63 protein-coding genes and 1 tRNA gene (2 of these 64 only partly in view) are annotated in these 54,623 nt (G+C 52.9%); 45 read left to right on the plus strand and 19 right to left on the minus strand.

Annotated elements, in window-relative coordinates; all coding sequences use genetic code 11:
• Positions 1-375, minus strand: the 5' end (the start) of a protein-coding gene (gene ilvB, locus WC772_05175; protein ID MFA6170144.1) for a biosynthetic-type acetolactate synthase large subunit. 1,302 nt of this gene lie to the left of the window's left edge; only the first 375 of its 1,677 coding nucleotides appear in the window; it begins with the start codon at positions 373-375; its stop codon lies off the left edge, out of view.
• A gap of 88 nt (positions 376-463) precedes the next feature.
• Between ilvB and WC772_05180 the strand changes: the two genes are divergently transcribed.
• Positions 464-1,477 carry a hypothetical protein gene (locus WC772_05180; protein ID MFA6170145.1) on the plus strand — a complete coding sequence of 338 codons (1,014 nt, stop codon included), beginning with the start codon at positions 464-466 and terminating at the stop codon, positions 1,475-1,477.
• 2 nt (positions 1,478-1,479) lie between these two features.
• Here WC772_05180 and ilvD read toward each other — a convergent pair whose 3' ends face one another.
• From ilvD to WC772_05200, 4 genes are read right to left on the minus strand one after another with little or no spacing between them, the layout of a single operon-like run.
• The gene (gene ilvD / locus WC772_05185; GenBank protein ID MFA6170146.1) at positions 1,480-3,123 is read right to left on the minus strand and encodes a dihydroxy-acid dehydratase; all 1,644 of its coding nucleotides are present in this window, start codon (positions 3,121-3,123) and stop codon (positions 1,480-1,482) included.
• Positions 3,120-3,344 (minus strand): hypothetical protein, encoded by a 225-nt coding sequence (locus WC772_05190; GenBank protein MFA6170147.1) that lies wholly within the window; start codon positions 3,342-3,344, stop codon positions 3,120-3,122. The genes ilvD and WC772_05190 overlap by 4 nt, the downstream gene beginning before the upstream one ends.
• Positions 3,344-3,676, minus strand: a complete 333-nt coding sequence (locus WC772_05195; GenBank protein ID MFA6170148.1) for a hypothetical protein — start codon at positions 3,674-3,676, stop codon at positions 3,344-3,346. The genes WC772_05190 and WC772_05195 overlap by 1 nt, the downstream gene beginning before the upstream one ends.
• A 38-nt stretch (positions 3,677-3,714) precedes the next feature.
• Complete coding sequence (locus WC772_05200; protein MFA6170149.1) at positions 3,715-5,025, minus strand: PAS domain-containing protein; 1,311 nt, start codon at positions 5,023-5,025, stop codon at positions 3,715-3,717.
• Positions 5,026-5,311: 286 nt separating this feature from the next.
• On the opposite strand from WC772_05200, the gene WC772_05205 reads away from it, so the two are divergent.
• The 14 genes from WC772_05205 (at position 5,312) to WC772_05270 (ending at position 13,624) form a co-directional block, all read left to right on the plus strand.
• Positions 5,312-6,355, plus strand: a complete 1,044-nt coding sequence (locus WC772_05205; GenBank protein ID MFA6170150.1) for a chorismate synthase — start codon at positions 5,312-5,314, stop codon at positions 6,353-6,355.
• Positions 6,356-6,414: 59 nt separating this feature from the next.
• Positions 6,415-6,747 carry a 30S ribosomal protein S16 gene (gene rpsP, locus WC772_05210; protein ID MFA6170151.1) on the plus strand — a complete coding sequence of 111 codons (333 nt, stop codon included), beginning with the start codon at positions 6,415-6,417 and terminating at the stop codon, positions 6,745-6,747.
• Between the two features lie 2 nt (positions 6,748-6,749).
• The gene (locus WC772_05215; protein ID MFA6170152.1) at positions 6,750-7,004 is read left to right on the plus strand and encodes a KH domain-containing protein; all 255 of its coding nucleotides are present in this window, start codon (positions 6,750-6,752) and stop codon (positions 7,002-7,004) included.
• Positions 7,004-7,423: a YlqD family protein gene (locus WC772_05220; GenBank protein ID MFA6170153.1), complete on the plus strand. Its 420-nt coding sequence runs from the start codon at positions 7,004-7,006 to the stop codon at positions 7,421-7,423. Before WC772_05215 ends, WC772_05220 begins: the two co-directional genes overlap by 1 nt.
• Positions 7,424-8,152, plus strand: coding sequence for a tRNA (guanosine(37)-N1)-methyltransferase TrmD (gene trmD / locus WC772_05225; protein MFA6170154.1), 729 nt, complete (start codon positions 7,424-7,426; stop codon positions 8,150-8,152). It abuts the gene before it with no gap.
• The gene (locus tag WC772_05230; protein ID MFA6170155.1) at positions 8,149-8,703 is read left to right on the plus strand and encodes an RNA methyltransferase; all 555 of its coding nucleotides are present in this window, start codon (positions 8,149-8,151) and stop codon (positions 8,701-8,703) included. The genes trmD and WC772_05230 overlap by 4 nt, the downstream gene beginning before the upstream one ends.
• A 37-nt stretch (positions 8,704-8,740) precedes the next feature.
• Positions 8,741-9,109 (plus strand): 50S ribosomal protein L19, encoded by a 369-nt coding sequence (rplS, locus tag WC772_05235; protein ID MFA6170156.1) that lies wholly within the window; start codon positions 8,741-8,743, stop codon positions 9,107-9,109.
• A complete protein-coding gene (gene lepB / locus WC772_05240; protein MFA6170157.1) occupies positions 9,096-9,638 on the plus strand; it encodes a signal peptidase I in 543 nt (180 codons plus the stop codon). Before rplS ends, lepB begins: the two co-directional genes overlap by 14 nt.
• 3 nt (positions 9,639-9,641) lie before the next feature.
• Positions 9,642-10,247, plus strand: coding sequence for a ribonuclease HII (locus WC772_05245; GenBank protein ID MFA6170158.1), 606 nt, complete (start codon positions 9,642-9,644; stop codon positions 10,245-10,247).
• A 69-nt stretch (positions 10,248-10,316) separates the two neighbouring features.
• The gene (locus tag WC772_05250) at positions 10,317-10,589 is read left to right on the plus strand and encodes an HU family DNA-binding protein (GenBank protein MFA6170159.1); all 273 of its coding nucleotides are present in this window, start codon (positions 10,317-10,319) and stop codon (positions 10,587-10,589) included.
• A gap of 82 nt (positions 10,590-10,671) precedes the next feature.
• Positions 10,672-11,040 carry a YraN family protein gene (locus WC772_05255; protein MFA6170160.1) on the plus strand — a complete coding sequence of 123 codons (369 nt, stop codon included), beginning with the start codon at positions 10,672-10,674 and terminating at the stop codon, positions 11,038-11,040.
• The gene (locus WC772_05260) at positions 11,034-12,566 is read left to right on the plus strand and encodes a YifB family Mg chelatase-like AAA ATPase (GenBank protein MFA6170161.1); all 1,533 of its coding nucleotides are present in this window, start codon (positions 11,034-11,036) and stop codon (positions 12,564-12,566) included. Before WC772_05255 ends, WC772_05260 begins: the two co-directional genes overlap by 7 nt.
• Positions 12,566-12,721 (plus strand): hypothetical protein, encoded by a 156-nt coding sequence (locus WC772_05265; GenBank protein MFA6170162.1) that lies wholly within the window; start codon positions 12,566-12,568, stop codon positions 12,719-12,721. The genes WC772_05260 and WC772_05265 overlap by 1 nt, the downstream gene beginning before the upstream one ends.
• A gap of 66 nt (positions 12,722-12,787) precedes the next feature.
• Positions 12,788-13,624, plus strand: coding sequence for a hypothetical protein (locus WC772_05270; GenBank protein ID MFA6170163.1), 837 nt, complete (start codon positions 12,788-12,790; stop codon positions 13,622-13,624).
• A gap of 303 nt (positions 13,625-13,927) precedes the next feature.
• Here the strand turns inward: WC772_05270 and WC772_05275 are convergent, their stop codons facing one another.
• Positions 13,928-14,137: a hypothetical protein gene (locus WC772_05275; protein ID MFA6170164.1), complete on the minus strand. Its 210-nt coding sequence runs from the start codon at positions 14,135-14,137 to the stop codon at positions 13,928-13,930.
• Positions 14,138-14,191: 54 nt separating this feature from the next.
• Between WC772_05275 and WC772_05280 the strand changes: the two genes are divergently transcribed.
• The 3 genes from WC772_05280 to WC772_05290 are packed head-to-tail and all read left to right on the plus strand — an operon-like array spanning position 14,192 to position 18,467.
• On the plus strand, positions 14,192-15,730 hold the full coding sequence (locus WC772_05280; GenBank protein ID MFA6170165.1) for a hypothetical protein: 1,539 nt from the start codon (positions 14,192-14,194) through the stop codon (positions 15,728-15,730).
• Positions 15,730-16,971 (plus strand): serine/threonine-protein kinase, encoded by a 1,242-nt coding sequence (locus tag WC772_05285; protein ID MFA6170166.1) that lies wholly within the window; start codon positions 15,730-15,732, stop codon positions 16,969-16,971. Before WC772_05280 ends, WC772_05285 begins: the two co-directional genes overlap by 1 nt.
• 11 nt (positions 16,972-16,982) lie before the next feature.
• A complete protein-coding gene (locus tag WC772_05290; GenBank protein MFA6170167.1) occupies positions 16,983-18,467 on the plus strand; it encodes a hypothetical protein in 1,485 nt (494 codons plus the stop codon).
• On the opposite strand, the gene WC772_05295 is transcribed toward WC772_05290, so the two are convergent.
• Positions 18,453-19,346 (minus strand): hypothetical protein, encoded by an 894-nt coding sequence (locus tag WC772_05295; GenBank protein ID MFA6170168.1) that lies wholly within the window; start codon positions 19,344-19,346, stop codon positions 18,453-18,455. The genes WC772_05290 and WC772_05295 overlap by 15 nt on opposite strands.
• Before the next feature lie 104 nt (positions 19,347-19,450).
• Here WC772_05295 and WC772_05300 point away from each other — a divergent pair, with 104 nt between their 5' ends.
• On the plus strand, positions 19,451-20,002 hold the full coding sequence (locus WC772_05300; GenBank protein MFA6170169.1) for a T9SS type A sorting domain-containing protein: 552 nt from the start codon (positions 19,451-19,453) through the stop codon (positions 20,000-20,002).
• A gap of 86 nt (positions 20,003-20,088) precedes the next feature.
• On the opposite strand, the gene WC772_05305 is transcribed toward WC772_05300, so the two are convergent.
• Positions 20,089-22,431, minus strand: a complete 2,343-nt coding sequence (locus WC772_05305; protein ID MFA6170170.1) for a glycosyl transferase — start codon at positions 22,429-22,431, stop codon at positions 20,089-20,091.
• A 271-nt stretch (positions 22,432-22,702) separates the two neighbouring features.
• Here WC772_05305 and WC772_05310 point away from each other — a divergent pair, with 271 nt between their 5' ends.
• A complete protein-coding gene (locus WC772_05310; protein MFA6170171.1) occupies positions 22,703-23,161 on the plus strand; it encodes a hypothetical protein in 459 nt (152 codons plus the stop codon).
• 14 nt (positions 23,162-23,175) lie between these two features.
• Here WC772_05310 and WC772_05315 read toward each other — a convergent pair whose 3' ends face one another.
• The 4 genes from WC772_05315 to WC772_05330 form a co-directional block, all read right to left on the minus strand.
• Positions 23,176-24,942, minus strand: coding sequence for an alpha-amylase family protein (locus WC772_05315; protein MFA6170172.1), 1,767 nt, complete (start codon positions 24,940-24,942; stop codon positions 23,176-23,178).
• A gap of 181 nt (positions 24,943-25,123) precedes the next feature.
• Positions 25,124-26,266, minus strand: a complete 1,143-nt coding sequence (locus tag WC772_05320; protein MFA6170173.1) for a hypothetical protein — start codon at positions 26,264-26,266, stop codon at positions 25,124-25,126.
• A 145-nt stretch (positions 26,267-26,411) separates the two neighbouring features.
• Positions 26,412-29,507 carry a cellobiose phosphorylase gene (locus WC772_05325; protein ID MFA6170174.1) on the minus strand — a complete coding sequence of 1,032 codons (3,096 nt, stop codon included), beginning with the start codon at positions 29,505-29,507 and terminating at the stop codon, positions 26,412-26,414.
• A gap of 31 nt (positions 29,508-29,538) precedes the next feature.
• Positions 29,539-29,988: a DUF192 domain-containing protein gene (locus WC772_05330; protein MFA6170175.1), complete on the minus strand. Its 450-nt coding sequence runs from the start codon at positions 29,986-29,988 to the stop codon at positions 29,539-29,541.
• A gap of 74 nt (positions 29,989-30,062) precedes the next feature.
• Here WC772_05330 and WC772_05335 point away from each other — a divergent pair, with 74 nt between their 5' ends.
• From WC772_05335 to WC772_05420, 18 genes are read left to right on the plus strand one after another with little or no spacing between them, the layout of a single operon-like run.
• Positions 30,063-31,094 (plus strand): 4Fe-4S dicluster domain-containing protein, encoded by a 1,032-nt coding sequence (locus WC772_05335; GenBank protein ID MFA6170176.1) that lies wholly within the window; start codon positions 30,063-30,065, stop codon positions 31,092-31,094.
• Complete coding sequence (locus WC772_05340; protein ID MFA6170177.1) at positions 31,091-31,903, plus strand: FAD/NAD(P)-binding protein; 813 nt, start codon at positions 31,091-31,093, stop codon at positions 31,901-31,903. The genes WC772_05335 and WC772_05340 overlap by 4 nt, the downstream gene beginning before the upstream one ends.
• A gap of 3 nt (positions 31,904-31,906) precedes the next feature.
• Positions 31,907-33,307: a molybdopterin-dependent oxidoreductase gene (locus WC772_05345; protein ID MFA6170178.1), complete on the plus strand. Its 1,401-nt coding sequence runs from the start codon at positions 31,907-31,909 to the stop codon at positions 33,305-33,307.
• A gap of 2 nt (positions 33,308-33,309) precedes the next feature.
• On the plus strand, positions 33,310-33,792 hold the full coding sequence (locus WC772_05350; protein MFA6170179.1) for a 4Fe-4S dicluster domain-containing protein: 483 nt from the start codon (positions 33,310-33,312) through the stop codon (positions 33,790-33,792).
• Positions 33,789-34,709 carry a complex I subunit 1 family protein gene (locus tag WC772_05355; GenBank protein ID MFA6170180.1) on the plus strand — a complete coding sequence of 307 codons (921 nt, stop codon included), beginning with the start codon at positions 33,789-33,791 and terminating at the stop codon, positions 34,707-34,709. Before WC772_05350 ends, WC772_05355 begins: the two co-directional genes overlap by 4 nt.
• A 6-nt stretch (positions 34,710-34,715) precedes the next feature.
• A complete protein-coding gene (gene nuoB, locus WC772_05360; protein ID MFA6170181.1) occupies positions 34,716-35,132 on the plus strand; it encodes an NADH-quinone oxidoreductase subunit NuoB in 417 nt (138 codons plus the stop codon).
• Positions 35,129-35,584, plus strand: coding sequence for an NADH-quinone oxidoreductase subunit C (locus tag WC772_05365; protein ID MFA6170182.1), 456 nt, complete (start codon positions 35,129-35,131; stop codon positions 35,582-35,584). Before nuoB ends, WC772_05365 begins: the two co-directional genes overlap by 4 nt.
• A complete protein-coding gene (locus WC772_05370; GenBank protein MFA6170183.1) occupies positions 35,577-36,758 on the plus strand; it encodes a nickel-dependent hydrogenase large subunit in 1,182 nt (393 codons plus the stop codon). Before WC772_05365 ends, WC772_05370 begins: the two co-directional genes overlap by 8 nt.
• Positions 36,759-38,504, plus strand: coding sequence for a proton-conducting transporter membrane subunit (locus WC772_05375; GenBank protein MFA6170184.1), 1,746 nt, complete (start codon positions 36,759-36,761; stop codon positions 38,502-38,504).
• A 9-nt stretch (positions 38,505-38,513) separates the two neighbouring features.
• Positions 38,514-38,963: a hypothetical protein gene (locus WC772_05380; protein ID MFA6170185.1), complete on the plus strand. Its 450-nt coding sequence runs from the start codon at positions 38,514-38,516 to the stop codon at positions 38,961-38,963.
• Entirely contained in the window at positions 38,963-39,226 is a 264-nt protein-coding gene (locus WC772_05385; protein MFA6170186.1) for an NADH-quinone oxidoreductase subunit K, read from the plus strand. Before WC772_05380 ends, WC772_05385 begins: the two co-directional genes overlap by 1 nt.
• Positions 39,223-40,701, plus strand: coding sequence for a proton-conducting transporter membrane subunit (locus WC772_05390; protein MFA6170187.1), 1,479 nt, complete (start codon positions 39,223-39,225; stop codon positions 40,699-40,701). The genes WC772_05385 and WC772_05390 overlap by 4 nt, the downstream gene beginning before the upstream one ends.
• Positions 40,701-41,306 (plus strand): 4Fe-4S dicluster domain-containing protein, encoded by a 606-nt coding sequence (locus WC772_05395; protein MFA6170188.1) that lies wholly within the window; start codon positions 40,701-40,703, stop codon positions 41,304-41,306. The genes WC772_05390 and WC772_05395 overlap by 1 nt, the downstream gene beginning before the upstream one ends.
• Positions 41,300-41,758, plus strand: coding sequence for a hydrogenase 3 maturation endopeptidase HyCI (locus WC772_05400; protein MFA6170189.1), 459 nt, complete (start codon positions 41,300-41,302; stop codon positions 41,756-41,758). Before WC772_05395 ends, WC772_05400 begins: the two co-directional genes overlap by 7 nt.
• Before the next feature lie 12 nt (positions 41,759-41,770).
• Positions 41,771-41,965: a DUF1858 domain-containing protein gene (locus tag WC772_05405; GenBank protein ID MFA6170190.1), complete on the plus strand. Its 195-nt coding sequence runs from the start codon at positions 41,771-41,773 to the stop codon at positions 41,963-41,965.
• 11 nt (positions 41,966-41,976) lie between these two features.
• A complete protein-coding gene (locus tag WC772_05410; protein MFA6170191.1) occupies positions 41,977-42,213 on the plus strand; it encodes a glutaredoxin domain-containing protein in 237 nt (78 codons plus the stop codon).
• A gap of 16 nt (positions 42,214-42,229) precedes the next feature.
• Positions 42,230-42,403, plus strand: a complete 174-nt coding sequence (locus tag WC772_05415) for a ferredoxin (protein ID MFA6170192.1) — start codon at positions 42,230-42,232, stop codon at positions 42,401-42,403.
• Between the two features lie 3 nt (positions 42,404-42,406).
• Entirely contained in the window at positions 42,407-43,747 is a 1,341-nt protein-coding gene (locus WC772_05420; GenBank protein ID MFA6170193.1) for an MFS transporter, read from the plus strand.
• Here the strand turns inward: WC772_05420 and WC772_05425 are convergent.
• Positions 43,705-44,655 carry an aspartate carbamoyltransferase catalytic subunit gene (locus tag WC772_05425; protein MFA6170194.1) on the minus strand — a complete coding sequence of 317 codons (951 nt, stop codon included), beginning with the start codon at positions 44,653-44,655 and terminating at the stop codon, positions 43,705-43,707. The genes WC772_05420 and WC772_05425 overlap by 43 nt on opposite strands.
• Positions 44,656-44,706: 51 nt before the next feature.
• On the opposite strand from WC772_05425, the gene WC772_05430 reads away from it, so the two are divergent.
• From WC772_05430 to WC772_05455, 6 genes are all read left to right on the plus strand, one after another.
• Complete coding sequence (locus tag WC772_05430) at positions 44,707-45,555, plus strand: FAD:protein FMN transferase (protein MFA6170195.1); 849 nt, start codon at positions 44,707-44,709, stop codon at positions 45,553-45,555.
• Positions 45,527-46,795 carry an acetate kinase gene (locus tag WC772_05435; protein MFA6170196.1) on the plus strand — a complete coding sequence of 423 codons (1,269 nt, stop codon included), beginning with the start codon at positions 45,527-45,529 and terminating at the stop codon, positions 46,793-46,795. The genes WC772_05430 and WC772_05435 overlap by 29 nt, the downstream gene beginning before the upstream one ends.
• The gene (locus WC772_05440; GenBank protein ID MFA6170197.1) at positions 46,792-47,598 is read left to right on the plus strand and encodes a hypothetical protein; all 807 of its coding nucleotides are present in this window, start codon (positions 46,792-46,794) and stop codon (positions 47,596-47,598) included. The genes WC772_05435 and WC772_05440 overlap by 4 nt, the downstream gene beginning before the upstream one ends.
• A 34-nt stretch (positions 47,599-47,632) precedes the next feature.
• A tRNA-Gln gene (locus WC772_05445) sits at positions 47,633-47,703 on the plus strand.
• 149 nt (positions 47,704-47,852) lie between these two features.
• Entirely contained in the window at positions 47,853-48,134 is a 282-nt protein-coding gene (locus tag WC772_05450; GenBank protein ID MFA6170198.1) for a GIY-YIG nuclease family protein, read from the plus strand.
• Positions 48,135-48,259: 125 nt separating this feature from the next.
• Positions 48,260-48,706, plus strand: coding sequence for a hypothetical protein (locus WC772_05455; GenBank protein MFA6170199.1), 447 nt, complete (start codon positions 48,260-48,262; stop codon positions 48,704-48,706).
• Here WC772_05455 and WC772_05460 read toward each other — a convergent pair.
• From WC772_05460 to WC772_05470, 3 genes are read right to left on the minus strand one after another with little or no spacing between them, the layout of a single operon-like run.
• The gene (locus WC772_05460) at positions 48,703-50,496 is read right to left on the minus strand and encodes an ABC-F family ATP-binding cassette domain-containing protein (GenBank protein MFA6170200.1); all 1,794 of its coding nucleotides are present in this window, start codon (positions 50,494-50,496) and stop codon (positions 48,703-48,705) included. The two genes, WC772_05455 and WC772_05460, sit on opposite strands and share 4 nt — an antisense overlap.
• A 45-nt stretch (positions 50,497-50,541) precedes the next feature.
• Positions 50,542-51,264, minus strand: a complete 723-nt coding sequence (locus tag WC772_05465) for a hypothetical protein (GenBank protein MFA6170201.1) — start codon at positions 51,262-51,264, stop codon at positions 50,542-50,544.
• Entirely contained in the window at positions 51,248-52,585 is a 1,338-nt protein-coding gene (locus WC772_05470; protein MFA6170202.1) for a DUF1015 domain-containing protein, read from the minus strand. The genes WC772_05465 and WC772_05470 overlap by 17 nt, the downstream gene beginning before the upstream one ends.
• A 59-nt stretch (positions 52,586-52,644) precedes the next feature.
• Here WC772_05470 and WC772_05475 point away from each other — a divergent pair, with 59 nt between their 5' ends.
• Positions 52,645-52,890 carry a hypothetical protein gene (locus tag WC772_05475; GenBank protein ID MFA6170203.1) on the plus strand — a complete coding sequence of 82 codons (246 nt, stop codon included), beginning with the start codon at positions 52,645-52,647 and terminating at the stop codon, positions 52,888-52,890.
• On the opposite strand, the gene WC772_05480 is transcribed toward WC772_05475, so the two are convergent.
• The 3 genes in view from WC772_05480 to rsmG are tightly spaced (at most 12 nt apart) and all read right to left on the minus strand, a layout consistent with a single transcriptional unit that may run on beyond the window.
• Positions 52,868-53,719 (minus strand): ParB/RepB/Spo0J family partition protein, encoded by an 852-nt coding sequence (locus WC772_05480; protein MFA6170204.1) that lies wholly within the window; start codon positions 53,717-53,719, stop codon positions 52,868-52,870. The two genes, WC772_05475 and WC772_05480, sit on opposite strands and share 23 nt — an antisense overlap.
• Before the next feature lies 1 nt (position 53,720).
• The gene (locus WC772_05485; protein MFA6170205.1) at positions 53,721-54,488 is read right to left on the minus strand and encodes an AAA family ATPase; all 768 of its coding nucleotides are present in this window, start codon (positions 54,486-54,488) and stop codon (positions 53,721-53,723) included.
• A 12-nt stretch (positions 54,489-54,500) separates the two neighbouring features.
• On the minus strand, positions 54,501-54,623 hold the end of the coding sequence (gene rsmG / locus WC772_05490; GenBank protein MFA6170206.1) for a 16S rRNA (guanine(527)-N(7))-methyltransferase RsmG. The gene runs 525 nt beyond the window's last position; only the last 123 of its 648 coding nucleotides appear in the window; its start codon lies off the right edge, out of view; its stop codon occupies positions 54,501-54,503.

Raw genomic sequence — 54,623 nt, forward strand, 5'->3', positions numbered from 1 at the left:
GGTGATCGGCATGGTGATCCCGGTCAAGTCCGCTTCCTGGAAAGAATCACGGCCGAGGAGAGGGGTCGCAACCTGTCCGGTGATGGCGACCATCGGAATCGAGTCCATGTAAGCGTTGGCGATACCGGTGATCAGGTTGGTGGCGCCGGGGCCGGAAGTGGCCAGGCAAACCCCGACTTTGCCGGTTGCCCGGGCATAGCCGTCGGCGGCGTGGGCGGCTCCCTGTTCATGGCGAACGAGGACGTGTTTGACCCCTTTAAAGGAATACATGGCGTCATAAAGCGGCAAGACGACTCCGCCGGGGTAACCGAAAATAATCTCGACCCCTTCGTGTTTTAACGACTCCAATAAAGCTTGCGCGCCGGAGATTTCCATACGCTAATTTTAGCATAGAAAATGGGCGATTTCAAAATTAAGCCTGGTAAAGTGAAATTTTTCCCAAAAAGGGTTGATATTAACTTGTATGTCAATCAAGTTGCCTAAAATTTCAATTGATCTAAGCCGATTAAGCAGGGTCGCCCCTCGGCCGGCGGCCGCTTCGCCGCTCGACTTCCCTCAAGCGATCGGCAAAGTTTGCGCGGCCTTTTATCAAACCACCGGCGCGACTTTGGTCCCTGTTTTGGGGGCGAAGGGGCGGACATTGGCAGTTGTGCCGCCAAAGGTTTTTGTGCCGATTTCGTCGGGGCGTGAAGAGAATTTAGGGCACCTGTCGCGCCTCGCGGAGGAGCTGACCCTCATTTTGATCGATCCAAAAAGATGCAACGAGCATAATTTGCCGCTGCACAATTTCGCTTTTTTGCCCGGGAGTGAGGCTAGGGTGAGGATTTTTCAGGAAAGGGTTAGAAGTTTAACCAGCCTGATGCCCGGAAAAGGAGCGGAGTTAAACGCGTTTCGTTGTGTCGAGAAGGCGAAAAGGGAGCTGGCAGTGTGCGAAAGAGCGCTGGAGTTTTTGCCTGCCGAGTTTCCGTTCAACGAGTATTTCAGGAAATATAGGCTTGCAACCGTGTTGGATGGCTTAATGCATGTGTTTGTAAATGGCCACGCGGTGAAAGAAGAGAGCCTGGACAGCAGTTTTGACCGCCTGGCGGAAATCGCGCTTTATACCGTGCTGTGCATGAAGATCAATCCAGCGGAGAGAAAGTTGCATACTGAAGTCAGCGCCAGGATCGGGGACTTAAGCAACAGAAAGACCGGCCTGGCCGCTTTTGAAGAGGTTTGGCAGCGCCAGCCTGCTGATCAGGGCGATCGAATTGCCGAATTAGCAAGGCAGGGAAGCAGTCCGGAGATAATGATGGGGGAATTAGAAAAAGCAAGGCGGCAGCTCATTCGAACCAGGGCGCAGAGAGATGAATTTGAAGTTCAGGTCTTAATTACCCACAGCGCGATAATACTACAGCAAAGCTATCTAAGGTTTTTCCACGTTCTTAGGGCGCTTTCCGGCGCTTACGCCGTTGTCCCGATGCACAGCAACTCTTAAATCTACTTAAGAACTGCCCCGGTACTCGCCGAAGTAACCAGCTTTTGATATCTGGCCAGCCAGCCGGTTTCGAACTTTGGTTTCGGTTCTTTCCACTGCCGCAGCCGCAGATTGATCTCCGTATCGCTTAATCTAACGTTCAACTTCCGGTTGGGAATATCGATCTCAATAATATCGCCGTCTTTAAGGATGGCGATCGGTCCGCCGGCCGCCGCTTCCGGAGAGACGTGGCCGATGCAGGGGCCGCGCGATCCGCCGGAAAATCGGCCGTCGGTAATCAGGGCGACCGATTCGGACAAGCCCATCCCCGCGATCGCCGAAGTCGGGTAAAGCATCTCTCTCATTCCCGGCCCCCCTTTGGGCCCCTCATAGCGGATCACGACGACATCTCCCGATTTGACTTTGCCGCCGAGGATCGCTTTCTGGGCGGCATCTTCGGAATCGTAGACCTTGGCTTTGCCGGTGAACTTCATCATTTTGGCGGCGACGGCGGCTTGTTTGACCACCCCGCCTTCCGGGGCGAGGTTCCCTTTCAGGATCGCCAGGCTCCCTTCCTTGTGATAGGGGTTGGCGGTTGAGCGGATGATCTCTTTGTCGAAAACTTCTCCGGCGGCGGCGATTTGCTTGATCGTCAGACCGGAGACGGTTGGATTATCAAGGAGCGCTTTTTGCAGAACATGCATCGCCGCCGGGACCCCGCCGGCGTGTTCGAAGTCTTCCATGAAGTGATTGCCGCTGGGGCGCAGGCTCGTGAGATGCGGGGTCGCTTTGCTGATCTCGTCAAAAAGCTCGAGCGGCAGTTTGATCCTGGCTTCCCTGGCGATCGCGGTCAGGTGCAATACGGCGTTCGTTGACCCGCCGAGCGCCATGTCGATCCGGATCGCGTTGGTAAAAGCCTTCAGGTTCATAATCTTGCGCGGGGTGATATTCTTTTCGACCAATTCGACGATCCTCTGGCCGCTTTGGTAAGCGATCATTTTTTTCTTGGCTGAAACGGCTAGCGCGGTCCCGCAGAAGGGGAGCGACATGCCGAGCGCTTCCCCGGCACAGGCCATCGTGTTGGCGGTGAACATCCCGGAACAGGAACCGGCGCCCGGGCAGGCGTTTAGCGTCAACCCTTCGAGATCTTTTTTAGTGATCTTTCCCTGCTTGAAAGCGGCTTCGGCTTCGAAAGTGTCGTGGACGAGGTCGAGCCTGGTCATTTTATAACAACCGGTCAGCATCGGCCCGGCGGTGACCAGGATCGTCGGGATATTGAGCCGGGCGGCCGCCATCAGCATGCCGGGGGTGATCTTATCGCAAGCGGTCAGCAGGACCAGCCCATCGAGCTGATGCGCTTCGGCGACCGATTCAATGGTATCGGCGATCAGTTCGCGCGAAGGGAGGGAATAATACATTCCCTTGTGCCCCATGGCGATCCCGTCGCAAATAGCCGGCAGGCCGAAGGTGAAAGAGACGCCGCCGCCGGCGTGGATCCCTTTTTCGATCACTCTTTCCAGCGCGCGCATGTCAACGTGGCCGGGGACAAGGTCAGTAAAGCTCGAAGCCAGCCCAATGAAGGGCTTTCTCATTTCTTCCGGCGAAACTCCGGTGGCGTGGATCAAGGCGCGGATCGGGGCCCGTTTTTTCAAGGCGTCGCTTCTCATTGGTTTTCCTCCTCAAGTGATTGGGCGATCCATTTAAGCGCCCCTTTAGCCGGCAAGATCCCTTCTTCGATCGTCGGCTGGCCGGTTCTCTTCCCGGTGGCGGTCAGATAAGCGATCTTCCCGGCACGTGTTTTAATGCCGGCCAATCTGGCCTGTTTAAGCGCGTCCTCGCTCAAGTGCGGGACGATACCGAACGCTCCCAGTCCGTGAATGTCCTTCATCAGGCAACCTCCGGCGGCAAGATTGTGACCAGATCGGCGGTCTGGGCGTGGTCCATAAAATAACGCACGATTTTCCGAAAGCGGGCCAGTTCTTTTTCGCCGCCGATCTTTTTTTCGACGTAGATCTTTTGGTCGTGAACGTTATAATCGAGGACCTCGAACGGTGCGCCGCTTTTTGCCTGATAGACGACGACCCAATGGCCGTCGTCCAGCCCCAGCGCGACCTTGCTGCCGTCGGGAAGGGTCAGCTCTTCATTGCGGAAGGCGATCGTGCCGATAAAATCCTGGTCCACGGCCTCGACATTGTTAAGAAATTCGGCGATTTTAACCACGAGACAATTATAAAGCAAGCGGGGGGCAGACTCAAACCTTATTTATATTTTGCCTCTTTTCCTAATTCTTTTAATAGAGCGTTGACTTCTTTTTCCATCTCGATCATTTTTAGTTCCCGTCCGGCGGCGGTATTGCTGATCAGGGAGAGCATCTCCAGCTCTTCCTTCATTTTCCCTTCGGTTAATTTCCGGCCGGTAACGTCCTGGACCGCGACCAGGACCATCTTTTGGCCGTTTACTTCGATCGCTTTGATCCAGACCTCGGCCGGGAAAAGTTCGCCGCTCTTTTTCTTGTTTTGCGCTTCGGTAAAAAATTCCCCTTTTTCCAGGACCATTTTTACCAGGTCGGGAAAAGAGGCCGCGACTTGAGGCGGGACCAGCGCGGCCGTGTTAAGCCGGAGCATTTCGTCCTTGGTATAACCGAACAATTTGGCGGCGGCGGCGTTGCAATCGATGATTTTGCCGTCGAGCGATTCAATGAAGATCGGATTGGGCGAGACCTCAAAAAGAGTTTTAAAGCGAGCTTCGTTCTCGGCCAGCCGTTGGTCCGCTTGTTTGCTGTCGGTCACGTCAAAAAAGACCCCGTCGATATAAAGGGCCTTCCCCAGGTCGTCGTAGACCGGGCGCCCCCGGTGGCTAAGGTACTTTACTTGGCCGGTCTTGTGGATGATCCGGTATTCGATCCGGAACGGCTTGTTGTAATAGACCGATTCTTTGAGCGTATCCATGACCATCTGTTTGTCGTCGGGGTGAATGATCGGTTCGATCGTGCAAAGGCCGTCCTTCATTAATTCCTGTTCCGTGTAGCCGGTCAACGGGGCCAGCATGTTGTTGAAGAGCTGCATTGCGTGCCCTTTTTCCAGATGACAGCGAAAAACCAGTCCGGGAAGATTTTCCGCCAGCGTTCGGTATGCTTCCTCGCTTTTTTTAAGTTCCGCCTCCCTGTTTTTCCTTTCGGAAATATCGGTCCAGGTGCCATAAATCAGCTTGCCATCCGGCGTGCCGATGGAAGTTAAATTGACCTCGACCGGGAAGGTCGATCCGTCCCGGCGAAGATGGATCCATTCAAAGCGGGTCGAGCCCTTGGTGGTCGCTTGATTGATCTCCAGGATGTTTTTTTCTTTTGAAAGTTGGCCGTCCGGTTGTTTTTCCGGTGAAATGTCGACCGGATTCTTGTTTAAAAGTTCGTTTAGGCTTTCCAGTCCGAGCATTTTCAGCGCGGTCGGATTAGCGTTGATGAAATGACCGTCCTTAAAAATCAGGGAAGGAGTGGTTGATTTCTCGAACAGGTCCTGAAAATATCTTTCCGCTTTCAGCTGCGACCATTCCGCTTTCCCCCGGAGCCGCATCTCCCGAAAAGCGACCAGAAAGAGAGTGACGGCGCTGAAGAAAACGAACAGGCTCCCCTTGTAAGTTTGAAAAATCGATAATTGTTGGCGCGAACCGGAAAGCAGTTGAGCGATAAAGTCTGTCGAGACGACCCATATATGCCGAAGGCCGCGTAGACAACGGCAATCCGCAGGGCGGGACTAAAATCTTTGTTCCTCATAGGGCACCCCCCAATAATATAACGTCGAAAGTCTAGCACTTGAATGAAATATGTTCAATGCTTAAACCGCGTGCTATACTTTCATCATGTTGCGCTATTTGACCGCTGGTGAATCCCATGGTCCGGCCTTGGTCGCCGTTCTCGACGGTTGCCCGGCCAATCTTCCTTTATCGTCCGATGATTTGAGCGTCGATTTAGGGCGTCGTCAGGGAGGGTATGGGCGTGGAGCGAGAATGGGGATAGAAAAGGATGTCGCCCAAATCCTTTCCGGGATCAGGAACGGCCTGACCATCGGGAGCCCGATCGCCCTCTCCATCGGCAACAAGAGCACGGAGTTTTTTGCTAAACCGATCTCCCAGATCCGGCCCGGCCATGCCGATCTGGCGGGGGCCATTAAGTATAACCAAAAAGATATTCGCAACATCCTCGAGCGCGCTTCCGCCAGGGAAACGGCCGGGCGTGTTGCTGTTGGAGCGATCGCCAAAAAACTCCTGGCGCAGTTTGCCATTAAAGTGGAGAGCCGGCTGGTTCAGGTTGGCGGGACGACCGGGGAAGACTCGATCAAAGCCGCGATTGACCGGGCTCGGGAAGCCGGAGACACTTTAGGGGGCGTTTTTGAAGTGATCGTTAGCGGAGTTCCGGCCGGCATCGGAAGTTATGTCCAGTGGGATAGGCGAATGGACGGCAAATTAGCCGCCGCGTTGATGGCTATCCCGGCGATCAAAGGGGTGGAGGTCGGCCTTGGCTTTGCCGCCGCTTCTTTGCCCGGCTCCAAAGTCCACGATGAGGTCTTTCATGAGCAAGACCGCGGTTTTTATCATAAAACCAATCATGCCGGAGGGCTGGAAGGCGGGGTGACCAATGGCGAGCCCATAGTTCTCCGCGCCGCCATGAAGCCGATCTCAACTCTGAAAAACCCGCTTGATTCCGTTGATCTGGTCACAAAAAGCAAAACGAAGGCTTTTGTTGAGCGTTCCGATGTCAGTGCGGTAGAGGCGGCGGCGGTGGTCGGCGAGGCGGTGGTTGCCCTGGAAGTGGCCAACGGTTTCCTGGAAAAGTTCGGCGGCGACAGCCTCGAAGAGTTAAAGGACAATTTTTCCTCTTATCAAAAACGCCTTTCCATGCTATAATAACAAAGGCTTTGCGCTTGATGAGCAGAGTTATATTTTACTTGGAATGAGGTATAAAAATGGCAGCAAAAATCAAATTACAAAGAGTAGGGACCAAAAACCGGCCGATCTATCGTTTAGTCGTTCAGGACGAGAGCAAGGCTTCGTCCAGCACGGTGATCGAAATCCTTGGTAATTACCAGCCGGGCAAGGAAACCATTTTCACTAATTTAAAGGACGAAAAAGTTAAAGAATGGTTAAAAAAAGGGGCGGAACCAACGGAAAAAGTCAGGATTCTGCTGGGGAAGGTCGGGATCATGCCGGCGATCGACCTGGCTAGTTTGCCGAAACGCAAGTCGAAGAAGGAAGTTCCCCAAGAAGCGGCCGCCGCTGCTCCAGCCGTAGGAGGCTAGTGATGAAAGAGCTTGTCGAGTATATCGTTAAATTTCTGGTTGATAAGCCGGAACAAGTTGAAATAAAAGAAGCGGAAGGACATTCGGCCACGGTAGTTGAGGTCAAGACCGCGCCGGAAGATTCAGGCAAGGTGATCGGCCGAGAAGGTCGGATCGCTAATTCCATCAGGACGATCGTTAAAGCGGCCGCCGCGAAACAGCAAAAGAAAGTCACTGTTGAAATTATGACCGAAGATAAACAACGAGGGGGACTATAATGGCAGAAGGAATAGAGCTCAAAAGAGTCGTCATGGTTAAAGCGATCGTAACCGAGGCCTTCAAACAGAATTTGATCAAAGAATTAGAGAGGGCCATTGCTAATTTAGAAGGCCAATTGGGCCAGATGGAAGGACAAAGCAAGGCTTACTTGGAAGATCTTAAGAAGAAAGGGTTGATGCAGAAAGCGGCCGCTTTCAAGCACCAGCTTGATGAAGAACGGAACCGCCAGTCGGCGTCCAAAGCCGATTTAATGATGAAGATCGAAGAGGCCAAGCGGCTTCAGGTTGGTTCGGAATTCGTCCAGGGCCCGTTGGAAGGGCCGGTCAATGTCGGGGTCGGCGATAATCTTTACAAAAAAGTTGGTGGCGCCGAAATCATTGTTAAAGACGGAGTCGTCCAGGAGATCCGCGGCGCCTAAATGCGTGTCGACGTACTGACCCTTTTCCCTGAAATGTTTCAGGGACCGATGAGTCAAAGCCTTATCCAAAAGGCCCGGGACAAAGGGCTTTTAGATCTACGGGCTGTCGATATCCGCGATTTTACCAGCGACAAGCACAAAACTGCCGATGACACGCCTTATGGCGGCGGTCCCGGCATGGTCATGAAAGCTGATGTTGTGGCTGCGGCCATTAGATCCTTGAAAAATGATCCGGTCGATCGGGTGATCATGTTCTGTCCGACTGGAACTAAATTGACCCAGGCGAAGGTTAATGAGCTGGCCAGCTTGGAACATTTGGTCATGATCTGCGGGCATTACGAAGGGATCGATAACCGGATCGGTGCCTTGATTGATGAGGAAATCTCGATCGGCGATTATGTTTTGACCGGTGGCGAGCTTCCGGCCATGGTTTTGATCGATTCGATGGCCCGGCAGATCCCGGGAGTGGTGAAAGAAGCCGCTTCGGTCGAAGGGGATTCTTTCTATTCCGGTTTGTTGGACCATCCCTGTTACACCAAACCGGAAGAATTCGAGGGGAACCGGGTGCCGGAGGTTTTGCTTTCCGGCCATCACGCCCAGATCGAGCGCTGGCGTCGAAAAGAGGCCTTGAGCAAGACCCTTTTTCGGCGTCCCGAACTATTGGCCGGAGTTCAGATCAGTGCCGATGACCGGGTCTTATTGACCGAGATCGTTGAGGAATTAAAATGAGCGTCTTGTATCTGGCCTTGTTGCACCACCCGATCTATAACAAGCGCCGGGATATCGTGACGACCTGTATTACCGGTTTTGATCTGCACGATATTGCCAGGTCGTCCGTGACCTTCGGGATTAAAAAGTATTTTGTGGTCAATCCTATGCCGACGCAAAGGAATTTTGCCCAGAGAATACATGACTTTTGGCTGGACGAGGGGGCCCAGGAGTTTAACTGGACCCGGGCCGAAGCTTTCAAGCTGATCAGGATAACCGATACTTTAGATTCGGTCATTGCCGAAATAACTGAAGCCGAAGACCAAAGGCCGAAGGTGATCGCGACCTCCGCCAAGCCGAGAGGAACGGTAAAATTCGAGCAATTGCGGCGCGACCTAAAAGAGGGCGACGGGGTCTACCTGCTTTTATTTGGCACCGGTTGGGGAATGGCGGACGAGGTTTTTGAGAAAGTTGACGGGGTGCTTGATCCGATCGTCGGACCGACAGAGTACAATCATTTGTCAGTTCGGTCGGCGGTTGCTATAATATTAGATAGGTTGCTTGGCTCATAGCCGGCGACCGGCAAAAAGGAGAGAAAATATGTTAGGGATGTCAGTGATTAAAGAGATCGAAGAGGGAACAAAAAGGAAAATCAAGAATTTCAAAGTGGGGGATACCGTTAAGGTTTTCTCCAAGATCATCGAAGGGGGCAAGGAACGGGTCCAGGGTTTTGAAGGGATCGTCCTGAAGCTTTCCGGCGTCGGCGCCCGTAAGAACTTTACCGTCCGAAAGATCGTTCAAGGTGTTGGCGTGGAAAGAACTTTCCCGATCAACTCACCGAAGATCGACCATGTTGACCTGTTGCGGAGCGGAAAAACCCGCCGGGCCAAGCTTTATTATTTAAGAAAGAGGATCGGCAGCCGCGCTATCCGGGTTGATGAAGGAGTCGCTGAAGGACCGGAAAGTGCCCAAGCTTAATTGGGTTTTTGACTGGGCTGAAACGATCATTGTCGCGCTCCTGCTGGCCTTGGTCATCAGGGCCTTTTTTCTGCAAGTCTTTTGGATCCCTTCGGAATCGATGCTTCCCGGCCTGGCGATTTCCGATCGGATAGCAGTCAATAAAGTAATTTACCATTTCCGTCCGCCGCAACGGTTTGATATTGTTGTCTTCCGTTCTGTTCCAGAAATCAGTGTTGATAAAAAAGATCTGATCAAAAGGCTTATTGGCCTTCCGGGGGAAAAGCTGGAGTTGAAAAAAGGGGTCGTTTACATTAACGACAAGCCTTTGGCTGAAACCCACCCCCTTAACAATGAATACAACAACCTAAGCGACATGCCGGCGACATTTGGCCCGATTACTATCCCCAACGACAGATATTTTGTCATGGGGGATAATCGTCCGAATTCATATGACAGTCGTTACTGGCAAAGCTTACCCAAGAGGAACCTGATTGGGCAGGCTTTCCTGTTGATTTGGCCCTTGAATAAAATTGGCCTAATCCGATAATTAATGCTCTCATCGCTACACGAAAAACGTCTTGCCTGCCAGGGCTTCAGGCTGATAGCCGGCATTGATGAGGCCGGACGAGGCCCCTTGGCCGGTCCGCTGGTCGCCGCCGCGGTTATTCTTCCTGCTAACTATCATCTTCCCGGCCTGAACGATTCCAAGCAATTGACCGCGCGGCATCGGGACGTATTATTCGACCAAATTAACATTATTGCGCTGGGAATTGGGATTGCCGCGGTTAGCCACATCGTAATTGATCGAATAAATGTCGGCCGAGCCAATTGTTTGGCGATGGAAAAGGCGATTGCCGCGCTTAAGATCCGGCCGGAGTATTTACTGGTTGATGGCGAACGCTATCGCTTAAAGGTCAGCATTCCGATGCGCGGGATCAACGGGGGCGACGCGATCTCGCCATCAATTGCCGCGGCCTCTATAATTGCCAAGGTTACCCGGGACCGGCTGATGGTAAAATATCACGCTAAATATCCGCAGTATAATTTTTTGCGCCACAAAGGTTATGGGACCAGGGAACACTTAGCGCTGATTGCCGCCCACGGGGCCTGTCCGATCCATCGCCGCTCTTTTGGGCCGGTGGCCAGAAGCCTTTGATTTGCTTGACACACAAACAACCGCGTTGCTATAATCCATGTCAATCAACGAAGAGAGGAGGTGAAGTGAATGAATAAACAAGATCTCTGCGCCTACGTTTCCAAACAAACAAAATTGCCGAAAGCTAAGATCATGAACATCCTCGACACGACCTTTAACGCTATCGAAGGCTCATTGAAAAAAGGACAGGATGTCCGCTTGGTTGGTTTCGGAACCTGGAAGAAGCTTCGCCGCAAAGCCCGCCCCGGACGCAATCCGCAAACCGGGAAAAAATTGACCATCCCGGCTCGTAATGTTATCCGTTTTTCCACGGGCCAGCATCTTTACGATGCAGTAAATTAACAAGTTCCCCCCATCTTCAATAACCGGAAGATGGGGGGATTTTTTGTGGCAATAAGATTGCTTAACTTTCCCCATTATGGCAATGAGAAGTTATTTGCTTGGTGTTAGCGGGGAGCAGACAGCGGAACAGTATCTGCGGGTAAAAGGCTATTCGATCATCGCGAGGAACTTCCGCTCTCACCAAGGAGAGATCGATCTTATCGCGCGAAGCGGTGATTATTTAGTCTTTGTTGAAGTAAAAAACTATTCATTTAACAATTATCGCTCCCCAGCCTCCGCTATTAGTAAAAGTAAAAAAGAAAGCCTTATTCATGCCGCCCGTTATTACCTTTTTGTCAATCGAATCAAGGATCTCAACTGCCGCTTTGATGTTTTGACGATAACTCGTCATCAGGGGGGAGGGCCGATCATTGACCACCTGGAGAATGCGTTTGAGGTTTCCGGATGCTAACCAAAGTTGTTTCGGCGGCGGTCAATGGGTTAGATGCTATCTTTGTGGAAGTTGAGCTCAATTCGCAGAAAGGCTTGCCCGGACAAACGATTGTCGGCCTGCCGGATGCTTCGGTAAAAGAATCCCGCGATCGGGTCAGATCGGCGATCTTAAATTCCGGTTTTGAATTCCCGCCCGGTTATTTCATCATCAATCTGGCGCCGGCCGATATCAGAAAAGAGGGCCCAATGTATGATCTGCCGATCGCCCTGGGAATGCTGGCGCTGGCCGGGTTAATAAAAGAAGACATTAGCGACTATATAATCTTGGGTGAATTATCGCTTGATGGGACCGTTCGTCGGGTCAACGGAATCCTGCCGATCTGTCTGGCGGCCAAGAGAAGTGGCTGGCGGCGGATCTTGATTTCCCGGGAGAATGCGGACGAGGCGGCGCTGGTTGAAGGGGTGGAAGTGTTTGCGGCCGCTAATTTACGGGAAGCGATCGACCACCTCAACGGCGAGCGGCCGTTAGCGCCGCATCATTTTGACGGCAAAACCTTATTAAACAGGAACGAGGCCGACGAGCTCGACTTTTTCGATATCAAGGGTCAGAGCCACGGGAAGCGGGCGCTGGAAGTGGCGGCGGCTGGAGGGCACAACATTTTATTGGTTGGTTCACCTGGTTCGGGAAAGACGATGCTGGCCAGGCGGCTGCCCGGCATTCTGCCGCCCTTTACTATTGAAGAAGCGTTGGAAGTTGCGACCCTCTATTCGGTTGCCGGACTACTCGATACTAAAAAGCCGCTGATTACCCGGCGTCCGTTTCGTTCCCCTCACCATACGACCTCCGATGTCGGAATTATCGGGGGCGGACGGATTCCCCGGCCGGGCGAAGTTTCTCTGGCTCATTACGGGGTCTTGTTCCTGGATGAATTTGCCGAGTTTGAGCGGCGGGTCTTGGAAGTCTTGCGCCAGCCCTTGGAGGATGGACAAGTCACCATTTCCCGAGCGCAAGCGACCCTAACTTATCCGGCCGCTTTTATGCTGGTCGCGGCGATGAACCCTTGCCCTTGCGGCAATTATCTCGATCCGGTAAAGCCGTGCGTTTGTTCCCCCCTTAAAACCCAAAACTACTGGGCAAAGCTTTCCGGTCCGCTGCTGGACCGGATCGATCTGCAAGTCGAGATCCCCAGGCTGACCAGAGAGGAGTTGACCGCTCAACCGGACGGGGAGAGCTCGCGAGTGATCAGGGAACGGGTAATTGCCGCTCGCGATCGACAAAAAGAACGCTTTAGCGGAAGTTTGACTTTTAGCAACGCCAGGATGACCTCCCGGCAGTTGCGTGAACATTGCCGGCTGGAAAAGGAAGCGGAAACGCTCCTAAAAGCGGCGATTCTCCACCTTGGCTTAAGCGCCCGCTCTTATGATCGGATCCTGAAAGTCGCCCGAACCATCTCTGACCTGGAGGGAGCAACAGTAATCAAGACCGAACATATCGCGGAAGCGACTCAATACCGGGCGCTTGATCGCAGAGGAGGGAGCCGCTGATGTATAAGGTCATCTATCAATTGCCGGTCAATCAGGTCCGGGAGATCAGGATGAGCGCGAAAGAACTGCAGACCTGGCTGCGCTGGTCATGGCTACGGGAAAGAATTGTTAAATACTCGCCAATTAAGAGAAAAAGCCGCCGGCGATCGGGTTGACTTTTTAGAGGCCGGGGAATATAATTCAAACGATTAAAATCCCTATAAAACCCAGGAGGTTTCTCAATGAAAAAGAGGATTTTTGCCCTGCTCGCGATCGTTCTGCTCGCAACCTCATGTTTTGCGGTCATCAAAGAACTTGGAAAAAACGATTCCTCGTTGGTTAAAGTCGGCTCCAGCGTTGTTGTCCCAATGGGGGCCGAAGTTAAGGATGCCGTTTCCGTCGGCGGCAATGTTACCGTCTACGGGAAAGTCGCCGGTGACGCGGTCGCGGTCGGCGGTAATGTTTTTATGAAAGAGACGGGGAAAGTGGTTGGTGACGCGGTCGCGGTCGGCGGCGTAGTCGTGAAGGAGCCAGGCGCTATCGTCCGCGGCAACTCAATCGAGATCGCCGCTCCCGGGGTTGCTTCGGCGATGACCTTTTTTGTCAACGGCGGGATCTTGAAAGGGCTGGTCCTTTTTAAACTGCTTTCCTTTATTGGCTTTATCGTCTTGACCATGATTATGGTTTCGCTCTTTATCTCCCAGCTGGGCAAGGTTTCGGGCGCGATCGAAGAGGGCTTACTGCGCAGTTTTCTTTACGGCTTGTTGATCCTCCTTCTTTTTCTGCCGATCACCATTGTGCTCGCGATCTCCCTGATCGGCATAATGCTGATCCCGATCTGGGTCCTGCTGATGGCGGCGGCCGCCTTTTTTGGCTACTTTGGCGCCGGCCACCTCCTGGGAAAGAAAACGCTCAACGCTTTCAGGATCTATAACAAATCGATGATGGTCGAAACCTTGACCGGGGTAAGCTTACTTTTTCTGGTTGGCTTGCTCCCCTTCATCGGATTTTTTATTAAATTTGTTGCCTGCCTTTGCGGTCTGGGAGCTGTTTATTTGACTAAATTCGGCACAAAATAGCCTCTTTCATCACATATAAATGTAAGGACCCCGGTTAACCGGGGTCCTTTTTTTATAAATTCAAGTGAAATTTCCCGCTCTATCGGCCGAGGAATATGCGGGGAATGATATGGCGGATAGAATTATACCAATCGATTTTACGACCACTATAAGAGCTTTCGCGACTTATATTTTGAGGAATAAGTGCGACCAGCCGGCAACGACCGAACAAGCTTTGGCTTATGAGAAAGAACTCGCGGCCAAGGGGTTTGTTAATCCCCTTGATATTTTAGTTAGAGATAACCGGTATTGGCCGCTGCTTCGTCAATATTTGACCAAAGTAGTTGTTCTTGATGATTCAAGTTTGCCGGCTTGTTCTTTGGCTCCCGAGCCAAAAAAATTGATTGTTCCGCCGGCCGCTTCGTCCAGTTCCGTTTCCACTGAACAGCCGCTGTCACTACCGCCCGTAACCGCGGCTCCTGTCCCGACCGTGCCGCCGCGAAGCTCGGGACGAAACAATCCCAGGAACGACATCAAGTGCCCCCTTGGACAAGTCCCCAAGGGCGGACGGTGCGTAGGAGAATAAAAATGGACATACAAGCAATCTGCAGTAGTTATCATGTTCAGCGGCTTGATCAGCAAAAAGCGGCTCAAGCCGAAAAAGAAGTTCTCTATCTGTCGGACATGAGAGGGATCGTCGGGATGATCGACAGGATCGAGCAGATGAACCAGACCGTCAACAGCATTAATTTTTCCAGTGAAGTCGGGATGTTGTTCCTGGAGAAAGCGCGGGCGGCGACGGACGCCGATCCATTTGAGAAGAGGATCAACACGATCAGAGAGACCATCGCGGCGCTCAAAAAAATGCCCCAAACTAAACAAGAAAAACTTAAAGAGGACGCGGCGAATCTGGAAAAATTATTAGAGACAATGGTCTCAACAAGAGAAATCTATACCAAGCTTAGGGACAAACTTTCGCCGGAAAGCCAGAACCTGGAGCTGGTCCTTTCCCGGGATACCGAACGGCTCCGCAGTCCCAACATGACCCGCTTAGTCGATTCGCTGCGGGAACTGGCCCAGCGGCTTAATGCCAGATTACAACGAAAGATCGAAGGGGAAATAACGATTGGGCTGGTCAATGCTCGTTTGAGCGAGACTTGTCAGGGGCTCAAGATGATCGATCAGCCGGCGCAAACAATCCCAAAAACGCCCCTGCCGTCGGTTGATGGATCGAGGCCCAAGGCTCGGCGGACAGAGCCGGCTCCGGCTTTTGACTATCGGCTTATCGGCGGACTAGGTTACGTTTCCGGCGATAATGGCGGAGCGCTTGGCCTGGCCGGCGGTTCGGCCCGGTATAAGCTTAGTTCCACGACCGCTCTCCAGGCCGATTATCGCGGCCAATTGGTTACGACTTCAAACACCAAGGAAGGGAGCGATGACGCGCGGGGAACTTTCCAATTGAATGGGGAACGGCTTAAGCTTTTTGTGCAGGCCGGTTATTATAATTTTTATAACGGGGCGCCGGACCGGAACATTGAATCCCGGAACCCCAGCCGGATCGGGCTGACCAATGCCGGCCGGTTGGTCTATAATGTCTCCGATAAGCTGGCGGTCACTTTTACGGAATCGGTTTTCTACGGCAGTTTGGATGGTAATTCGCAGGTCCGGGCGGTCGTTGAACCCGGCGCAGCCTTAAAATTCGGGCCGATCAGGCCGTTCTTTGGCGGGATTGTCGGGTACGACAAACTTAGCGAAGCGACGATGTTTGGCGGCTATGCCGGTCTCGGGTTTCAGTCCGGGAATCATGACGGAGCGGCCCGCTTTGATTACACCAAAGTCGCGAGCCTGCTGCAGGCCCGCTATTTCCTTGGGACGACTTTTGGCGTCGGCCCGGCGCTCTTCATCCAAAACGATTCTGAAACGGTTAGGACCGGCGGTTCGCTGGTTGGGCGGATTAAGCTGGGGAATTTCTATCTTTATCCTTCCGTCGGCGGGGAGCAGGTCAAGAATGGAGATGGAAAGGGAACCGCCGTTACCGGCGCGGTTGTGGTTGGCTTCGGCGCTTTGCCGCCGGCCGGTCTGCCTTTCATCCCTTATTCCACTGCCCCGTTACCGGAGGCCAAATAATGGTCGCGACGAGCAGTCGGGTCCTGGCCGGGATCGGCCGGTTTACCCAGAGCTATCCGAAATTAAGTAAAGCAATGAAGGTCGGGATGATCGCCGCCGCCGGGGTTGCCGCCGGAGCGGCCGACCGGGCCGCCTCCTTCAACCGCTTCGATGTACACCCGGAATCGCTTGCTCTTTCCGTTTCCGGCGGCTTGGCCGCCGCGCTTCTGGCGATGCGCTCGATGCGCCGGCAGATCAAACTGGCGACGATGGAGGTCGGCAATATCAACGCTTCCGATCGGGAGCGTTGGATGATCAAAGACATTGAAATCAAATTTAACGGTCGAAAAATCGTTCAAACCTACCTGATTTCCGAAGCCTATGGCGAGGGGGGTTGTGCCACTGTTCGTTTGGCGGTCAATCTTAGCCAGGGGAACCGGCTGGAAATTTTCAAACTGGCCAAATATCTGGACAAAGAGTCAAGAGACCGGTTCATAAGAGAGTCTGAAATGCTGATGCGGTTCAATCACTCCAATGTCGTGACCTGTTTCGGTCAGGGGGAATTGAGCGGGATACCGTTCTACAGCATGGAATTCGTCGGCGGCGCTAGCTTGGCCGACTTGCTGGGAAAATTCAAACAGGTCCATCCGTTGGAAGCGACCAGGATGATGATCGAGATCGCTGAAGTGTTTAAGGCGGTTCACCAGGTCGGGATTTACCACCGGGACATTAAACCGGACAACATTCTGCTGGCCAGAAACGGCACGATCAAACTGATCGATTTCGGGATCGCCAAAGACACCAAAGCGGAGCACCGGATGACCCAGACCGGAGCGGTTTTCGGGACGCCGGAATACATGGCGCCGGAACAACATTTTCCGCACATGGGACCGGTCGATAACCGGACCGATATCTATGCCTTGGGGGTCCTTTATTATAATTTATTGACCGGCCAGCCGCCTTTTCCCTCCAGCGTCAATTTAGCGACGGGGACTGAAGAAAGTTACGGGGAATATATTCACCGCTACATTGACGCGATTACCAATTCGAAAATTCCCGATGTCGCCCCGCTGGTCCCGGAATTAAACCGGAGAGTCATGCGGGATGTTTTAGGCAATCTCCGGGGGGTCCTGCAAAAAGCGCTTATGTACAAAAAACAGGAGCGCTATCTTAACGTCGATCAGTTCATTGCCGATCTAAAGGTTGTTGAGTCGTCGATCGAAAGAGCGAACGTGACCCCGATGCCGGGATCGGTTAAGTAATGGGAGGCTTTATGAGCAGAGAAGTAAGAATCAATCGAACGCCCGCTATCAGACCGCTGACCGTTGAAAATAGATTGGCGGCGCGGACAAGAGTGGTTAAGGAGAGCAGGCCCTTATTTGTGGCTTCCGCTTTGGCGCTCTCCACGGTTTTCGGCTGCGCGAATATTGCCGAGATGGGAGCGAAAGAAAAAGAACGGCTCTCCGCGATCGCGGACAAAGACGCCGGTTTGCCTGATGTTATTGAAGAAAACGCCAAAGATGTCGATGTTGACCACCTAAATCCAGACGTTCAAGAGGACGTTTTGTCAGAAGTCGGACCGGACGTCGTCAGCGACGTTCAAGAGGACGTTTTGTCAGAAGTCGGACCGGACGTCGTCAGTGACGTCGGACAGGATGTTGCCGACGATGTGGCGGACGTCATCCAAGACGTGGTTAATGAGGAAGGCGGCTTGCCGCCGCTGGTCCCGGTCCTGATCGGCAAATCCAATCTGGTCGGTCTCGATGATTTTACCCTGCCGCCGTCAAACGCCATTCCTGACGGCTGGTTGATCTTGATGCGCAATAACCTGAAATGCTGGAAAGCGAGCGACAATATTATGCCGTCGGCCGCCGCCGATCCGTGGGTGTTGGCCCCGGTTTCGCCGCCGGCCGGTTCGATCTCGGCCGGGGTGGAAGTCGATACCGCGACCAACGAGGGGGCGATTTGGCTCAACACAATGACGAGCGATAGTTCTCTTTCCTGGAGCCGGGGCGCCGGTTTTGATAATGGGAACCAGAATATCTGGTGCGTGCAGGGACGGGCCAGGATCGAAAATTCAACGGCCAAAGGACAGGGGAGTTCGTTTGGCATCATGGACGGGACCAAAGCTTTGCAGCTCGGTCTTTTGCCGAATTTGGTCCGGGACACGGACAATGACTCGATCCAAGGCGCGGCGATCGACATGAGCAGCGCCGCCCATTCATTGATGATTTGCGGCGGGGGGAGCGATTACATAGTTTTTGCGGACGAGGCGATCGCCACCAGGCTCCCCATAGCGATCAACGGCGTCGGAAAGCTGCTTTTGCCTTCCAGCGAGAACCGGATCCAATTTGGGGACTTGAGCTCGGCGAGCGGCATTAACGCTTTCGCCCATTACATGCACTTTTGCTCGGTTAATAATTTTACCGGCTATGTTGCCAGCGGTTCGGTCAACTTGCTTTTTGATCTAGGGAGTTCGACCAATAATCTTGGGAGCGGCGAGGTGAAGCCGGTAGCAATCGGAACGCTTCCGGCCGGGACCAATTTAGCTGTTAACGGAGTTCGGGGAGGGAGCAACCTGCCTTTAAGCGGAAGTTTTTCTCCGCTCGGTTCGTCCGGCGAGATCTCGGGTGTTTCCGGTCGATACGTGGAAGCGGAAGTTGAGCTTACGACCAATATCCCGGGAGGCTATGAAACCTATTCGCCTGTTTTTAAAGGGATAAATTTTCAGGGACTGACCGGTTCAGTTGATAATTAGATAATATATAGGCAAAGTTTGTGAGCCGCCGACGCTGAAAGTGTTGTCGTTTGTTTTTACGACAAATTGCCCGTTTGATTGCGACCTAATATAAACTCCGTTGGTGTTTATGTCGATATTCGCGCTATAGGGTCCTTGAGTCAGCAAAATCAAGCTGGTGGCGGTAACGTAGCTGTTGTTTACCGTAACGGAATTGTTCCCCGCAGTAATGGTCGCTATGCCGCTAGGCGAACCCGCTCCTCCACTGGACGCGCCGAACTTACCGGCAACAAAAAAAGCATAACCGCTGCTTGCTTCCGCCGAAACCGACAACCCTTTTAATTGCTTGTTGCTATCGAGCGGCAGAATTTGCCCGGCGGTGGCGGTGGCGCTGGCGCTGAAACCATCGACCGCGTCGGCATTCGCGACCGAGCCCGAGGCCGGGATAACGGAAGAATCCAATTTCCCGCCGGTAGTAACCGGAATAAAACTGCCGCTGCCGGTCGCAGCGGGCGAATACCCGGCTAAGGTGCCGGCCGTTTCCGACGAGCCGGCGTTAATAGCATAGGCGATGGAGAGGAGCTCAAGCCGGGGGGCGAGAGTTTCACTGCCGATGGAGACTTCCAGCCAGCGGGGGCCGGCGCCGAGTTCATTATAGCCGAGCGGACCAAGCTTAATGTTATAGAGTCCATTGCTGACCGTGACCTCGGGGGTGGTCAGCTGCCAGATAAGAGTCCCGCCGCTTAACGCGTCGTAGAGCTTGAAGGTCATCGCCTTATTGCCGGTCACCAGCCTAGCTTGATCATCCCGCAAGACCCCTTGATAATTAAGAAACTGCGGGACCGCCAGCACGGGACTAATGATCGCCATAATAAAAAGAAACGTTAATATTTTTTTCATAAAGGCTCTCCTGGTCTTTCTATTATAGAAGGTAGCGGGCAGAGGGTCAACCGGAGCGGCCTTGGGAATTGACACCTTGGCCTAAAAACTATAGGATTAAATTCATGAGAGCTTTCAATTTTGCGGCCCTCCTCCTTTGCCTGACACTGCCGGGCTTTGCTATGACCACGACGCCGGAGGGGTCGACCATGCTGCCGGGCGAGTCCGGTAGCGCGGCCTACGATAATTTCGGCGTGGCCGGAGAAAGCGCTGCCGGGTTAATATATAGCGGTAATTTTAGCGGCAGCGTGGGCTTGGCGTCAATGATCTTTACGCCGCTTTTTCCCCAAGTGGGAAGGGTGATCGCGATGGTTGCGTCATTGGAAGGAGACGCGATCGCTTATCCCAATCCCTTTGTTCCTGTCGACCAGACGCTGACGATCGCTTATCAAGACCTCGTCGATCGCCCGATCAAGGTATATATATTTGACCTTTCCGGCCGTTTGATCAGGTTATTACTTGAGACCAGCGCCAACCGGGCGAGCGACGGACTTAGCCGGGTGGTTTGGGACGGTAAATCGGCCCTGGATGAAAAAGTTGAAAATGGGGTTTATTTTGTCCGGATCGTGGCTGATGGAAAAACAATCGGCAAGACCAAAGTCCTGGCGATACAATGATCTCACCCCGCCTCGTTTTGTCCGAGGCCCTCTCCATCTTCGATGGAGAGGGGGGACCGTTCCGAGAATCGGAACGGTGGGAGAGGCTAGCCTAAAATAACTTCGACGTTATGCTCTTGTCCCGCTTTGCCGACCGGCAGAATGTTTGACTTCAATTCTTTCCCGTCCAGCGTGATCTGCTTGACCCCTTTGCTAACCCCGTTCGGGTTCTTTACCGAGATGTTGTAGGTGGCGCCGCGGAATTCCCGGCGGGCGGTAAAGCCTTTCCAGGCCTTGGGAATGCACGGATCGATCGTTAACCCTTTATAGTCGGCCCGGATCCCGATGATGTATTGGGACATGGCGACAAAGTTCCAGCAAGCGGAACCGGTCAGCCAGGAATTCTTTCCTTCGCCGAAATCTTTATGGTCGCGGCCGGCGATCATTTGGCAGTAGACGTAAGGTTCAGTCTTGTGCAGATCGGCGATCTTAAGCCGGGCCGACGGCAGGATCGCCCGGTAATAGGCATAGGCCTGATCACCGCGGCCAATCAGACATTCGGCGATCATCGCCCATGGGTTAGGATGGCAGAAGATCGCGCCGTTCTCTTTGAGTCCCGGAGGATAAACGCCGATCGAACCGAGCTGCCAGTAGAATTTAGAATACGGCGGGTTCATGACCATGATCCCGTGTTCAGTCGAAAGGTTCTTTTTTACCGAGTCCATACATTGCTTGGCCCGCTCTTCATCGGCGGTGCCGGAGAGGACCGCCCAGGCCTGGCTTTCCAGGTAGATCTTCCCTTCTTTGCAACTCTTGGAACCGACCGGTTCCAGTTCGTCGGTGTAAGCGCGGGTATACCACTGGCCGTCCCAGCACTTTTTGTTGATGACCGCTTTCATCTCGTCGGCAATCTGGGTGTATTTTTTGACATCCTCTTTTTTGCCGAGGAGGTCGGCTAGTTTGGCCACTTCATAAGCGGCGCCGACCAGCATCTGGGCGACCATGACCGATTCCGCTCTCCCTTTTCCCTGGTCGAGGTTCAAGCAGTCGTTCCAATCGGCAAAGAGGATCCGAGGGATCCCGTGCTCGCCGATGTTAGAGGTTGAGAAACTGATCGCCCGGGCGAGATGCTCATACATTGTCCCGGAATCTTCGCCGGCGAAAGTGACCTCTTCTTTGAGGAAGTCGATATCTCCGGTTTCCTTAACGTAGCCGGCGGTTGAGTAGATCAGCCAGAGGTGGTCGTCGCCGTACTTGTGGTCGGAAGGATTGGCCTTCTTGTAGAGCGGCGAATACTGGTGATAGGCGCTTCCATCTTTTAATTGGGTAGCGGCCAGGTCTTTGATCCGTTCTTTAACTTTTCCCGGGATCATGTGGACAAAACCGAGAGTGTCTTGGTTGGAATCGCGGAAACCCATCCCGCGGCCGATTCCTGATTCATAGTAAGAGGCGGAACGGGACCAGTTGAAGGTGGTCCGGCATTGGTATTGGTTCCAGACATTCGCCATCAGGTTTAGCTCTTCATCGGGGGTCTCGACGGCAAATTTGTTGAGGTTCCCTTCCCAGTATTCGGCCAGTTTCTTGAGTTCTTTTTCGATCACTTCTTTTTTGCTGAACTGTTTCACCTTTTTTGCCGGGCCTTCGAGATTGTCTTCGAAGCCGAGGACGAAGATCAGGGTCTTCGTCTCCCCTTTTTTCAGTTTGACCGGAATTTTAAGGGCGCCGACCGGCGACCAGCCGCAGGCGATCGAATTCTTCATCTTTCCTTCAACGACCCCGCGCGGAGCGGAGAAGTCGCCGTAGGTCCCCATGAAGTCGCGGCGCTGGGTGTCAAAACCTTTTGGCAGGGCGTTCGCGCAAGCCAGGAAGCCGACGAGGTCCGGGTTGACCCGGTGGCGGGAGAGATGATAGATGATCCCATCCTTATATTCGGTCTGGCCGATGTTCAGATTATATTGGTAGTCGGTCATGTCGTTTAAGGCGTCCCAGAGACAGAACTCGACGAACGGGAAAACAGAAAGATCGCGGTCTTTGTTTGAGCTGATCTCGAGCATCCAGATCTCCAGGTTTTCGCCCAGCGGGACGAAATAGGTCGTTTTCGTCTTGATCCCGGCGTATTCCGAGCTGATGACGGTATAGCCGATTCCGTGGCGGCATTCGTATTTATCGAGTTTCATCGTTGGCTGCCAGGAGGGGGAGAAGAACTTTTCGGTCTTGTTGTCGCGGATGTAAATATAGCGTCCGCCGCGATCCATCGGGACGTTGTTGTAGCGGTAGCGGGTCAACCGCCGTTCTTTCGGGTCTTTATGGAAGCTGTAGCCTCCGGCGGTGTTGGACATCAGGGCGCAATATTCGTCGGCTCCTAAATAGTTGATCCAGGGAAGTGGGGTATCGGGGCGGGTTATAACAAACTCTTTGTTCTTTTTATCGAAATGACCGTACTTAGACATTAAACTCTTCCTTTCTTGTGTTGGGAATATCCCTTATTTTAGCATAAAACTGACGATGAGAAAAGAGGGGAAAATGTCTTAAGCCAACTGAAATCCGCGCCAAAACCGGTCGAGGATATAGGAGGAGAAGTGTCGGCGCGGCTATGGCGGAAGGGCTCGGTCGAGCTGGCCCTCCCGTTGTACTACCAGACGGCCGGTCAAGAACCGAAGGCAACTGGGTGGTCGTGTTTTACTGCAATACTAAATAAGCCAGGATCAGAAGGAGAAAAAAATGATTAGAGAAATTAAGCAATTAACAAGAAAGATCGCAATGCCAGTTATGATGGCGGCGGTTGTTGCTGGCTGCGGCAACCGGGGGGAATATGCGCGAGCCAACAAACCGGCCGGCGATCCAAAGATTGACGAATGCAAGGCGCTTGGCGGAAGGGTGATCGATAAAATTGCCGCGGAAAGAAATCTTGCCTGTGTTGGCGGCGGGATAATTGTTTTCAGGCAGAGAGGGGAAATTGATGGCGCGGATACAAAACACAAGCTAACCGGGGAGGCCCTGCTTAATAAGATTGGACAGGCCGAAGAAAAAGCGAGAGCGGATTATTTTAGCCATTGTATAAAGCCGGAAGGGGTCCTTTATGGCTTGGAATATATGAATATTCTTAGCCCGTGTAAAGGGGGAGAATTCGGATATTTTACCGTTACATCGGTTGCTGTTCCAAAAGAAAAAATGGAATAGATCGGCGATCTTATTTAGAGGTATTTTTGGAGGGTAGTCAAGCTCTTCTTGTTGCCGTTTTTGATCTGTAAAAAGAGGCTGAAATTGGCGTAGATCGCTAGTCCTTTGCCGATCTTTTTGGTGAAAACCTGTTCGGTCCGCGGCTTACCCTGCAATCCATCGAGAAATCCGGCCGGCTTCGGTTCGGTGAATTCGTATTTAACACCGACCAGATCTTCCATCAGCGGATGTTCGTAAAGGTGTCCCATTTCGTTCTTCAAACCGAAGCGGGCTTCAGTAATCAGTTGCCCGCCGGCGTTGACCCATTTCTTCAGATTATCGTATTGCTTTTGCGAGAGGAGATACGGGTTCGGCATTAAAATTACTTTATAGGGAAGGTTGCCGCTGTCGAGTTCTCTTTCAAAGATAAAGTCGGCCGGTTCCCCTTTTTGGAAAAGGACGGAGTGGGCGCCGCTGATCGAGAGGATCGCGTGCATCATCCCGATGTCGGAGCGGACCGCTTCCCATTGTCCGGCGATACCGCGGGGTGGCCCCTGTTCCTGATAGGTCATGATCTCACTGCCGCGCAGGTAAGCGATCGCGACCTTGGCTTTCAGGTTGGCTTTTTTGAGTTTACCGGTCCTGATCTCGCCGGCCAGTTTTTTGATCACTTCCAGCCGTTTGCTCGGCGTTCCGTCGACATTGCAGATCCCAAAACCGCCGGTCTCGGCCCCAAATAGTGGTGGCCGCCAGGCGTGGTAGAGGATCGCTTCGGCCCCATGATCGAGAGCGGAGGTGGTCCATCCCTTGATCTCCGGTCCCTCGACGTATTCCGGTGCTCCCCAACGGACGTTCTGGCCACCTTGAAGCTCGGTAATGTGGAATTCCGCTTTTGTTCCGCGGACAAAACTGCGCCAGAGGTCATAGTGGAAAGCGAGCCCTTGGGGATCCATCCGGCCGCCTTTGGGATAAATATCAAGCCCGTACCAATCGAGGTTGCCGACCATTTTACTGTGGTCGGGGACCCGGGTGCAGATCCCGACAAAACCGTTGGTCCCGACCTTGTGGAATTTATCGTATTCCCGAACGACATCGGCCAAGTGGTTGATCCACTGGCTCAAACTGTCGGTCTTGAAGCGGAACCAATCGAGAAAAATGTGGGGCGAGACCGCTTCCCAGATGCCGGCTTTCGGGGTGAGAATATCTTCAAAAGAAAAAAACGTGGTTGTCCAAAATCTTGTTCCCCAGGCCTCGTTTAAATTCTTTATGGTGCCGTACTTTTTTTTCGCCCAGGCAATGAAGGCCTGGCGGGAATGTTCGCAATGGCAAAAGTCGTTGCTGGTCGTATGGTCGAGCGGCGGATAGACCGGCTCGTTGTCGACCTGCCACATGGCGACCGCCAGATGTTTGGCATAACGCTTGACCATCGTTTTGACCAACTTTTCGGCGTGCATCCGGTAATGAGGGTTGTCCTTGCAGATGTTAGGGCGAGGGCCGTATTCCGGATAAAGGGTCCCGTCCTGGGCGACCGGTTGGCTGTTCGGGTATTTGCGGTAAAACCAGCTGGGAACTTGTGAAGTGGGGAGGCCGAGCAGTACCTGCAGGCCGACCTTTTCGCAAAGATCGAGTGCCCGGTCAAGGTCGTAAAAGCGGTACTTGCCGGGTTCCGGTTCGACCCAGTCCCAGGCCATCTCGCCGAAACGGACAATATTTAACCCGCTCTCTTTGATCTGTTTAAAGGTTTCTTCCCACGTTCCCAGGGGCCACTGGTCGGGGTAGAAAGTTACGCCAAAAGGATACATAATCTATGCATTGTAGCAAAAAGACAAACTTGGCGCCACATAAAAATAACAGCGACGTTTAGTCGCTGTTATTAACCGCGGGTTTGTCATACAAGGAAACCAGCGGCAATATCGCCGCGGTTTCCTTGTTTAAAGATTATATGTTTACGACATTTAGCTCGACCTCTTAAGTAATAAAAGCTTATCTATTATCTTGTTCTTGTGAGCCTTTCTTCTCTAAAAAAACTCGAACAATTTCCTTGGCATACTTACTTTCATAAGAATTGTTTAGGATTCTGTTCCACTCCCAGTCGAGACTGTTTTTCTGGTCTTTTGGAGGATTAAATATATCAGCGTCAAGCAATGACTCAAAAGCATTAATGTTTGTTTTGTCGTAATCTGTAATTTCATAAAAATTTTCTTTTGATAAAACTATTTTTAACAACAAAGGGAACACGAAAGCCCCTAATAGGAGATGCTCTTGTCTGTTCCAATAAGTATGCATTTGAGTTTTATGCTTTCCATGTGCGTACTGGCCTCGTAATGCATAGGCGTCCTTTATCCATGCTTCTCTAAGTGATCTGTAATTATGCGTTTTAGTGCTCAATTTTTTGCTGATGCATATTTTTATCTCCTCTGAAGGGATTGTTTTTGCTAAAAATGCCTTAGCAAGCTCATCAGCCTTTGCGCTACTACAATCTAACAATCTTTGGAAGGCGCCAAGCAACATAACCAGCTCCTGTTGCTCTGAAATCTGATAGTCATCAGTGTTTGAATGGTTATAATTGAATATGGCTGCGTAAATATTTTGCCACTTGTTTTCTGACATATTCTTTTCGGCATTAAACAATGCTTTTGCTAAATTCTCATCAAAAAAAAGGGTGTAATTTAAATCAACATGAAATGGAGCTTTGGCTGAAAAGGTGTTGCCGGAATAAGAAGAAATTGAATGGCCATCTCGCCTCCTTGTGTTTACTGTAAAGCCATTCGTTCCGTCAAATGATTGGATAATAAGCGTGAAATTGTCTCGATTGCAATAATTTGATATTCCGAAGTAACTTCTTGATGATAAGGAGCAGAAGGCTAGAATTTCCGCGATTAAAAATAAATAAGCCCTTTCTCCTTCATCTAAATCTTTGAATAGATCCTTGATTTTTAAAAATAGAAACACAGCTTCATTAATGGGCAGACCTTGATGGTTGATATATGGTTTGAGAACAAAATCGATTGAATTTTTACTGCCATGGTTTGCTGATGTAACTGATTTAGCTGGTACAATATTAAAGTCATCAAATTCTATTTCATCATCGATTTTTAGCCAAGGGAAAAAGGCTGCCATTGCCATTTTTATTGCCTCCTTTTTATGTAGGGAATTGATTGCAAGAGATCTAGGGTGTTGAGTCTAGCTCAGGATAAGAGAATCTTGCTTTATTTATCTTTTAACGATCCTTGGAAGCCGCGACGATATTGTCGCAGGCTTCCAGGCTTAATTAGCTAAGCCTAGCGATTATCTTTTTGACCTTCCGCTCCCTGATCATTGACGCATAGGGCTCGTTAATGAACGGCTGCTGGATCTCGATTTCCTTGTCGTCAATAAAAAGCTTATAGGAGGAGGGAATGACGCTAAACGCGTCTTTTCCTTTGGCATTAATATAAGTAACGTCGATCGAACCGAAAAGCTTGAAGCTTATTTCCTGCTTCTTGAAGAGCCAGGCGGGGAGAATTGGTTTGAGCTGGAAGCGGAGCTTCCCTTCCGGATCGAGAGAGAAAACTGTTTTGCCGGTCATCATGGTCAGCCACATGTCGATGAACTCGGCCGCGCCGCCGGAGAGCCGGGCGACAAAGCCGCGGCCATGATTTTTAACGTTCGGATGGGCGCTGCTGACGATAAAAGAAGAGTTTTCCAGAATGCTCCGCTTATAGACTTTTGGGTCCATGAAAGGGACCATGACCTCTTTGAAGTCGGCGAAAAACTCTTTATAAAGCCCGGCCTTAAGCAATTCCAGCATATATTTGTATTCCATGTGGACGAAGATCGATTCGTTTTCCAGCCAGCCGGGGGTAAAGATCCGGGAGCGCCCGATCTCGACCGGCATCGATTCCAACGGAGCGTTGACCTTGTACATCTTAAGTTTTTTATCGAAGAGCGGACTGGCTTTGACCCGCTGGTAAATGCTTTTATCCTTTTCAACTTTCAGGGCGTGAACGAACCCTTCTAAAAAGAGGGGGAGCGGAGTTTGGCTGAATTCTTTGACCTTGATCTCGTCATTGCCGATTGTATCGTAGGCGCTGACTTCGTTGATAAAGTAGGTGTAATAATTGCCGTGGGCCAAGACTTTTTTGGCCGCCTGGTCGCAGCGGGCGATGACCCGATCGAGCAGTTCCCCGGTTTCTTTGGGGTCGATCGAACTTTCATGGCCGCTCACGCCGAACCTAATTTTCTGGCGGTAGTTTTCTTTGATCTGGCCGGCGCTTTCCCAGTATTTGAAGCTGTTACTTTCGGCCAGGACCGGGAGGAGATGATCAATAAACTCTTTGACCTCGACCGGCAGGGCAATTTCTTCCGTAGTCAAATGTTGGCGAAAATAACCGCTAAGTCTTTTTAATTCTAAGGTTTCCGAGAGCGAGGAGCCGAACAAGCCGGGCAGGCCGTTAAGCGCGTCGTACCAGTCCGGCTTGTCCGCTTCCATTTCCAGGCCGATCCCCGCGGCGTCGAAAGAGGCGGCTTTGTTGGCGATCAGGCAAAGTAATTTTGCCGCCAAAGTGGTGTGGTAGATCTTTCCCTTGCCGTGGTCGGCCCGGACCGTGTTTTTGCTCCAGGCCCGGTGATTGATCAAGGCTGATTTTTCCAGGTCGAGCTTCACGCTTTCGTACTGGCGGATTTTATCGCCGCAAAGCTTGTATTTCTCCTTGCGCGTGACGACGACATGGTCGTTGTCGTAATAGGTCAGCGTCTTTTGCTTGAAGAGGACGTCGCTGATCCGGTCGGGGTAGACCGCTTCAAAACTTTCGAGCAAGTCGGTGTTGTAGAAGGGGTGATCGATCCAGTAGCCTTCGCCGTGGACCGCTCCTTCCTCGACTTCGCTGGCGGCGATGAGATCGGCGGCGAACTCTTCCCGGGAGGTCAGATAGCTGATCCCTTCTTGCTCGAAGCCCTTCAATAATTCACCAAGGAGAAAGGGGCGAGCGATCTTTTCGCTTTGTTCTTTAGTGGGCGACTTGAGGTGCTTTTTGGCCAGCGCCTCGGCGGCGTGGGACGATTCGATGAAGTATTTACTTCCCAGGACGACCAGAGGGTTGAAGCCGTCCAGCTGGACCAGGTTGAAGAACCGGAAAATATTGTCGGCGCCGATCTCCGGGTTAAAGAAAAGATCGTTTCGGCGGTTCTGGTTGATGTCGCGGTAATTCCCATTCCCCTGGGAAAAGTAGGTCGGCATCAGGCGAAAATCGTTGTAGTCGCGTTCCATGTCGCCGTGCTTCCGGTAATAGAGATAGACCGGTTTGCCGCCGATCATGACCGGCAGCCCCCCCCGCATGACGTTGTCGAGGAACGTGTAGCGGGAATAAAGATCGAAGCTCTTGCTCGCGCTGCCGATGTCCATCAGGTCGCAGATCCCGTCGATCAGCTGTTGGTTGGCCGCGGCCTTTTCATTTAGATATTGGCGGCTCGTTAACCTGGTCTTGTCCCGATTGAGCAGGTCGAGGCTGTCGATCTGGCCGATGATCGAAGAAAGCTCGAATTCATCGGTCAGGGTAAACTTCTTGTAGGCAAAGGCTGAAGGAGTAAACCCATCAGTCAGTTGTTTGGCCGGCAGTTTGAGATTTTTGTCGACAAAATTGGCCGGGACTTCCAGGCTGCTGTTCTCGCCGAAGACAATTGTCGGGTCGACGATGATCGAGACCGGCCGGCTGTCCTGGCAGAAAGAGACGAAGAAGTTTCCTTTTTGCAACAGCTTGGTCTCGGCGTTGTCGGCCGGAAGGACCTTTAATTTATAAAATGGGGCGCCGCTTTCCAGGTTTTCGACTTTGCACCAGGCTTCGATCGTTTGGCTCATCTTTTTGAGGAGAAAATCTTCGAAACCAAAGGGGATAATGATCGGCAGTCCGTCGATTATTTCAACCCGGCGGCTTTTTGTGCCGAGGTTAACGACCTTGACCCGGCGGGCCAGGGCGGGGAACTGTTCGTTCGGGATGGAGTAATAATGGACTTCAACCCTGACCAAAAGATCGGGGTTTTCTTCGACCAGCCGGATGTCGTAAGGGTTGATCCGGAGTTCGTTTTTGTACGGCGATCGTTCGGAGAACGGTTCATAAAATTGGCCGTCGACCTTCAGAAAGGTCCGAAAGCCCTGCAGAGCGGCGTCGCGATAAGCTTTATTGGCGGCATGGAATTCGATGATCGCCCCGTTCTTATCCTGGACTCCGGCGGAGGCAAGGCATTGTCCCCGGTTGGCGTAAAAAACCCACATTGGACAGCCAAAAACACCGGCTATTCCGGGGAAAAAACTGGAAAAAGTGGGGGCGGAATTGTAGTTTTCGATCACAAACTCGTTTTGTTTGGAGATGTAGTATTTTAGCTTGTTCATGGGTAATTTATATCATTTTTCACGAGGATAGTCAAAAATAGGTGACCCGATTGCCGATCTTAAGCCCGCTCTTTTCAATTTCGCCGGCGTTGAGTTCGATCGCCTGGTCGAATTTGTTCTTGGCGGTTAAATTGATCGAAGGTTGGTTGGCCTTTAAGGGGGGGACGTTATCTTTCAGGTCGACCACCGTCCCGTCATTCAACCAAATAAAATCGAGCGGGAAACGCATCCCGTCCATGACGAAATGGTATTGTCCCGGTTGATCGAAGAGAAAGAGCATTCCCTGATCCGTCGGCAGAGATTTCCGCCAGGAGAGACCGCGTCCTCTTTTACTCATTGAATCGGCGATCTCCAGCTTGTAGTTATTGTTGCCGATCCGGGCGACGATCGCCGTCTTATTTTGGAAAACAGGCGCCTGCGGCTGAAAGGGGACAAGCACTCCCCAAAGAACCAACCCCGTCAGAATAAGATTGATTGGCATAGTAGATGGAAGTAATTATAACATTATTTAAGTTGACTATAAAAAATCCTTAGTTTACAATCGAAAAGAACGGCATGAACGAATATTTTATTAATTTAAACGACTTCAATTATTTAGTTTCCCAGCTTACGGAAAAAGCGCATGTCGTTGCCCCGGCCAGTGAATTCAACCGCAAATATCTTTTTGACGTCAATCCCGGAAACGTTCAGCGGATCGATCTCTCCGGCTGGCGCACGGTCGAAACGGTCAAAGGATATTTTTTTAAGGTCGCGGAGCTGGTTTCTCGTTATTTCAACGAAGAAGCCCATCTTTCCGCCGGCCCGCTGGTCTTTTTAGGCCTGCGCGGTTGCGACTTGGAAGGGATCAATGTCCTGGACCGGGTTTTCGGCGAAGGGGATTTTCAAGACCCTTTCTACCTGGTCAATCGGGAAAAGTCGATTCTGATCGGAGCCGACTGTACCGGCTGCGGTGAAAGCTGTTTTTGCACCATGGTCGGCGGCCAGCCGTATCCCGAACGGTATTTTGACCTCAACCTGTCGGTCGTCCCCAACGGTTTTGTTGTTGAGATCGGGAGCGATAAAGGAAAAAGGATCGTTGACGATTACCGTAACATTTTCTCAAAGGTTTTGAAGCCGGCCCTGGAAGCGAAAAACGTTAACCGGGAAAAGGTCAAAACGCGGTTGACGGAGGTCAATTGGCAATACCAGTTGGAGCACGAGCTCTCCTTTGTTCATAAAAAGAACCTGGAAAATCCCCGCTGGCGTGACCTCACCAAGGATTGCGTTGAATGCAGCGCCTGTAATTTTATCTGCCCGACCTGCAGTTGTTTTCTGCTTACCGACCAGCCGGCGGGGAAAGGATCGGAACGCCATAAGGTCTGGGATGCCTGCCTGAAGGCGGGTTATGCCCGGGTTGCCGGCGGCGGTAACCCGCGGGGCTTGCTTTATCAGCGGTTGCAGAACCGTTATCACTGTAAGTTCGACTATTCTTACGACCGGTTGCAGCGCTATACCTGCGTCGGTTGCGGCCGCTGTATCGACGGTTGCGCCGGGAACATTAATATGCGGCAGATCTTTGCCGTCCTCGACCGGGAGTTGAAAAAATGATCGTCTCTAATCCATACCAGCCGGTTAAAGCGGAAGTTCTGGAGATCATAACCGAGACGCCGCAGATCAAGACCTTTATCTTGCGGCCGGAAACTTCCCTCCCTTATCTTTCAGGCCAGTTCATGCAAGTGACCATCCCGGGCGTTGGAGAATGCCCGTTCACTCCCTCTTCCGATCCCAAGAAGACCGAAACGATCGAGTTTACCGTAATGAAAGCCGGACAGGCGACCAGCCGGATGCATGAGCTTAAGCCGGGAGAAGCAGTCGGGCTGCGCGGCCCTTTTGGCCGGCCGTACCCGCTGGAAAAATATCACGGCAAAGATGTCTATATCATCGGCGGCGGAGTCGGGATCGCTCCTTTACGCGCCTTGCTTCTCGCCCTTTTCCATGAACTGGATCATTTAAATAAGATCGAGCTTCGGCTCGGGGCCCGTTCGCCGCGCGATCTTCCCTACAAAGAAGAAATGATCGGCTGGCGGAAAAAAGCCAATCTGGTCCTGACCGTCGACCGGGGAGCGGACGATTGGCCGGGGGAAGTTGGCGTAGTTACCGAGATCATGAAACCGGGGGACGTTGACTTCGAAACGGCGGTGGCCATTGTCTGCGGTCCGCCGATCATGATGAAGTTCGCCACCAAAAAATTATTGGAACTGGGGATTTGCGAAAAGAACCTCTATCTATCGATGGAAAAAAACATGAGTTGCGGCATCGGCAAATGTTTTCACTGTAATCTGGGAAAACATTTGTGCTGCAAGGACGGGCCGGTCTTTACCTGGTCGGAGATCAAAGATATTCCTGATCCCTGGTAATTTATGAAGGAAATAAAAAAGTCAGTCTGCTTGTTTTGTTCGCTGGGCTGCGGCCTGGCCTGCCGAGTCGTGGGTCGGGAGGCGGTGGCGATCGACTACGACCGGGAAAATCCGGTCAATAAGGGGTCGCTTTGTCCCCGCGGCTATTACAATTTTGAACTGTTGAATCATCCGGCCCGCCTGACCGTGCCGAGTGTTCGAGGAAACCCGGCCTCTTTCAGCGAAGCTTTTTCTTTTGTCCGGCGCGAGCTGGACTTGCTTGATCCCGGCGCGGTCGCGATCGTTGTCTCGCCTCTGGCCAGTTTGGAAGATGGCGGCGCGGCGGCGGCGCTGGCGGCTAAACTTAAGACCCGCTATCTTTGCGTGGGGGGGGAGCTGGCCGATGATGATGCCGGCCTGGGGGCCGCCTGGCGGCTGGCCGAAGATCATCCGGCGACCCTTGAAGATATTGAAAACAGCGATCAGCTGTTGATCATCGGCGATGTCCTGACCCGGAGCCCCGTCCTTTCCCGCCGGATCAACGCGGTCAAAGCGAAAAGAGGTAAAATTACCGTTGTCGATCCCCATCGGTCACATACCGCCTGGTTTGCCGATAAACACTTGACCCTCAAGCCGGGGATGGAAGCGGTCTTTGCCGCCGCTTTGGTTAGGATGCTTAGCGGCGCCGGGGAAGGGGAGCTTTCCGATTTAGCCAATAAGATAGGCCTACCTATCGAGTCCCTGCGGGAGGTCGCGGCTGATTTTTCCAGCGCCGCGGCCGGCACGGTGATCGTCGTGCCGAGCGCCAATAAACGGCGGAACGATTTGTTGACCTATTTTGTCCGTGTTTTCGCCGGTTTAGCCGATAAAAAATGGATCGTCTTTTATGGGGGCGGGAATACAATCGGCCTGAACGCTTTATTTAATGACCAGCAGCCCGGTCGAGCCCACTATTACGAATTAGCGAAAAAGTTGAAACAAGGAGTTATTCAGGGGCTGATTTTATTGGGTGAGGACCTCTCGGATCTGGAGCGGTTTGCGCCCAAGTTATTGATCGGCAGCCGCTTCTTTCCGCCAAAGTTCAAAAATGGCGTTTGTTTTCCCCAAGCCAGTCATTTGGAGCTGGAAGGTTCGTATCTCTTTTCCGGTAGTCGCAACTCGCGCGCTTTACCAATGGTTCCGGCGGCGGGCGGCCGCGGGATCGCGGCCCTCCTGGCGGAATTATTCGATCTTGATGTCGAAGCGGCAAAAAAACAAGCCGCTGAAACCGCCGCGAACATGGTTGGGGAGATCTTTGATCTGGGGACCGTTATTAATGAAGGAACCAAGCTCGAACCGTTGCCCGATTATCCGGTGGAAAACGTGACCCATTTTGCCGGGAACGATTTGGCCAAGAATTTTTTCTGGTACCGGGCGAAAGGATAAGGATGGCGAAGAGAGTTTATCTAAACTTAGATCTGTGCTGCGGCTGCCAAAGCTGTGCGGCCGCTTGTGCTTACGGGCATCATTTGCAGTCGTTGCTCGGTCACGCTGAGCCGGAAAATGATGCTAAATTGCCGCTCCATTGCCTGCATTGCGATCAACCGGCCTGCGCCGCCGCTTGTCCGAACGAAGCGATGAAAAAAATGGCCGACGGAATGGTCTTGCGCAGCCACCTAAAATGCGTCGGCTGTCATTCTTGCGAATTGGCCTGTCCCTTCGGCACGATCCAGCCCGATCTTTTCAAGCACATTGCTCCCAAATGCGACCTCTGTTTCGACCGGTTGGCGGAAGGGGAGATCCCGCGCTGTGTCGCCAGTTGCACTTCGGGCGCCCTATCATTTGCCGAGGTCGACGAGCAAGTCGTTGACGTCAAGAAAAACCTGGGTTCGACCAGGCTATTGTCCAATTATCTCGGGAGGCGAAGATGAACTTATTTTATCTCTTGGTCGCGCCCGGTTTTCTTTGGTCGTTAACGATCGGTTTGCTGGCCAGCTGGTACGATCGGAAAATCACCGCCCGGCTCCAGTGGCGCCAGGGGCCGCCCATCTTTCAGCCGTTAACTGACCTGATCAAATTGTTCGGCAAGGAAGTCTATGTTCCGGACGGCGGCTTGCGCTGGCTTTTTCTGCTGGCCCCGCTCCTGGCTTTTTCCGCTGTCCTGATCAGTTCAACTATTTTAGGGGTTTCTAACCTTGATATCAGCGAAGGTTTTATCGGTGACCTGATCGTGGTCGTTTATTTATTGACCGTTCCGTCACTCGCCCTGATCCTGGCCGGGTCGGCCTCCCGTAACCCCCTTGCCGCCCTGGGGGCTAGCCGGGAAATGAAGCTGATCTTGGCGTATGAATTGCCCTTCCTGCTCGCCTTGTTCACCTTACTGGTGAAGGTCCGCTCGGTCATGCTGGGCGATTTTATCAGTTATCAGGCGACCGTCGGCTGGCTCGGCTTTAGCTTTTCCGGGCTGATCGCTTTTATCGTCGTTTTGCTTGTTTTCCAGGCGAAGATCGGGCTGGTTCCTTTTGACCTTGCCGAGGCCGAGCAGGAATTGATGGCCGGACCGCTCTTGGAATATTCCGGCGCGCCGCTGGCCCTCTTTCGGGCGGCCAAGGCGATGCTTTACTATGTTCTCCCCCTGCTCCTGATCACTCTTTTCTGGGGGGGAGGCCAAATTGGGTGGCCGGGAGCTTTGGCCCTGATTATCAAATATGTTATTATCCTGACATTGATGGTTCTCGTGAAAAACACCGCGCCGCGTCTTAGAATCGACCAGGCGGTCCGTTTCTTTTGGGGGCCATGGACCCTTTTGGCCCTGCTCGGTTTAATTTTGGCGCTGCTCGGTTATTAAAGGACAATGGATTTGCTGAAATGGAGTCGTAAAAAATCGCTCTGGATCTATCACTTGGGGGCTTCGGCCTGCAATAACTGTGATATTGAGATCCTTGATTGCCTGACCCCGAAACATGATGTCGAACGTTTTGGGATAACGTTGGTCGGCTCCCCTCGGCATGCCGATGTGATCTTGGTCGCGGGGATCGTTAACCGCCAATCGCTGGAACGGTTTAAAAGGGCGTATGACCAGGTTCCCAACCCGAAACTGGTCGTGGCGGTCGGGGTTTGCGCCTGTACCGGCGACCTCTTTCGCGATAGTTATAACTATGTCAGTCCGGTCGACGAGATCATTCCGGTCGATGTTTATGTCCCGGGGTGCCCTCCCAAACCGGAAGCGATCATTGCCGGGATCATAAAAGCGGCGGAAAAGATCAAATGAAGATCGGTGAAAAAATAAAAAGCGTTTTTAACCTGGAGCTTGAGGAAAAGGCGGAGGGACGGTTTTATGTCACGACCGGCCGGGACCGCCTGCGCGATCTTGTCGGGCACATCTATACCGAGCTGGGCGGGCGCCTTTCGACCATTTCCGCCATCGATCAACGCTTTGGGATTGAACTGATCTATCACTTGGCGATCAATCAGGCGGGGGTGTTTATTTCCGTGCGGGTCATGGTCGAAAAACCGGACTTGGCGATCGGCTCCATGATCGATATAATTCCGGCCGCCGACTGGATCGAACGGGAGATCCACGAGATGTTCGGGGTTTTCTTTGTCGGCCACCCAAAGCTCGAGAAGCTGCTGCTGCCTGACGACTGGCCGTCCGGCGAGTATCCGCTCCGGAAAAAGACCTTCGAATCGGAAAACGAACTCCCTGGAGCAGGCAATGGTTAAAGAAAATATTATCCCGATCGGGCCGTTCCACCCCCTGCTGGAAGAGCCGGAGTTCTTCAAGTTTTATGTCGACGGCGAGACGGTCGTCGACGCCGACGTGCGGGTTGGCTACAACCATCGCGGCGTGGAAAAACTGATCGAGAACAAAACCTACGACCAGGGGGTCTTTCTCGTCGAGCGGATCTGCGGGATCTGTTCGACTTCTCATCCTTTCGCCTTTACCCAAGCAGTGGAAAATATTTCCGGGATCGAAGTGCCGCAGCGAGCTCTTTACATCAGGATGGTGATCGGCGAATTGGAGCGGATCCACAGCCATCTCCTCTGGATCGGGCTGGCCGGCCACTTCATCGGCTACAATACCGTTTTCATGTGGGCCTGGAAATACCGCGAGCCGGTCCTCGATATTTTCGAGGCCATTTCCGGCAACCGCAATCATTATAATATGTTCAAGATCGGGGGGGTGCGGCGGGACATCAAAGATACCGACCTGTCCGGCCTGCACGAAGCGATCAGCGGCGTCGAAAAATTTATCGTCATGCTTTATAAGTCGGTGGCCGAGGACCCGATCATTGCGGCCCGGACGAAAAATGTCGGAACATTATCGAAGCAGGACGCGATCGATCTGGGCGTGGTTGGTCCGGTTGCCAGGGGTTCCGGGCTGGCGGCCGACACCCGTAAAGATTTCCCCTACGCGAATTATCGGGAGGTCGAGTTCGAAAGGATCGTTTTACAGGACGGCGACGTTTACTCGCGGGCGGCCGTCCGTTTGCTGGAGATCTTAGAGTCGGTCAAGATCATCCGCCAGTCGCTCAAGAAGCTCTCCCCCGGACCGATCGAAGTCGAGGTCAGGGAGATCGGGATCGGGGAAGGGATCGGTTTGCACGAAGCGCCGCGCGGCGAAGTTATCCACTTTAGCCGCTCGAACGGCTCAAATAATCCGGAGCGGCATAAAATCAGAGCCCCCTCTTTTATGAACGTTCCGTCATTCAAGAAGACGGTCATCGGCCAGAAGATCTCCGATGCCGCGCTGATCACCGCGGCGGTCGATCCCTGCTATTGTTGTACCGAAAGAATGGCGGCGATCGACGCGCAGAACAACCGACTGTTACTGACCGGCGAGGAGCTGGTCAGATTGAGCCAGGAACGGACCGAAGAGATCAGAAGGAGCCAATAAATGTTGCTAGCCGCTTTAGGTGTGCCGATAGTGGCCGGATTGTTTTGTCTTGTGGCCCGCCGTTTGGCCGGTTGGATCGCCGTGGCCGGAGCGGCGCTCACTCTTTTACTGGCGCTGGCGATCTACTTTAATTCCGGGGCGCTGGTCCCGGGACTTGACCTGCAATATAATTTCTTGGGGAGCGCTCTTTTTGTCCTGGCGGCGCTCCTGACTTTGCTGGTCGGCGGCTTTTCCATCGTCTATATGGCCGAACGTCCCCGTCTGAATGAATATTATTCTTACCTGATAATGTCTTTGGGCTTGGCCGCCGGGCTTTTTTTCGCGGCCAATTTTATTCTCCTGATCTTTTTTTGGGGGGGGCTCGGCGTTCTCCTTTATTTATTGATCGGGATCGATACTGAACGGGGAGCCGAAGCGGCGAAAAAGGCTCTCCTTTTGGTCGGCGGCTCCGACGCCCTGATGCTTTGCGGGCTGGGCTTGCTCTCCGCCCTGACGGTCACGCCGCTGATCGGAGCGGTCAAGGTCCAGCTGACCGGCTGGGTCGCGGTTCTCTCTTTTCTTTTCCTGCTGGTTGGGATCATGGCCAAAACCGGCGTGGTGCCGCTCCATTTTTGGGTCCCGGCGGCGGCGGAAAGCACCCCCGCCACGGTCATGGCCTTTCTCCCCGCTTCGCTCGATAAGCTGGTCGGAATTTATCTTTTGGCCCGGCTTTGTCTTGACGTCTACGTTCTGGTCCCGAACTCGCCGCTCTCCATAGCTTTGATGCTGATCGGCTCCGTGACCATTCTTTTTGGAGTGATGGCCGCCTTGGTCCAACATAATATGAAAAAACTTCTCTCGTTCCATGCCGTTTCCCAGGCCGGCTACATGATCGTCGGGATCGGCAGCGGTGTTCCGCTCGCCATGGCCGGCGGGATTTTTCATCTGATCAACAACGCCCTGTATAAAAACCTCCTTTTCCTGGTCGCCGGCTCGGTTGAAAAACAGACCGGCTCGGACGATCTGCGCAAGTTAGGCGGGCTGGCGAAAACGATGCCCTGGACCTTTGCCTTTGCTCTGATTGCCGCTTTGTCGATCTCCGGCGTGCCGCCGTTTAACGGTTTCGCCTCAAAATGGCTGATCTATCTTGGCTTACTTGACCTCGGCAATTGGGGCTTTGCCTGGCTGGCGGTGGCGATGTTCGGTAGCGCCCTGACCTTGGCTAGTTTTGTGAAGATCCTTCACGCGGTTTTTTTAACTCCGGGAACGGGCGAAGGAAGCGAAGTTCATTGGAGCTTGCTTGTTCCCATGGGCGCTATTGCCGCTTTGTGCGTTTTATTCGGGATCTTGTCTTGGCCGCTCAAATATCTGGTCTTGCCGGCGGTGCCGGGCTTGGCGATCCACGGCCAATGGAACTCCGAAGGAGCGGCGCTGCTGATCTTCGGCGGGCTGGTTTTAGGGCTGGTCTTTTATTGGCTTGGCGGGGTCGGAAGAACGGTCGCCAAACCCCCATACATCGGCGGCGAAGTTCTTCCGGAAGCCTCAACCAGAGTGACCGGCGTTGAGTTTTATAACACGATTAAAGAAACAGAAGGGGTCAAAGAAGTTTATCGGCTTAGCGAGCGGTTCAGCTTATACGACCTGACTGTTGGTTCGATAAAATGGTTGTCGGCCCTGGTCCGCGGCTGGCATAATGGCTTTGTCCAAAACTATGCCGCCTGGCTCCTCTTCGGGTTCGCGTTCACGGCCCTGATCCTTTTTCGATAGGGAGCAAAGATGCTGAATATTATCTTGGCGATCGCGATCGTTTGCGCCGTCGTCGCGGCGGAAAGCCGTGACTTGCGTTATTCCGTGTACGCGTTGGGGGGAGTTGGCGCTTGTCTGGCGCTCGCCTTTCTCGTTTTCCAATCGTACTTCTTCGCCGTTTTTCAGCTGGCGGTGGTCGCTTTGATCGTTTATTTGTTCATAAGGATCCTCAATAATCGGGGGATCGTTAACGATGAGGCGCCGCACGGCGCTCCCCTAAGTTATGTCGTCGCCGCGGTTTTTGCCTTGCTGGCTTTATGGCTTTTCCTGCCGGCGCTGCGGCTCCTCCCCACGCCGCAGGAGATCTCGACTAAATACGCCGAAACTTTGCGCGCTTACGACGTTTTTGGCATGATCGTGATCGTCGCCGTCGCCGGTATCGCTTTGTTGTCGATGCTGCGTAATAAGGGGCAGGAATAATGTACGAGTATGCCGGCTGTTTAATTTTGTTCCTGATCGGGCTGTATACCGTGATGGTCAAACGAAATATTTACAAGATCGCGATCGGGATCTTGACCATGGAGTTTGCGGTCGACTTCTTCCTGGTTTTTCTCGGTAACCGGAAGTGGGGGACGGCGCTGATCATCCTGGCGGTCACCTTGATCGCCCTGACCCTCCTGATCAGGGCCCAGGCTGTTTTTCAATCTTTAGACGCGGGAAAAATGAAGGAGCTGAACGGATGACCTTGTTTTTACCGGCCTTTATCGCGGCGCCGCTGGTCGCCGCCCTGGCGATCATGCTCCTTTCCTGGCAAAAGAAGGCGGGGGCGGCCGGCCTGGCGAACCTGGCGGCCGCTTATTTATTCGCGAGCGCCTTACTGCTTTATTTTTTCCGGCCGTTCAATACGGTCCTGCTTTTTAACCTTTCCGGCTGGCTCTCGCCCGGAGGAAACAGCTTGGTCCTGGACGGCTTGAGCCATCTCCATCTCCTGGTCGCTAATTTTGTCGCCTGGATGGCCGCCGTTTATTCGATCGACTACATGAAAAAGTTCGCCAACCGGGACAACTATTACGCTTTGCTGCTACTAATGATAACCGGCATCAACGGCGTGATCCTGACCGGCGATTTTTTCACCCTGTTTGTTTTTCTGGAGATCGGGGCCCTTTCCGCTTACGCTCTGGTTGGGTTCGGCAACCAGCGGGCGGAGATCGAAGCGGCTTTCAAATATTTCGTGCTGGGGGAGATCGCCTCGCTTTTTATCCTGCTTGGTCTCGGTTTCGTTTACGGCCTGACCGGGACCTTTAATATGGCCCAGGTCTCCCAAACTTTTCCGACGGGAGCGGTCGCGATCAAGAATTTGATCCTCACTCTTTTTGTGGCCGGCTTTGGCCTGAAAGCGGCCCTTGTTCCGTTCCACGCCTGGCTCCCCGACGCGCATACTTCCTCGCCGAGCCCGATCTCGGCCCTTCTTTCCGGGGTCATTATTAAAACTCTCGGGGTCTACGCCCTGGTCCGGATCCTCTACAATGTTTTCGGGGTGACCAATCAGATCTCGTTTTTACTGATGATCCTGGGCGGGACAACGGTGATTGTTGGGGGACTCCTCTCGGTCGGACAAAAAGACATTAAACGATTGATGGCCTACTCCAGCATTTCCCAGATCGGCAATATTGTTGCCGCGATCGCCCTCGGCTCGCCGCTGGGGATCATGGGGGGGCTTTTTCACGCCTTTAATCATGCCTTGATGAAACCGCTCCTTTTTCTGAACGCCGGGGCGATCGATCGGGCGACCGGGACCCGGGACCTGCGCAAGTTGGGCGGGTTATATTCCCGCCTGCCGATCATTTCCGCCGCTTCGATCGTCGGCTCGCTGGCGATCTCCGGCTTGCCGCCCTTTAATGGGTTTTGGAGCAAACTATTTATTATTATCGCCTCCGCCCAGGCGGGTAACATTGCCTTAGCGGTTGTTGTAGCGGTCGGGAGTATTTTAACTCTGGCCTCGTACCTGAACTTTATGAAGGGGGCTTTTTTCGGCCCGGCAGTGGGAGAGGTGAAGGAAGCGACCCCGCTTTCCATGCTCTTGCCGATCGTGGTCCTTGCTTTCTTGTGTTTGGGGATCGGTCTTTTTGTCCCGGTGGTCAGTCAGTATCTGATCAATCCGGCGGTCGTGTCGATCTTCAACGGGATCGGTTACGGCAAACTAATGGGAGGCAATTAATGAAACTCCCGGGCTTGTTCCAATTACGGATCTTATCCGAAGCGGTGAGGGCGCTGGTTCTCGGCCCTTATACTCACCGCTATCCTTATGAACCGGCGCCGGCCCCGGCGGGTTTCCGCGGCAAGCCGCAATATTATGAGGCTGATTGCGTCGGCTGCCGGGCTTGCGCCGAGGTTTGTCCCGCCCGGGCGATCGAAGTGATCGACGATCTGGCGGCCAAGACCAGGACACTGATCCACCATCAGGACCAGTGCATCTACTGCCAGCAATGCGAACGGGCTTGTATTACCGAAAAGGGGATCAAACTGACGACCGAATATGAGCTTTCGACCTATGACCGCCTGCAGGCGACGACCCAATCGCGGAAAAAACTGATCCTGTGCGAACATTGCGGCGGCCTGCTGGGAGCGGAAGACCACTTGCTCTTTCTGGCCAAAAAGGTTGGACACCTGCTGTACGCGAACCCGACCCTTTTGCTGGCCAGGAGCGCCGAACTGAAATTGTATGCCGCAAAACCGGAGAACAGTCCCCATAAGCGGGCGGGACATCTGCGCCTCCTTTGTCCCAACTGCCGCCGGGAAATGATCCTAGCCGAACAGTGGTAGAGCTGAAGCCGCTTTTTACCGGTCGGTCGGTTATTATGGGGGTCGGCAGTCCGCTTCGAAAAGACGACGGCTTTGGCCCGCTGGTTATCGGTGAACTGCGGCGGCTGGGGTTTGATAAATACCCGTTGCTTGATGCCGGTACTACTCCGGAGAACTACACCGGCAAAATTGCGGCGCTGAAGCCGGATCTACTTTTGATCGTTGACGCGGCCGACTTTGGCGCCGAACCGGGCCGGACCGCTTTGTTTGAGCCGGAACAGATCCTCTTAAAAGGTTTTTCCACGCACGACCTCTCACTGAAAACTTTTGCCGCTTACCTGAAAGAGGCTCTGCCTCGATTGCGGATCGTGGTTTTGGGGGTACAGCCGCTGGCGGTCGGTTTTGGGGAGGGCTTGAGCCCTCCGGTTAAGAAAGCGCTGGATCAGGTGGTTGGGGAGATTTTAGAGGTATGATATAATTATAATATGGAAGAAAAGATTACGGCTGAAACGACGATTGCCGAGGCCTTAAAGCATAAGCCGCACATTGCCGCCATTTTGATGGGAAAAGGGATGCATTGCATCGGTTGCGTTATCGCTTCCGGGGAAACGATCGCCCAGGCGGCGGAAGTCCACGGGCTGGACGTCAATGAACTATTAAGCGAGATCAATCAGGCTTAAGGAGGTCCCCCATGGCAAACGTTAAGATCTATTCGACCCCAACTTGTCCCTATTGCAAAATGGCTAAGGCCTTTTTGACCGAACATAATATTCAGTTCGAAGATATTGATGTTTCAGTTAATCAAGCGGCCGCCCAGGAAATGATCGGCAAGTCAAAACAGATGGGGGTCCCGGTCCTGGATATTGACGGCCAGATAATTGTCGGCTTTGAAAAGCCCAAAATTTCCCAGCTTTTGGGAATTAAATAAATAAGGAGGTAGCACCATGGTTTCAGTAGACCAAGCCCTTTGTATCGGTTGCGGTGTTTGCGTCGATATGTGCCCGGACGTTTTCACTTTGACCGCGGAAGGCAAAGCTCAAGCGGTCAAGAACGATTGCGAATCCTGCAGTCTGGAAGATATTGCCACCGCGTGCCCGGTTGAAGCGATCAATATCTAACAAATGTTAAAAAAGTTAACCTACAGCCTTGGAGCTTTGGCCTCGTCTCTTTCGTATCAGGTATTCGCCACCTATATTATCTTTTTTTACGTGGACGTGATGCGGCTCCCGGTCTATATGGCCGGGTCCGCCATGTTCATTTACGGTCTCTGGAACGCGATCAACGATCCCCTGGCCGGCTTTTTATCTGATTCCACTCATTCGCGGTTTGGCCGCCGCGTTCCTTATATTTTGCTCGGCGCGATCCCGTTGGGAATGGCCTTTGCCTTTCTTTGGCGGGCTCCTTTTTTCGGTCTGGACGAGCCTTATTTTCTTTTCCTCTATTTTATCGCCCTGATCTGTTTGTTCGATGCCTTTTATACGATTGTCGTCCTTAACTGGTCCGCTCTTTTTCCGGAAATGTTCGGCGGACTCAAGGAACGGTCGTCGGTCAATGTTTTTCGCCAGGGATTCGCCCTGCTTGGTTTGTTGTTTGGGCTCGCTGTTCCGCCCCAGCTGTTTATCAGGTTTGGTTGGGGGAACATGGGGATAATTTTTGGCGCGATCGTCGCGCTGCTTTGGCTGATCACCCTGCTTGGCTGCAAAGAAAAGAAAGAATTCAGCCGGGAACCGTCTTTGCCGCTTTTGGCCGCGCTGAAGACCACTTTGGTCGACCGTTCTTTTCTGGCTTATGTTTCGGCGGATCTTTTGATCTCTTTTGGTTTTATTACGTTGATCGCTTCAATCCCGTTTTACGTGAAATATGTGCTGGAAAAGAGCCCGCAGGAAGTGACCCTCCTTTTTGCCCTGGCTTTTTTTGTCGCCTTTCCGATGCTTTTTGTCTGGCGGGCGGTCCTAGTTAAAAAGGGGGCCAAAAGAACGATGATGCTGGCCGCCGGGGCGATGGCGCTTAGTTTGGCGCCGCTCCTGTTCAGCACCGTGGCCAACGTGATCATGCTGGTTGCCGCTTTGTTCGGCGCTTCGCTGGCCGGTTATTTACTGGTCTCCGACGTCGTCTTGTCCGACGTGATCGATGAGGATGAGGTCAAGACCGGGCATCGCCGGGAAGGAACGTTCTTCGGGATCAGGGCTTTTATTAATCGATTTGCCATTGTTATTCAATCTTTTACCATCAGTTCGGTTTTTATGCTTTGCGGCTATAATCCCTATGTTTTTACCCAGCCGCGCTCTTTTTACGGCGGGATTTTCGCCTTGATCGCGGTGATCCCGATGGTCGCCTTCGGCTTGGCTTTTGCGATTATAAATTTATATCCGTTGGCGGGCGGCAAGATCCAAGAGGTTCGGGCAAAATTAACCGCGCTTCATTTAAAGAAAGGGGTAACTTTTCCGCCGAGCAGTAGGTAAAGCAGGGCGGTCCTGACCGCGACCCCATTGGTAACTTGTTCCAGCGCCACCGTATTCGGCCCGTCGGCGACTTCCGAGGTCATTTCGATCCCCCGGTTGATCGGTCCCGGGTGCATCACCACGACATCCGGTCTGGCTTTTTTCATTCTGGCGGAGTTTAAGCCGTAAAGTTCCGCGTACTCCTCGATCGAAGGGAAAAAACCTTTGTCCATTCTTTCCCGCTGGATCCGGAGCATATTGATGAAATCGGCGTCGGCTAATTCCCGGTCGAGGTCGTAGGCGACTCTAACCCCAAGATTTTCAATCCCTTCCGGCATGAGGGTCGGCGGTCCTACGACCACGACCTCGGCCCCCAATTTATTCAAGCCCCAGATATTTGATTTAGCGACCCGGGAGTGGGCGACGTCGCCGACGATCAGGACCTTTTTCCCTTTAACGGTCTTTTTCTTCTCGATCATGGTGAAGATATCCAGCAAGCCCTGGGTCGGGTGTTCGTCGCAGCCGTCACCGGCGTTGATGACGCAGGCCTCGGTGTTGCGGGCGAGCATGTGCGGGGCGCCGGCCATGTTATGGCGGATAATGATCGCGTCAACCCCCATGACCTCCAGGTTCTTGACGGTATCGATCAGGCTCTCTCCTTTAGAAACGCTGGAAGACGAGAGGGCGACGTTGGTAATGTTGGCCGAAAGGGCCTTGGCCGCCATATTGAAAGAGGTCCGGGTCCGTGTTGACGGTTCATAGAAAAGAGTGACCAGGTGTTTGCCGAGCAGAGTGGGAACTTTGGGAATTGGGCGGCTCAACACCTCTTTCATGGAGACAGCGGTGTTCAAAATGAGCTGAAGTTCCTCTAGAGAGAGGTCTTTGAGGCCGAGGAGATCCTTATTTTTAAGCCTTTTGACCTTGTTCATACAATTGATTAATCTACTTAAATATTATATCATTATAAGGATAATATTGCCATGAAAAAATATTGGGCCGTCCTCATTATTTTGATCCTTGGCCTGGGCTATTTATTATTGCCTAACGAAAAAACCGTCGTGGTCATGGGGACGACTCTGCGGGTGAAAGGGGACGGCGCCCGACTGGCGATCGATGAAGTTAAACGGTTGGACAGACTTTTCAGCCGTTTTGAGCCGGAGAGCGATATTTCCAAGGTCAACCGGGCGGCTGGGAATGGTCCGGTTGTAGTTGCGAAAGAAACCTTTGACTTGGTCGCGACCTCGTTCCTGTTGTCCGATCTGTCGGGGGGGGCCTTTGACCTTACCCTGGGACGGAACGGAAATTACCGGGCGATAGTTCTGGACAGTAAGAACCGGACGATTTTTCTCCGTCATAAAGGGATGAGCCTTGACCTGGGCGGGATCGGCAAGGGGGCGGCGGTGGAATCGGCCAGGCGCAAGCTTCTGGCCGATGGAGCGAAAAAAACCTTGATCGACATGCACTCTTCGATCGCGGTGATCGGCGGACCCTGGAAGATCGGGGTGATCGATCCGCGAGAAGCCCGGCCGGGAATGAGTTCCAACCTGTTGGAGGTCGTGACCTTAAACGATGGCGACGCCCTTTCGACCTCCGGCGGGTACGAGCAACCGGGCCACATCATCGATCCGCGGAGCGGCCGGGTTGCAAACCGTTGTCTGGGGGTGACGGTCATTACGCGGGACGCGGCGATTGCCGACGCGCTCTCGACCGCGATCTTTGTGCTTGGTCCGGAGCAGGGGCTGAAATTAGCGAATAAACTGGCCGCCAAGGCGGTCATTGTCGACGGAAAGGGAAAGATAAATGATAATTTTAGCGTTAAATTGCGGTAGTTCGTCGGTTAAGTTTAAGCTTTACAAGTCGGGGGAGCGCAAATCCTTGGTCAGCGGCGTGATCGAAAGGATCGGGATTGCCGGCTCCTTCCTCTCCTTCGAGGCTCCGGGCAAAGGAGAGATCAAAAAAGAATTGGAATGCCAGGACCATCGCTACGCCTTGAAGGCGATCCTCGAAGCGTTAATCGACAAGCAGTACAAGATATTGGACGACCTCTCCGCGATCGCCGCGGTCGGACACCGGGTCGTTCACGGCGGCGAAAAGTTCAAGAGCTCGGTCATGATCACCGACGAAGTCCTGGCGGCGATCAAAGACGTTCAGGATCTCGCCCCCCTCCATAATCCGCCGAATATCATGGGGATCGAAGCGGCTAAGGAAGTTCTTCCCGATATCCCGCACATCGCCGTGTTCGATACCGCTTTTCACCAAACCATGCCGGAGCAGGCGTATATTTACGCCGTTCCTTACGAGTGGTACGGGATGTACGGCGTCCGGCGCTACGGTTTCCACGGGACGTCGCATCTTTATGTTTCCCGACGGGCGGCGACCTTGCTCGGCCAAAAACCGCTGGAGACAAATTTAATTACGATGCATATCGGCAACGGCGTTAGTATCGCTGCCATTGCCGGGGGGATCTCCGTTGATACCACCATGGGGCTGACCCCGCTGGAAGGGGCGGTCATGGGGACCCGCTGCGGCGACCTTGACCCGTCGATCATCTTGTTCATGATCGAGAAGGAAGGGTTTTACGTCGAAGAATTGGAAAAGATCCTCAACAAAAAAAGCGGGCTTCTCGGGATCACCGGCAAATTTATGGACCGCCGCGACGTGGATAAGGCGGCCGACGAGGGGGACCATCGGGCCCAATTGGCCCAGCAGATCGAAGCGTACCGCCTGCGGAAATATATCGGATCCTATCTGGCGGCCTTGGGCCGGGTTGACGCGATCGTTTTTACCGCCGGCGGCGGCGAGCGGAATTACCGGTTGCGGGAAAGGGTCCTCTCCGGCCTGGAAAACATCGGGATCAAATTGGACAAGAAGCGGAATGCCGCCGCCAACACCCGAGACAAAGAATCATTGATCACGTCCGACGATTCGCCGGTCAAGGTTTACGTTATTCCGACCGACGAAGAGCTGGTCTTTATTGAAGACGTGATTGCCATTTTGGAAGGTCGCTATGAAACCCACACCCATTTTACTTATAGTTTTGAGGACCCCAAATATAAGAGGAAGGGATGAAAAAAGATAACTTTCTTCCCCTGACATATTTACGGGAAGCTGGCGACCTTCGCTGCGGCGCCAGGACCCTGCGCGACCATCCTGAACGGAGCGAATATCCCTGGGATTTGATCGTCAATCTGAAAGCCGACCTGGAAGCCGACCTTAAGGTTATGGGGGGCGGGATAAAAGGAACTGTCCATCCTTCAGTCGTCCTCTACGCGCCGGAAAATATGCTTATTGAAGCCGGGGCCGAGATCGAAGCCGGCGCCGTCCTTGACGCCCGGTCGGGGCCGATCTATATCGGCCGGGGGACAATTATTAGGCCGCTAAGTTATTTGCGCGGGCCGCTCTCCATCGGGCCGGAATGCCGGATCGGCGGAGAAGTGACCCATTCGATCTTTCACGGCTACGCCAATAAAGCGCACTACGGTTTTATCGGCCATTCGTACATCGGCGAATGGGTTAACTTGGGAGCGGGGACGACCAACTCAAACCTGAAAAATACTTATGGCACCGTTAAAATGGCGATCAATGGCCAAGAGACCGACAGCGGAACGCAGTTTCTCGGTTGTTTGATCGGCGACCACGCCAAGCTGGGGATCGGCACGCTGATCCCGACCGGCGCGGTGATCGGCGTCGGCGCCAATGTTTTTGGCGGCGGGCTGGTCCCGAAAAACGTCCCCTCGTTCAGTTGGGGGAACAATGGCCGGGTCGATCTGGAAAAATTCCTGGCGGCGACGGAGAGCGTCATGCGGCGACGGGGCCGCAAGCTCGAAGAGGTCAAAGAAAAACTAGCCGCCGTTTATTCACGAACCGCTTAATTTTATTTAGAAAAAAAGGTATAATTTTGCTTGTTGGGGGATCGTCTAATGGTAGGACACCGCCCTTTGGAGGCGAGAATCGGGGTTCGAGTCCCTGTCCCCCAGTCCTTCGACTCGGTCGCTTCGCTCCCTCGCTCAGGACAAGTCCCTCTTTCGAGTCGAAGGATGTCGAGCGAACGAAGTGAGTCGAGACTTCTAAAATATTATTTATTCAGCGTAAGTCTAGGGCCGGTCGAGGCAGAGTCGAGATTTACATGTATTATCTTTATATTGTTGAGTGTCAGAATAAAGCTTTTTACACCGGAATTACGAATAATCTTAAAAGAAGAGTTTTACAGCATCAATCAGGAGAAGGCGGTCATTACACCAGCTGTAATCCGGCAGTTAAATTAAGATATTTTGAGGAGTATAATTCCAGGGCAGAAGCTGCAAAAAGAGAGAGACAAATAAAGGGTTGGTCCCGAATAAAAAAGTTAGCTCTTATAAAGGGAGACAAGGGGATTCTGAAGGCCGCGGCGAGATGTAAAGAAAAATAGTCCCGAAGCCCCCGCTCAAGCGGGGCGGAGGACGAGTCCCTGTCCCCCAGTTGCAATCTTTTCTTAGCTGGCTTACAATAGGCCCGAGTCCCAAGGTTAGCAGCCAATGCTGCCAGGAGGAAATTATGGGAAAGATCAGTGGCGTTGTTTTTGCTTTTCTGCTCACCTCGATGATTGCCATAGGCGCCGTTAAGCCGGCAAATTCAGAAGTTAACATAAATGTTAATATCGGCCCGCCGCCCATTGTGGTTGCCGAGCCGTCTGAAGTAGTCTTTATCTCCAGCTACGGAGTCTATTTTGTTTCTGGCATTGATTTCGATGTTTATTACTTTAATGGCTACTGGTGGTCTCCGCGTGGAACCGTCTGGTACAGGGCAACAGCCTATAACGGTCCCTGGGTGATCATTAACCGACGCGTTGTCCCGCCGGTTTTGATCCGGATCCCGGCAAACTATCGGGTTATTTATAAGAGCGTAAAGCCGATCCCTTTTGGCAAGTGGAAGCAGCAATGGAAGCAGAAAGGGAAAGGATACGGTCGGGGAGATAATCAGAAAAAAAGGACGAAGCCTTAACCCCTAAACGTCAAATTTGCCCGGTCGAAGACATCGAGCTCGGCGATCAGGCTTTCGAGCTCTTTGTAGCCGCTGTCGACCGCTTGTTGGTGCTTATGGGCGGTGATCTGTAATTGTTGAATTTCCGCGCCGCTCTTTTTACCGCCGGCTTGCGCGATCTCGAGATTGACCGCTTCCAGGGCCGCTTCCGCTTCATCGATCCTTTTTTCGACTTCGGCCGTTTTATTAATGATTGTCTGCCGTTGTTTGCTATGGTCGACTTTTTTGGGCTCCTTATGCTTGGCCGTTTTTTTCGCTTTTTTAGGTTCCGATTCCCAGCCGATCTTGTCCAGGAACTCCTGGTAGCGGCCCTCAAAGACAAAAACCTTGTCTTCGTTGAAGATTATCAGGCGATTGGCCAGATGATGAAGAAACATTTCGCTGTGGGTCACAATGATGACCGCGCCGGGAAACTCGTCGAGAGCCGCGATCATTGAATCACACGATTCGACGTCCAAATGGTTGGTCGGCTCGTCGAGCAAAAGGAGGTTGGTGGGGGAGAGGAGGATCTTCCCCAGCGTGACTCGGCTCTTTTCGCCACCCGAGAGGACCGAAATCTTTTTTAAGGCCAGGTCGCCGGTGAACATCATCGCCCCGCAGGTCTTTCTGATGTCGCTGTATTTCATGTCGGGCCGCAATTGGTGAAGTTCTTCTTCAATGGTCAGGTTGGGGTTCAGCCGTTCAATGTTAGTTTGGCCGAAATAGCCGATCTTGCAGTCGGGGTGGGGGTTAATCTCCCCGGCTTGCGGCTGGAGTTCGCCGGCCAGCAGGCGGAGCAAGGTTGATTTCCCCTTGCCGTTCTTACCAATGACGCAGATCCGGTCGTTCTTGCCGATATCGATCGAGAGATCGTTGATCAGAATGCGGTCGGGGGAATAGCCGAAGGTAATGTTTTCCGCCCGCATTAGATAATTGGCCTCAAATTCGACCGAATTGAAGCGGAAACCGAGTTCAGTTATTTTGACCAGCTCTTCCTTCTTCCCCATTTTTTCCAGCGCTTTGATCCGTGATTGGACGAGGCTGGCCCGGGCCGCCTGGGCGCGGAAGCGATTGATAAACTCCATCGCTTCCTCCCGTTTCTTTTGTTCTTTCTGGAGGGTCTTGCCGTAGCTCTCTTCTTCCGTGGCGATCTGTTCAAAAAGTTTGGCGGTATCGCCTTCGATCTTTTTGGTCTTTAGTCGGTGGAGTCCCAAAGTATGGGTCGTGACGCTGTTCATGAAATCGCGGTCGTGGGTAATGAGCATCAGCTCATTGCTCCAGCGCTGCAGGAATTTCTTGAGCCAGCGGATCGAAATGATATCCAGATAGTTCGTCGGTTCGTCAAGCAAGAGCAAGTGCGGCTCGGCAAGGAGGACCTTGGCCAGGTTCAGCCTGACCTGGAAGCCGCCGGAAAATTCCGCCGGCGATTTGTCGAACTCGCTTTCCGTAAAGCCGAGGCCGCTTAGGATCTTTTCCGCTTTCCAGATCTGGTCCTCTTCGCCGACCGGGAGTCCCAGGCAGGCTTCCTGGAGGACGGTTGGCTCGCTGAAGCGGAGATGTTGTTTAAGGTACCCGACGGTGTAGTTTTTCGGCAGAGAAATAGTTCCCTCGTCAGGCGCCATTTCTCCCGTAATTAGCTTAAAAAGTGTGGTTTTCCCTGACCCGTTACGACCGACTAAGCCGATCCGTTCCCCACTATGGATAGTGAAGCTGATATCATCGAAAAGCTCATGCCCGGCAAAGCCGAGCGATAAATTGTTGATTTGCAGCATTCATTAAATATAGCACACTTTCCCCGATCATCAAATTTTAGCGGTTTAAATTTCCGTGGTCAAACCGATGCGGAGGACGCTCTGGTAACTGCTGTCCGACAACCCTTTTCCGTAGCCGATGATAAATTGGGTGAAGTCTCCGAGCCAAAAGCGGGCTCCCAGTTGGAAGGTCAGAGGAGAAGGGGTCCCCGAGGTGTCGCCGGCGATTTCGGCAAAGGCCTCGCCTTGCTCGCCGAAGAGGATCGTCTCCATGGCGGCCGAATAGTAGGTGTAATTGGCCGCCGGCGCCCCTTGCGGCACGCCGACGATCATGTAGCCGCCGTTTAAATGCATAGTTAGCAGGCCAAGCCCTTTGGTTAAAATAAAAGTGCCGCTGTAATTCGCGTAGCCTGACCCGGTCCCTTGGATCGACGAGCCGTTTGCCAGTTTGCTTGACAGTTTCAGGCTCAAGCCTTCCGTCCGGCTGAATTGGAGGAGCTTGAATTTGATGTTGAGCGTGGCGTCCTGCAGACCGGCCGGAGTGGTCAGTGAGGCCGGCAGTTCGGCCCCCGCTTCCAGATTCCCCACGATCCCTCGTTTAATGATGAAAAGAAGCTGTCGTTTTTCACCCCCGGCAAACTGGAAATTGGAGTAGCCCATTTCCAGGGCGGTCCGGCCGGCCGGCGTTGTTTTGTTATTATCGGTTGCTAGAGGGAAGAGGGCGCCGGCCGACGAAGCCAGGCCGGCTAGCAGCGCCAAGGCGAAGATTAGGCTAAATAATTTTTTCATTATGGTCGAAGTTGAACATGACCAGTCCGGAAAGGAGCTTCGGAAAGAAAAAAGTCGATTTGTGCGGCATCTTCTCGAAACTGTTAGCGATCTCGATGATCTGCTCGATCTTCACCGGGTTCAGCAGGAAAGCCAGCTGAGCTTTTTTGTCGTCGACCAGTTTGACCGCTTCTTCGTCTTTTTGAGTGTAGACCAGCTTATCTTCGGTTTCATGGGCGATCCGCAGCACCCGGGAGAAAACGGTATAGTGAAGGACGTTGGCGTCCAGCTCTTTCCAGGCTTTCGGCTTGTCTTCTTCGACCAGGTCGTTGACGCTTTGGTCGGCCTTCAGGGTTAAAAGGAGAAAACGATGGTTTCCGAGATACAGGCCGAAAGCGTGCCCTTTTTCGCCGGCTTTGGCCAGGTCTTTCATCAGTTTTTTTCGGGTCTCGTCGGCGCTCTTTTTGGTCGCCTGGTAAACGGCAACCTCATAATATTGGCGGAGCTCTTCTTCGAAGCGCGGCTGTTCGAAGAAGGGGATCGGCAGGACCACCCGATGGATCGGCAGGACGACGAGGCCGGCCCCTTCGAGGGGGGTGAAATACATCATGATATGGTTGTAGGCTTCTTCTTCGGAGAACTTAGTGTTCTTTTTCTTCATTTCGTCGCGGAAGCGGAGCGCCGCTTCATAGCGGTGGTGGCCGTCGGCGATGTAGATCGCCTTATCTTTCATTTCCTGGATCACTTTATTGATCGCCGGCAGGCGGTCGACCCGCCAGAGGCGATGGACGGTCCCCAGCTCGTCTTTGGCCTCGACGGTCGGCTGGCGTTTCATGAAGGCTTTGAGCGTTTTAACGACCTTCTCTTTTTTATCGGAGTAGAGGGTAAAGATCGACTCGAAATTAGCGTTGGCCGCCCGCATTAATTGGAGCCGGTCAAGCTTCGCTTTGGGATAAGTGAACTCATGCGGATAAACTTTGCCGCGTCCCACTTCCTCGAGGCGAAGCAAAGCGATAAAACCGACGCGCGAAAAGGTCTTTCCCTGGGCCTTGAACTTTTGTTCGTAAACGTAGAGGTTTGGCTTGTCGTCCTTAAGCATGATCTTATGACGCAGCCACCCCTGCAGAAAAGCGGAAGCGCGGACGTAGCGATTGTTGTAAATGGTATCCGAGGCGAACTCTTTACCCAGGATCAGGCGGATAAAATTAAAATCGCTCCGGCCGTAAAGTTCTTCCTGATACTCGGGACTGATAACGTCGTAAGGAGGGGCCATGACTTTGGCGAGGTTTTTGAGCTTCTTTTTGTTGTAAATTATCCCGTTGAATGGGAAAATCCTGACCATAATTGCGGTAATTGTAACATACTTTACGGCGAATGCCAAATCCGTGCTAAAATAGGCCTATGGAACCAGCGGAAAAACTGCAAAAAGAGATCCACGGTTTTCTTGAGACTTATAAAACCTTGCCGCCGGAAGGGCGGGCCAGCTTTGAAGCGGTCATTAATAAGAATTTGCGCGACGCGGACGCAAAGACCGCCGGTTTATACCGCGCTTTGATCAGAGCGGCGCAGAATAATGCGACTGTTGAGGCCGCGATCGAGGAGCTTCACTTAGCCGCCGGACAGCCTAGCGTTTTCGACCCTCAATAATATCCAGCACTCTTTCCAAATCTTCCCTGGAGAAATAATCGATCTCAATTCGGCCCCGTTCGGGAGAGCCGAAGATCTTAACCTTGGTTGCCAGCCGGTTGGTCAGCTTTTCGATCAGGGCGTTAAGTTCGGTGTTTTGGGAAAAGGCCCGTTTGCGCGGCGCTTTTTTCCGGTCTTTGGACTGGGTTACCGTTTCGGCATCCCGAACATTCATTTTATTCTTGACCATTTGTTTCCAGAGGTCGAGCTGTTTGGCTTCGCTGTCCAAACTTAACAAGGTCCGGGCGTGGCCCATGGCGATCTCGCGCTGGCGCAGGCTTTCCTTGATCGGTTTGGGGAGGGAGAGAAGTCTGACCATGTTGGCGACCGTCGACCGGCTTTTCCCGACCTTCTTGGAGATGTCTTCCTGGGTCATGCCGAACTCGGAGGCGAGGCGGGCGTACCCTTCCCCTTCATCCATCGGGTTCAGGTCTTCCCGCTGGAGGTTTTCGATCAAGGCGATCTCCAGCGACTGTTCGTCGGTGAAGTCCTTGACGATCGAAGGGATAGCGGTGATCCCGGCCATTTTGGCTGCCCGCAGACGGCGCTCGCCGGCGATCAGTTCGTACTTGCCGTTGCGCATTCGAGTCAGGATCGGTTCAATAACCCCCTGGGCTTTGATGGAATCGGCCAGGTCCTGGAGCAGTTCTTTGTTAAAGTTGGTGCGGGGCTGGCGCGGATTGGGGATGACCGAGTTGATGTCGACGTTGATCACGGTCCGACCCCCCATAAAAACCGAACCCTGCGGGATCAAAGCGCCTAATCCTTTGCCTAAACCTCTTTTTTGCATGTTAGATCCTGTTGTCATCTAAAACCTCCCGACATAAATTTTCATAGGCTTCCGCCCCTTTGCTCCCCGGATCGTAGAACAGGATCGGCTGGCCGAAGCTCGGCGCTTCCGCCAGGCGGACATTGCGCGGGATGACGGTCTTGAAGACCTTGTTCCCGAAATATTTTCTGGTTTCATCTGCGACCTGCGAAGAAAGGAGGGTGCGCGGGTCGAACATCGTCAGGACGATGCCGCGGATCTTAAGGGCCGGGTTAAGGTTCTCTCTGACCAGTTCCAGGGTATGGGTCAGTTGGCTGATCCCTTCCAGGGCGTAATACTCGCACTGGATCGGGATGATCACTTCGTCGGCCGCGGTCAGGGCGTTAACCGTCAGGAGCGAGAGGGAGGGGGGGCAATCGATGACCAGATAGTCGTAATTGTCCTTAACCATCGCCAAGGCTTCTTTCAGGCGGGTTTCCCGGGGGTCCATCCCGACCAGTTCGACTTCGGCGCCGGCCAGGCGGGGGGTCGAAGGCAAAACATCAAGATTGGCGATGTTGCTTTTGATAATTGCCTCGCCCGGGTGGACCCCTTCGATCATGACGTTGTAAAGGCAGAGATTTAAATTGCTGCGGTCGACCCCAAGCCCGGCACTTGCGTTGCTCTGGGCGTCAATATCGACCAGCAGGATTTTTTTGCCGAAGGTTGCCAGGTATGAGGCCAGGTTTACCGTCGTGGTAGTTTTGCCAACCCCGCCTTTTTGATTGACAACTGCGAAAGCGATCGCCATGAGCGGATTATATCACAGGGGTCTTTTTTTTGCCATGCCGCTGCGACGGGGGTATTTTTCCGGGGTTGGGGTGATTTTGTCGATGAAAACCAGCGAGCGGGAGTCGTATTTATCGACCCGCTTAAAGCGGCCCCC

It is taken from the genome of Candidatus Margulisiibacteriota bacterium, from assembly GCA_041661965.1.
GTDB lineage: Bacteria > Margulisbacteria > WOR-1 > O2-12-FULL-45-9 > XYB2-FULL-48-7 > XYB2-FULL-45-9.

Coding starts and splice junctions, on each gene's coding strand:
- WC772_05180 (MFA6170145.1), top strand. CDS start 464: ATGTCAATCAAGTTGCCTAAAATTTCAATTGATCTAAGCCGATTAAGC.
- ilvD (MFA6170146.1), bottom strand. CDS start 3,123: ATGAGAAGCGACGCCTTGAAAAAACGGGCCCCGATCCGCGCCTTGATC.
- WC772_05190 (MFA6170147.1), bottom strand. CDS start 3,344: ATGAAGGACATTCACGGACTGGGAGCGTTCGGTATCGTCCCGCACTTG.
- WC772_05200 (MFA6170149.1), bottom strand. CDS start 5,025: ATGCGGCTCCGGGGGAAAGCGGAATGGTCGCAGCTGAAAGCGGAAAGA.
- WC772_05205 (MFA6170150.1), top strand. CDS start 5,312: ATGTTGCGCTATTTGACCGCTGGTGAATCCCATGGTCCGGCCTTGGTC.
- rpsP (MFA6170151.1), top strand. CDS start 6,415: ATGGCAGCAAAAATCAAATTACAAAGAGTAGGGACCAAAAACCGGCCG.
- WC772_05215 (MFA6170152.1), top strand. CDS start 6,750: ATGAAAGAGCTTGTCGAGTATATCGTTAAATTTCTGGTTGATAAGCCG.
- WC772_05220 (MFA6170153.1), top strand. CDS start 7,004: ATGGCAGAAGGAATAGAGCTCAAAAGAGTCGTCATGGTTAAAGCGATC.
- trmD (MFA6170154.1), top strand. CDS start 7,424: ATGCGTGTCGACGTACTGACCCTTTTCCCTGAAATGTTTCAGGGACCG.
- WC772_05230 (MFA6170155.1), top strand. CDS start 8,149: ATGAGCGTCTTGTATCTGGCCTTGTTGCACCACCCGATCTATAACAAG.
- rplS (MFA6170156.1), top strand. CDS start 8,741: ATGTCAGTGATTAAAGAGATCGAAGAGGGAACAAAAAGGAAAATCAAG.
- WC772_05245 (MFA6170158.1), top strand. CDS start 9,642: ATGCTCTCATCGCTACACGAAAAACGTCTTGCCTGCCAGGGCTTCAGG.
- WC772_05250 (MFA6170159.1), top strand. CDS start 10,317: ATGAATAAACAAGATCTCTGCGCCTACGTTTCCAAACAAACAAAATTG.
- WC772_05255 (MFA6170160.1), top strand. CDS start 10,672: ATGAGAAGTTATTTGCTTGGTGTTAGCGGGGAGCAGACAGCGGAACAG.
- WC772_05260 (MFA6170161.1), top strand. CDS start 11,034: ATGCTAACCAAAGTTGTTTCGGCGGCGGTCAATGGGTTAGATGCTATC.
- WC772_05265 (MFA6170162.1), top strand. CDS start 12,566: ATGTATAAGGTCATCTATCAATTGCCGGTCAATCAGGTCCGGGAGATC.
- WC772_05270 (MFA6170163.1), top strand. CDS start 12,788: ATGAAAAAGAGGATTTTTGCCCTGCTCGCGATCGTTCTGCTCGCAACC.
- WC772_05275 (MFA6170164.1), bottom strand. CDS start 14,137: ATGTCGTTCCTGGGATTGTTTCGTCCCGAGCTTCGCGGCGGCACGGTC.
- WC772_05280 (MFA6170165.1), top strand. CDS start 14,192: ATGGACATACAAGCAATCTGCAGTAGTTATCATGTTCAGCGGCTTGAT.
- WC772_05285 (MFA6170166.1), top strand. CDS start 15,730: ATGGTCGCGACGAGCAGTCGGGTCCTGGCCGGGATCGGCCGGTTTACC.
- WC772_05290 (MFA6170167.1), top strand. CDS start 16,983: ATGAGCAGAGAAGTAAGAATCAATCGAACGCCCGCTATCAGACCGCTG.
- WC772_05295 (MFA6170168.1), bottom strand. CDS start 19,346: ATGAAAAAAATATTAACGTTTCTTTTTATTATGGCGATCATTAGTCCC.
- WC772_05300 (MFA6170169.1), top strand. CDS start 19,451: ATGAGAGCTTTCAATTTTGCGGCCCTCCTCCTTTGCCTGACACTGCCG.
- WC772_05305 (MFA6170170.1), bottom strand. CDS start 22,431: ATGTCTAAGTACGGTCATTTCGATAAAAAGAACAAAGAGTTTGTTATA.
- WC772_05310 (MFA6170171.1), top strand. CDS start 22,703: ATGATTAGAGAAATTAAGCAATTAACAAGAAAGATCGCAATGCCAGTT.
- WC772_05315 (MFA6170172.1), bottom strand. CDS start 24,942: ATGTATCCTTTTGGCGTAACTTTCTACCCCGACCAGTGGCCCCTGGGA.
- WC772_05320 (MFA6170173.1), bottom strand. CDS start 26,266: ATGGCAATGGCAGCCTTTTTCCCTTGGCTAAAAATCGATGATGAAATA.
- WC772_05325 (MFA6170174.1), bottom strand. CDS start 29,507: ATGAACAAGCTAAAATACTACATCTCCAAACAAAACGAGTTTGTGATC.
- WC772_05330 (MFA6170175.1), bottom strand. CDS start 29,988: ATGCCAATCAATCTTATTCTGACGGGGTTGGTTCTTTGGGGAGTGCTT.
- WC772_05335 (MFA6170176.1), top strand. CDS start 30,063: ATGAACGAATATTTTATTAATTTAAACGACTTCAATTATTTAGTTTCC.
- WC772_05340 (MFA6170177.1), top strand. CDS start 31,091: ATGATCGTCTCTAATCCATACCAGCCGGTTAAAGCGGAAGTTCTGGAG.
- WC772_05345 (MFA6170178.1), top strand. CDS start 31,907: ATGAAGGAAATAAAAAAGTCAGTCTGCTTGTTTTGTTCGCTGGGCTGC.
- WC772_05350 (MFA6170179.1), top strand. CDS start 33,310: ATGGCGAAGAGAGTTTATCTAAACTTAGATCTGTGCTGCGGCTGCCAA.
- WC772_05355 (MFA6170180.1), top strand. CDS start 33,789: ATGAACTTATTTTATCTCTTGGTCGCGCCCGGTTTTCTTTGGTCGTTA.
- nuoB (MFA6170181.1), top strand. CDS start 34,716: ATGGATTTGCTGAAATGGAGTCGTAAAAAATCGCTCTGGATCTATCAC.
- WC772_05365 (MFA6170182.1), top strand. CDS start 35,129: ATGAAGATCGGTGAAAAAATAAAAAGCGTTTTTAACCTGGAGCTTGAG.
- WC772_05370 (MFA6170183.1), top strand. CDS start 35,577: ATGGTTAAAGAAAATATTATCCCGATCGGGCCGTTCCACCCCCTGCTG.
- WC772_05375 (MFA6170184.1), top strand. CDS start 36,759: ATGTTGCTAGCCGCTTTAGGTGTGCCGATAGTGGCCGGATTGTTTTGT.
- WC772_05380 (MFA6170185.1), top strand. CDS start 38,514: ATGCTGAATATTATCTTGGCGATCGCGATCGTTTGCGCCGTCGTCGCG.
- WC772_05385 (MFA6170186.1), top strand. CDS start 38,963: ATGTACGAGTATGCCGGCTGTTTAATTTTGTTCCTGATCGGGCTGTAT.
- WC772_05390 (MFA6170187.1), top strand. CDS start 39,223: ATGACCTTGTTTTTACCGGCCTTTATCGCGGCGCCGCTGGTCGCCGCC.
- WC772_05395 (MFA6170188.1), top strand. CDS start 40,701: ATGAAACTCCCGGGCTTGTTCCAATTACGGATCTTATCCGAAGCGGTG.
- WC772_05405 (MFA6170190.1), top strand. CDS start 41,771: ATGGAAGAAAAGATTACGGCTGAAACGACGATTGCCGAGGCCTTAAAG.
- WC772_05410 (MFA6170191.1), top strand. CDS start 41,977: ATGGCAAACGTTAAGATCTATTCGACCCCAACTTGTCCCTATTGCAAA.
- WC772_05415 (MFA6170192.1), top strand. CDS start 42,230: ATGGTTTCAGTAGACCAAGCCCTTTGTATCGGTTGCGGTGTTTGCGTC.
- WC772_05420 (MFA6170193.1), top strand. CDS start 42,407: ATGTTAAAAAAGTTAACCTACAGCCTTGGAGCTTTGGCCTCGTCTCTT.
- WC772_05425 (MFA6170194.1), bottom strand. CDS start 44,655: ATGAACAAGGTCAAAAGGCTTAAAAATAAGGATCTCCTCGGCCTCAAA.
- WC772_05430 (MFA6170195.1), top strand. CDS start 44,707: ATGAAAAAATATTGGGCCGTCCTCATTATTTTGATCCTTGGCCTGGGC.
- WC772_05435 (MFA6170196.1), top strand. CDS start 45,527: ATGATAATTTTAGCGTTAAATTGCGGTAGTTCGTCGGTTAAGTTTAAG.
- WC772_05440 (MFA6170197.1), top strand. CDS start 46,792: ATGAAAAAAGATAACTTTCTTCCCCTGACATATTTACGGGAAGCTGGC.
- WC772_05450 (MFA6170198.1), top strand. CDS start 47,853: ATGTATTATCTTTATATTGTTGAGTGTCAGAATAAAGCTTTTTACACC.
- WC772_05455 (MFA6170199.1), top strand. CDS start 48,260: ATGGGAAAGATCAGTGGCGTTGTTTTTGCTTTTCTGCTCACCTCGATG.
- WC772_05460 (MFA6170200.1), bottom strand. CDS start 50,496: ATGCTGCAAATCAACAATTTATCGCTCGGCTTTGCCGGGCATGAGCTT.
- WC772_05465 (MFA6170201.1), bottom strand. CDS start 51,264: ATGAAAAAATTATTTAGCCTAATCTTCGCCTTGGCGCTGCTAGCCGGC.
- WC772_05470 (MFA6170202.1), bottom strand. CDS start 52,585: ATGGTCAGGATTTTCCCATTCAACGGGATAATTTACAACAAAAAGAAG.
- WC772_05475 (MFA6170203.1), top strand. CDS start 52,645: ATGGAACCAGCGGAAAAACTGCAAAAAGAGATCCACGGTTTTCTTGAG.
- WC772_05480 (MFA6170204.1), bottom strand. CDS start 53,719: ATGCAAAAAAGAGGTTTAGGCAAAGGATTAGGCGCTTTGATCCCGCAG.
- WC772_05485 (MFA6170205.1), bottom strand. CDS start 54,488: ATGGCGATCGCTTTCGCAGTTGTCAATCAAAAAGGCGGGGTTGGCAAA.